The sequence below is a fragment of the Allosphingosinicella sp. genome (genome assembly GCF_059502505.1).
On the sequence record NZ_JCACEU010000016.1, the window covers coordinates 278,755 to 333,120 of the forward strand.

General features: G+C 66.4%; 61 protein-coding genes, 1 tRNA gene and 1 riboswitch (2 of these 63 cut by a window edge). Of the genes, 24 read left to right on the plus strand and 38 right to left on the minus strand.

What is annotated here, in order from left to right:
- Both AC5JBD_RS09600 and AC5JBD_RS09605 read right to left on the minus strand, forming a co-directional pair.
- Positions 1–416, minus strand: partial view of a hypothetical protein gene (locus AC5JBD_RS09600; RefSeq protein ID WP_495721573.1) — the 5' portion only. It extends 916 nt beyond the left edge of the window; the window shows 416 of its 1,332 coding nt (coding positions 1–416); the start codon lies at positions 414–416; its stop codon lies off the left edge, out of view.
- Positions 417–563: 147 nt separating this feature from the next.
- Entirely contained in the window at positions 564–1,010 is a 447-nt protein-coding gene (locus AC5JBD_RS09605) for a tRNA (cytidine(34)-2'-O)-methyltransferase (RefSeq protein WP_495721574.1), read from the minus strand.
- 187 nt (positions 1,011–1,197) lie between these two features.
- On the opposite strand from AC5JBD_RS09605, the gene petA reads away from it, so the two are divergent.
- The 4 genes from petA (at position 1,198) to AC5JBD_RS09625 (ending at position 4,924) form a co-directional block, all read left to right on the plus strand.
- Positions 1,198–1,773 (plus strand): ubiquinol-cytochrome c reductase iron-sulfur subunit, encoded by a 576-nt coding sequence (gene petA, locus AC5JBD_RS09610; protein ID WP_495721575.1) that lies wholly within the window; start codon positions 1,198–1,200, stop codon positions 1,771–1,773.
- 11 nt (positions 1,774–1,784) lie between these two features.
- Complete coding sequence (locus AC5JBD_RS09615) at positions 1,785–3,098, plus strand: cytochrome b (protein ID WP_495721576.1); 1,314 nt, start codon at positions 1,785–1,787, stop codon at positions 3,096–3,098.
- Between the two features lie 12 nt (positions 3,099–3,110).
- The gene (locus AC5JBD_RS09620) at positions 3,111–4,028 is read left to right on the plus strand and encodes a cytochrome c1 (protein ID WP_495721577.1); all 918 of its coding nucleotides are present in this window, start codon (positions 3,111–3,113) and stop codon (positions 4,026–4,028) included.
- Between the two features lie 203 nt (positions 4,029–4,231).
- Entirely contained in the window at positions 4,232–4,924 is a 693-nt protein-coding gene (locus tag AC5JBD_RS09625) for a peptidase (protein ID WP_495721578.1), read from the plus strand.
- Between the two features lie 47 nt (positions 4,925–4,971).
- Here the strand turns inward: AC5JBD_RS09625 and AC5JBD_RS09630 are convergent, their stop codons facing one another.
- Complete coding sequence (locus AC5JBD_RS09630; protein WP_495721579.1) at positions 4,972–5,418, minus strand: MaoC family dehydratase; 447 nt, start codon at positions 5,416–5,418, stop codon at positions 4,972–4,974.
- Positions 5,419–5,535: 117 nt separating this feature from the next.
- On the opposite strand from AC5JBD_RS09630, the gene AC5JBD_RS09635 reads away from it, so the two are divergent.
- The 3 genes from AC5JBD_RS09635 to AC5JBD_RS09645 all read left to right on the plus strand — a co-directional run bounded on the left by AC5JBD_RS09635 (position 5,536) and on the right by AC5JBD_RS09645 (position 8,612).
- A complete protein-coding gene (locus AC5JBD_RS09635; protein ID WP_495721580.1) occupies positions 5,536–6,720 on the plus strand; it encodes a hypothetical protein in 1,185 nt (394 codons plus the stop codon).
- 82 nt (positions 6,721–6,802) lie between these two features.
- On the plus strand, positions 6,803–6,943 hold the full coding sequence (locus AC5JBD_RS09640; protein ID WP_495721581.1) for a hypothetical protein: 141 nt from the start codon (positions 6,803–6,805) through the stop codon (positions 6,941–6,943).
- 82 nt (positions 6,944–7,025) lie between these two features.
- Positions 7,026–8,612 carry a serine hydrolase gene (locus AC5JBD_RS09645; RefSeq protein ID WP_495721582.1) on the plus strand — a complete coding sequence of 529 codons (1,587 nt, stop codon included), beginning with the start codon at positions 7,026–7,028 and terminating at the stop codon, positions 8,610–8,612.
- Positions 8,613–8,657: 45 nt separating this feature from the next.
- Here the strand turns inward: AC5JBD_RS09645 and ychF are convergent, their stop codons facing one another.
- Positions 8,658–9,758, minus strand: coding sequence for a redox-regulated ATPase YchF (gene ychF, locus AC5JBD_RS09650; RefSeq protein WP_495721583.1), 1,101 nt, complete (start codon positions 9,756–9,758; stop codon positions 8,658–8,660).
- Positions 9,759–9,980: 222 nt separating this feature from the next.
- On the opposite strand from ychF, the gene AC5JBD_RS09655 reads away from it, so the two are divergent.
- A complete protein-coding gene (locus AC5JBD_RS09655; RefSeq protein ID WP_495721584.1) occupies positions 9,981–10,568 on the plus strand; it encodes a PEPxxWA-CTERM sorting domain-containing protein in 588 nt (195 codons plus the stop codon).
- 3 nt (positions 10,569–10,571) lie between these two features.
- Here AC5JBD_RS09655 and AC5JBD_RS09660 read toward each other — a convergent pair whose 3' ends face one another.
- From AC5JBD_RS09660 to AC5JBD_RS09690, 7 genes are all read right to left on the minus strand, one after another.
- Entirely contained in the window at positions 10,572–11,177 is a 606-nt protein-coding gene (locus AC5JBD_RS09660) for a TIGR02466 family protein (RefSeq protein ID WP_495721585.1), read from the minus strand.
- The gene (locus tag AC5JBD_RS09665) at positions 11,174–11,605 is read right to left on the minus strand and encodes a GFA family protein (RefSeq protein ID WP_495721586.1); all 432 of its coding nucleotides are present in this window, start codon (positions 11,603–11,605) and stop codon (positions 11,174–11,176) included. The genes AC5JBD_RS09660 and AC5JBD_RS09665 overlap by 4 nt, the downstream gene beginning before the upstream one ends.
- A 312-nt stretch (positions 11,606–11,917) precedes the next feature.
- Complete coding sequence (gene pth / locus AC5JBD_RS09670; RefSeq protein WP_495721993.1) at positions 11,918–12,487, minus strand: aminoacyl-tRNA hydrolase; 570 nt, start codon at positions 12,485–12,487, stop codon at positions 11,918–11,920.
- Between the two features lie 104 nt (positions 12,488–12,591).
- The gene (locus tag AC5JBD_RS09675) at positions 12,592–13,254 is read right to left on the minus strand and encodes a 50S ribosomal protein L25/general stress protein Ctc (RefSeq protein ID WP_495721587.1); all 663 of its coding nucleotides are present in this window, start codon (positions 13,252–13,254) and stop codon (positions 12,592–12,594) included.
- 169 nt (positions 13,255–13,423) lie between these two features.
- Positions 13,424–14,317: a TraB/GumN family protein gene (locus AC5JBD_RS09680; protein ID WP_495721588.1), complete on the minus strand. Its 894-nt coding sequence runs from the start codon at positions 14,315–14,317 to the stop codon at positions 13,424–13,426.
- 65 nt (positions 14,318–14,382) lie between these two features.
- Complete coding sequence (locus tag AC5JBD_RS09685; RefSeq protein WP_495721589.1) at positions 14,383–15,027, minus strand: hypothetical protein; 645 nt, start codon at positions 15,025–15,027, stop codon at positions 14,383–14,385.
- Positions 15,011–15,223, minus strand: coding sequence for a helix-turn-helix transcriptional regulator (locus AC5JBD_RS09690; protein WP_495721994.1), 213 nt, complete (start codon positions 15,221–15,223; stop codon positions 15,011–15,013). Before AC5JBD_RS09690 ends, AC5JBD_RS09685 begins: the two co-directional genes overlap by 17 nt.
- A gap of 352 nt (positions 15,224–15,575) precedes the next feature.
- Here AC5JBD_RS09690 and AC5JBD_RS09695 point away from each other — a divergent pair, with 352 nt between their 5' ends.
- The 3 genes from AC5JBD_RS09695 (at position 15,576) to ppdK (ending at position 21,523) form a co-directional block, all read left to right on the plus strand.
- The gene (locus AC5JBD_RS09695; protein WP_495721590.1) at positions 15,576–16,445 is read left to right on the plus strand and encodes a glycine--tRNA ligase subunit alpha; all 870 of its coding nucleotides are present in this window, start codon (positions 15,576–15,578) and stop codon (positions 16,443–16,445) included.
- Entirely contained in the window at positions 16,445–18,778 is a 2,334-nt protein-coding gene (glyS, locus tag AC5JBD_RS09700; protein ID WP_495721591.1) for a glycine--tRNA ligase subunit beta, read from the plus strand. Before AC5JBD_RS09695 ends, glyS begins: the two co-directional genes overlap by 1 nt.
- 78 nt (positions 18,779–18,856) lie before the next feature.
- Complete coding sequence (gene ppdK, locus AC5JBD_RS09705; protein WP_495721995.1) at positions 18,857–21,523, plus strand: pyruvate, phosphate dikinase; 2,667 nt, start codon at positions 18,857–18,859, stop codon at positions 21,521–21,523.
- On the opposite strand, the gene AC5JBD_RS09710 is transcribed toward ppdK, so the two are convergent.
- The 8 genes from AC5JBD_RS09710 to AC5JBD_RS09745 form a co-directional block, all read right to left on the minus strand.
- A complete protein-coding gene (locus tag AC5JBD_RS09710) occupies positions 21,520–21,765 on the minus strand; it encodes a LapA family protein (RefSeq protein ID WP_495721592.1) in 246 nt (81 codons plus the stop codon). The genes ppdK and AC5JBD_RS09710 overlap by 4 nt on opposite strands.
- 65 nt (positions 21,766–21,830) lie before the next feature.
- Positions 21,831–22,829, minus strand: a complete 999-nt coding sequence (locus AC5JBD_RS09715) for a type II secretion system F family protein (protein WP_495721593.1) — start codon at positions 22,827–22,829, stop codon at positions 21,831–21,833.
- Between the two features lie 16 nt (positions 22,830–22,845).
- Positions 22,846–23,820, minus strand: a complete 975-nt coding sequence (locus tag AC5JBD_RS09720) for a type II secretion system F family protein (RefSeq protein ID WP_495721594.1) — start codon at positions 23,818–23,820, stop codon at positions 22,846–22,848.
- A 66-nt stretch (positions 23,821–23,886) separates the two neighbouring features.
- Positions 23,887–25,176, minus strand: a complete 1,290-nt coding sequence (locus tag AC5JBD_RS09725; protein ID WP_495721595.1) for a pilus assembly protein CpaE — start codon at positions 25,174–25,176, stop codon at positions 23,887–23,889.
- Between the two features lie 2 nt (positions 25,177–25,178).
- Positions 25,179–25,826: a CpaD family pilus assembly protein gene (locus tag AC5JBD_RS09730; protein WP_495721596.1), complete on the minus strand. Its 648-nt coding sequence runs from the start codon at positions 25,824–25,826 to the stop codon at positions 25,179–25,181.
- 26 nt (positions 25,827–25,852) lie between these two features.
- Complete coding sequence (locus AC5JBD_RS09735) at positions 25,853–27,493, minus strand: type II and III secretion system protein family protein (protein ID WP_495721597.1); 1,641 nt, start codon at positions 27,491–27,493, stop codon at positions 25,853–25,855.
- A gap of 1 nt (position 27,494) precedes the next feature.
- A complete protein-coding gene (gene cpaB, locus AC5JBD_RS09740; protein WP_495721598.1) occupies positions 27,495–28,571 on the minus strand; it encodes a Flp pilus assembly protein CpaB in 1,077 nt (358 codons plus the stop codon).
- A gap of 48 nt (positions 28,572–28,619) precedes the next feature.
- On the minus strand, positions 28,620–29,090 hold the full coding sequence (locus tag AC5JBD_RS09745; RefSeq protein ID WP_495721599.1) for an A24 family peptidase: 471 nt from the start codon (positions 29,088–29,090) through the stop codon (positions 28,620–28,622).
- A 48-nt stretch (positions 29,091–29,138) separates the two neighbouring features.
- On the opposite strand from AC5JBD_RS09745, the gene AC5JBD_RS09750 reads away from it, so the two are divergent.
- Together AC5JBD_RS09750 and AC5JBD_RS09755 are read left to right on the plus strand one after the other, a co-directional pair.
- Positions 29,139–30,074 carry an alpha/beta hydrolase gene (locus AC5JBD_RS09750; protein WP_495721600.1) on the plus strand — a complete coding sequence of 312 codons (936 nt, stop codon included), beginning with the start codon at positions 29,139–29,141 and terminating at the stop codon, positions 30,072–30,074.
- Entirely contained in the window at positions 30,071–31,183 is a 1,113-nt protein-coding gene (locus tag AC5JBD_RS09755) for an NAD(P)/FAD-dependent oxidoreductase (protein ID WP_495721601.1), read from the plus strand. The genes AC5JBD_RS09750 and AC5JBD_RS09755 overlap by 4 nt, the downstream gene beginning before the upstream one ends.
- On the opposite strand, the gene rnhA is transcribed toward AC5JBD_RS09755, so the two are convergent.
- Positions 31,156–31,605, minus strand: coding sequence for a ribonuclease HI (gene rnhA, locus AC5JBD_RS09760; RefSeq protein WP_495721602.1), 450 nt, complete (start codon positions 31,603–31,605; stop codon positions 31,156–31,158). The genes AC5JBD_RS09755 and rnhA overlap by 28 nt on opposite strands.
- A gap of 21 nt (positions 31,606–31,626) precedes the next feature.
- Complete coding sequence (gene ispH, locus AC5JBD_RS09765) at positions 31,627–32,574, minus strand: 4-hydroxy-3-methylbut-2-enyl diphosphate reductase (RefSeq protein WP_495721603.1); 948 nt, start codon at positions 32,572–32,574, stop codon at positions 31,627–31,629.
- A 149-nt stretch (positions 32,575–32,723) separates the two neighbouring features.
- Here ispH and AC5JBD_RS09770 point away from each other — a divergent pair, with 149 nt between their 5' ends.
- The 8 genes from AC5JBD_RS09770 (at position 32,724) to AC5JBD_RS09805 (ending at position 39,673) form a co-directional block, all read left to right on the plus strand.
- Entirely contained in the window at positions 32,724–33,362 is a 639-nt protein-coding gene (locus AC5JBD_RS09770; protein ID WP_495721604.1) for a hypothetical protein, read from the plus strand.
- 57 nt (positions 33,363–33,419) lie between these two features.
- A riboswitch (glycine riboswitch) is annotated at positions 33,420–33,515 on the plus strand.
- A 154-nt stretch (positions 33,516–33,669) separates the two neighbouring features.
- A complete protein-coding gene (gene gcvT, locus AC5JBD_RS09775; protein ID WP_495721605.1) occupies positions 33,670–34,779 on the plus strand; it encodes a glycine cleavage system aminomethyltransferase GcvT in 1,110 nt (369 codons plus the stop codon).
- Entirely contained in the window at positions 34,780–35,151 is a 372-nt protein-coding gene (gene gcvH, locus AC5JBD_RS09780) for a glycine cleavage system protein GcvH (RefSeq protein WP_495721606.1), read from the plus strand.
- Complete coding sequence (locus AC5JBD_RS09785) at positions 35,148–35,933, plus strand: class I SAM-dependent methyltransferase (RefSeq protein ID WP_495721607.1); 786 nt, start codon at positions 35,148–35,150, stop codon at positions 35,931–35,933. The genes gcvH and AC5JBD_RS09785 overlap by 4 nt, the downstream gene beginning before the upstream one ends.
- Positions 35,934–37,292 (plus strand): aminomethyl-transferring glycine dehydrogenase subunit GcvPA, encoded by a 1,359-nt coding sequence (gcvPA, locus tag AC5JBD_RS09790; RefSeq protein WP_495721608.1) that lies wholly within the window; start codon positions 35,934–35,936, stop codon positions 37,290–37,292. It abuts the gene before it with no gap.
- Positions 37,289–38,860, plus strand: coding sequence for an aminomethyl-transferring glycine dehydrogenase subunit GcvPB (gene gcvPB / locus AC5JBD_RS09795; protein WP_495721609.1), 1,572 nt, complete (start codon positions 37,289–37,291; stop codon positions 38,858–38,860). The genes gcvPA and gcvPB overlap by 4 nt, the downstream gene beginning before the upstream one ends.
- Before the next feature lie 41 nt (positions 38,861–38,901).
- Entirely contained in the window at positions 38,902–39,078 is a 177-nt protein-coding gene (locus AC5JBD_RS09800; RefSeq protein ID WP_495721610.1) for a hypothetical protein, read from the plus strand.
- Entirely contained in the window at positions 39,071–39,673 is a 603-nt protein-coding gene (locus tag AC5JBD_RS09805; protein WP_495721611.1) for a DUF938 domain-containing protein, read from the plus strand. Before AC5JBD_RS09800 ends, AC5JBD_RS09805 begins: the two co-directional genes overlap by 8 nt.
- Here the strand turns inward: AC5JBD_RS09805 and AC5JBD_RS09810 are convergent.
- From AC5JBD_RS09810 to folK, 4 genes are all read right to left on the minus strand, one after another.
- Positions 39,670–39,936, minus strand: coding sequence for a hypothetical protein (locus AC5JBD_RS09810; RefSeq protein ID WP_495721612.1), 267 nt, complete (start codon positions 39,934–39,936; stop codon positions 39,670–39,672). The two genes, AC5JBD_RS09805 and AC5JBD_RS09810, sit on opposite strands and share 4 nt — an antisense overlap.
- Positions 39,920–40,618 carry a phosphatase PAP2 family protein gene (locus AC5JBD_RS09815; protein ID WP_495721613.1) on the minus strand — a complete coding sequence of 233 codons (699 nt, stop codon included), beginning with the start codon at positions 40,616–40,618 and terminating at the stop codon, positions 39,920–39,922. The genes AC5JBD_RS09810 and AC5JBD_RS09815 overlap by 17 nt, the downstream gene beginning before the upstream one ends.
- A 24-nt stretch (positions 40,619–40,642) precedes the next feature.
- A tRNA-Lys gene (locus tag AC5JBD_RS09820) sits at positions 40,643–40,718 on the minus strand.
- 14 nt (positions 40,719–40,732) lie between these two features.
- Positions 40,733–41,224 carry a 2-amino-4-hydroxy-6-hydroxymethyldihydropteridine diphosphokinase gene (gene folK / locus AC5JBD_RS09825; RefSeq protein WP_495721614.1) on the minus strand — a complete coding sequence of 164 codons (492 nt, stop codon included), beginning with the start codon at positions 41,222–41,224 and terminating at the stop codon, positions 40,733–40,735.
- A 23-nt stretch (positions 41,225–41,247) separates the two neighbouring features.
- On the opposite strand from folK, the gene AC5JBD_RS09830 reads away from it, so the two are divergent.
- Positions 41,248–41,916, plus strand: coding sequence for a uracil-DNA glycosylase (locus AC5JBD_RS09830; protein ID WP_495721615.1), 669 nt, complete (start codon positions 41,248–41,250; stop codon positions 41,914–41,916).
- Here AC5JBD_RS09830 and aguB read toward each other — a convergent pair.
- Genes aguB through AC5JBD_RS09845 form a run of 3 tightly spaced genes read right to left on the minus strand, consistent with a single transcriptional unit; the run spans position 41,904 to position 45,396 of the window.
- Positions 41,904–42,752 (minus strand): N-carbamoylputrescine amidase, encoded by an 849-nt coding sequence (aguB, locus tag AC5JBD_RS09835; protein ID WP_495721616.1) that lies wholly within the window; start codon positions 42,750–42,752, stop codon positions 41,904–41,906. The two genes, AC5JBD_RS09830 and aguB, sit on opposite strands and share 13 nt — an antisense overlap.
- Positions 42,749–43,726, minus strand: coding sequence for an agmatine deiminase family protein (locus AC5JBD_RS09840; RefSeq protein ID WP_495721617.1), 978 nt, complete (start codon positions 43,724–43,726; stop codon positions 42,749–42,751). Before AC5JBD_RS09840 ends, aguB begins: the two co-directional genes overlap by 4 nt.
- A complete protein-coding gene (locus tag AC5JBD_RS09845) occupies positions 43,723–45,396 on the minus strand; it encodes a M28 family metallopeptidase (protein ID WP_495721618.1) in 1,674 nt (557 codons plus the stop codon). Before AC5JBD_RS09845 ends, AC5JBD_RS09840 begins: the two co-directional genes overlap by 4 nt.
- 133 nt (positions 45,397–45,529) lie before the next feature.
- Here AC5JBD_RS09845 and AC5JBD_RS09850 point away from each other — a divergent pair, with 133 nt between their 5' ends.
- A complete protein-coding gene (locus tag AC5JBD_RS09850; RefSeq protein WP_495721619.1) occupies positions 45,530–47,494 on the plus strand; it encodes an alpha/beta hydrolase family protein in 1,965 nt (654 codons plus the stop codon).
- Positions 47,495–47,548: 54 nt separating this feature from the next.
- Here AC5JBD_RS09850 and rpsD read toward each other — a convergent pair whose 3' ends face one another.
- The 10 genes from rpsD to murI all read right to left on the minus strand — a co-directional run bounded on the left by rpsD (position 47,549) and on the right by murI (position 54,218).
- On the minus strand, positions 47,549–48,163 hold the full coding sequence (gene rpsD / locus AC5JBD_RS09855; protein ID WP_495721620.1) for a 30S ribosomal protein S4: 615 nt from the start codon (positions 48,161–48,163) through the stop codon (positions 47,549–47,551).
- A gap of 180 nt (positions 48,164–48,343) precedes the next feature.
- The gene (locus tag AC5JBD_RS09860) at positions 48,344–48,574 is read right to left on the minus strand and encodes a hypothetical protein (protein WP_495721621.1); all 231 of its coding nucleotides are present in this window, start codon (positions 48,572–48,574) and stop codon (positions 48,344–48,346) included.
- Positions 48,575–48,640: 66 nt separating this feature from the next.
- A complete protein-coding gene (locus tag AC5JBD_RS09865) occupies positions 48,641–49,357 on the minus strand; it encodes an RNA methyltransferase (RefSeq protein WP_495721622.1) in 717 nt (238 codons plus the stop codon).
- Positions 49,354–49,815 carry a transcriptional regulator NrdR gene (nrdR, locus tag AC5JBD_RS09870; protein WP_495721623.1) on the minus strand — a complete coding sequence of 154 codons (462 nt, stop codon included), beginning with the start codon at positions 49,813–49,815 and terminating at the stop codon, positions 49,354–49,356. Before nrdR ends, AC5JBD_RS09865 begins: the two co-directional genes overlap by 4 nt.
- Complete coding sequence (locus AC5JBD_RS09875) at positions 49,816–49,962, minus strand: hypothetical protein (RefSeq protein ID WP_495721624.1); 147 nt, start codon at positions 49,960–49,962, stop codon at positions 49,816–49,818. It abuts the gene before it with no gap.
- A 10-nt stretch (positions 49,963–49,972) separates the two neighbouring features.
- Positions 49,973–51,280, minus strand: coding sequence for a serine hydroxymethyltransferase (glyA, locus tag AC5JBD_RS09880; RefSeq protein WP_495721625.1), 1,308 nt, complete (start codon positions 51,278–51,280; stop codon positions 49,973–49,975).
- Positions 51,277–51,729, minus strand: a complete 453-nt coding sequence (gene rpiB, locus AC5JBD_RS09885) for a ribose 5-phosphate isomerase B (RefSeq protein ID WP_495721626.1) — start codon at positions 51,727–51,729, stop codon at positions 51,277–51,279. Before rpiB ends, glyA begins: the two co-directional genes overlap by 4 nt.
- A gap of 101 nt (positions 51,730–51,830) precedes the next feature.
- Positions 51,831–52,109 carry a YdeI/OmpD-associated family protein gene (locus tag AC5JBD_RS09890; protein WP_495721627.1) on the minus strand — a complete coding sequence of 93 codons (279 nt, stop codon included), beginning with the start codon at positions 52,107–52,109 and terminating at the stop codon, positions 51,831–51,833.
- 11 nt (positions 52,110–52,120) lie between these two features.
- A complete protein-coding gene (hemA, locus tag AC5JBD_RS09895; protein WP_495721628.1) occupies positions 52,121–53,335 on the minus strand; it encodes a 5-aminolevulinate synthase in 1,215 nt (404 codons plus the stop codon).
- 79 nt (positions 53,336–53,414) lie between these two features.
- Positions 53,415–54,218 (minus strand): glutamate racemase, encoded by an 804-nt coding sequence (gene murI / locus AC5JBD_RS09900; protein WP_495721629.1) that lies wholly within the window; start codon positions 54,216–54,218, stop codon positions 53,415–53,417.
- Between the two features lie 96 nt (positions 54,219–54,314).
- On the opposite strand from murI, the gene plsY reads away from it, so the two are divergent.
- A protein-coding gene (gene plsY / locus AC5JBD_RS09905) for a glycerol-3-phosphate 1-O-acyltransferase PlsY (RefSeq protein WP_495721630.1) crosses the window boundary here: on the plus strand, positions 54,315–54,366 show its 5' end (the start). 557 nt of this gene lie beyond the right edge of the window; only the first 52 of its 609 coding nucleotides appear in the window; the start codon lies at positions 54,315–54,317; its stop codon lies off the right edge, out of view.

Below are 54,366 nucleotides of genomic sequence, written 5' to 3' on the forward strand. Positions count from 1 at the left end.
ACCGGCGTGGTGATGCCCTTCCAGAAATCGTCGGTCGCGTTGATGCCGATTTCGAAATCAGTGCCCGAGTTGATCCTTACGCCAAGCCTGGGCGTCCAGTTGGTGGCGCCGAGCGTGCGCTTGCTCGTGGCGAAGCCGCCACCTCCTGGCAGCTGTTCGCCGCCATTGCCGTTGGCGGCCAGATCGAGGCCGGCGGTGCCTTCGACCCGGGCTGTCCCCAGCACCTTGGAGAAGCTCGTGAAATGCAGCGGCTCGCGCGAGCGGGCGCGCAGGATGTTGATCACGGTCTGCCGGTTGGTCGCCTCCGCGACAAACTCATTATACTCGACGGCCATGCCGCTGACCTGCGGCCGGAAGGCGCAGCCCGCGGTCGCACACAGCAGCAAGGTCAGCGCGATCGAGCGGACGGCAGTCATGAGCGACCCCTACGAAATCCGGCCCCACCGCCGGCGCCGCGATGCCGAAGATTTGCTTGTGAGAACCAGATGCGCCTTGGGCTATGCTGGCACGCCCCGCGGCGGATGACCATAGGCCGGAAGTCACACGTTTGGCCTCGCCATTCCTTAGATCCACAGGCCCGTCTGCCGCAGCGCTTCCGCCGTTCCGATCCCCGCCGCAACGGCTAGGTTGAGCGATCGCGTTCCCGCGATTTGAGGAATGCGCACCGTGAGATCGGCGCGCACATGGATGTCGTCGGGTACGCCGCGGCTTTCGGAGCCGAAGAGGAGGGTGTCGCCCGGCTCGAAGCGGGTGTGCGGGAGTGGCGCCGCGCCGGCAGTGGTGAACAGCACCAGCCGTCCCGCTAGGCGCGTCTCGAACGCCGGCCAGCTCGCATGTCGGGTCACCGCCGCGATCTCGGTATAATCCATCCCGGCCCGCTTCAGCGCCCGGTCGCTCCAGGGAAAGCCGCACGGCTCGATCACGTCCACGGCTACACCGAGGCAGGCGGCGAGCCGCAGGATGGTCCCGACGTTCCCTGCCTGGTCCGGCTGATAGAGTGCAATGCGCATGCGCGCTTATCCTCCGCCCGTCACGCCGTCGTCAAAATCGGTGTTGGCAAAGCGGCTTTGGCGCGGCTATCAGGCTCGCCAAGCCGCGAAGGGGGCACCTCCAGCGGCGCGTGCTTGGCGTCGCTTCATCCTCTTCCCGGCGGGCGGCGCTTTTCCGCACATCCGGATACTCGCTCGAAGGCACAATATGGCGACGGTCGAACATAGCGACGGAACGGCCCACACGGCTGCGGCAGGCGAAGACGGCGTCCGCCGCCGCGACTTCATCAACATCGCTGCGGTGAGCTTCGCCGGCGTCGGCGGCGTCGCCGTCCTCTATCCGCTGATCAACCAGATGAACCCGTCCGCGGACGTGCTGGCGCTGGCGTCGATCGAAGTCGACGTCGCCCAGATCGAGCCGGGCCAGGCGATCAAGACCATCTTCCGCAAGCAGCCGCTGTTCATCCGCAACCTGACGCCGGCAGAGGTCAGCCAGGCCAATGCCGTCCCCGTCGGCGAGCTGCGCGACCCGCAGACGCTCGCCGAGCGGACCAAGGAAGGCAAGAACAACTGGCTGGTGACGATGGGCGTCTGCACCCATCTCGGCTGCGTTCCCCTCGGCGTTTCGGAGGGCGAGAATAAGGGCGAATATGGCGGCTATTTCTGCCCCTGCCACGGCTCGCACTACGACACCGCCGCCCGCATCCGCAAAGGCCCCGCGCCGAAGAACCTCGAAGTGCCGGAATACGAATTCCTGTCCGACACCGTTTTGAAGATCGGCTGAGGTAGACACCGATGAGCTTCCCCTGGGCCCAGCAATATGAACCCAAGCATCCGTTCATGCGGTGGATGGACGAGCGGCTGCCCTTGCCGCGACTCGTCTACAACAGCGTCGGCGGCGGCTATCCGGTGCCGCGAAACCTCAATCATTTCTGGAATTTCGGCGTCCTCGCCGGCCTCGCGCTGACCATTCAAATCGTCACCGGCATCATCCTGGCGATGCACTACGTTCCGTCGGGCGAGCAGGCCTTCCAGTCGGTCGAGCACATCATGCGCAACGTCAACCAGGGTTGGCTGCTGCGCTACGCCCATGCGAACGGCGCCAGCTTCTTCTTCATCGTCACCTACATCCACATCTTCCGCGGCCTCTATTACGGCTCCTACAAGGCGCCGCGCGAGCTGGTCTGGATGCTCGGCCTCGTCATCTTCTTGCTCATGATGGCGACCGCCTTCATGGGCTACGTCCTCCCCTGGGGACAGATGAGCTTCTGGGGCGCCAAGGTGATCACCGGCCTGTTCGGCGCCATCCCGCTGGTCGGCGAGCCGATCCAGACCTGGCTGCTGGGCGGCTTCGCGCCGGACCAGGCGGCGCTCAACCGCTTCTTCTCGCTTCACTATCTGCTGCCGTTCGTGATCGCCGCGGTGATCATCCTCCACATCTGGGCGCTGCACATCCCGGGCTCGGGCAATCCGACCGGGGTCGACGTCAAGACGGCGCAGGACACGATCCCCTTCCATCCCTATTACACGGCCAAGGACGGCTTCGGCGCGGGCATCTTCCTGATCGCCTTCAGCCTCGTCCTGTTCTTTGCGCCGAACTATCTCGGCCACGCCGACAATTACATTCCGGCCAATCCGCTCTCGACGCCGGCGCATATCGTGCCCGAATGGTATTTCTGGCCCTTCTACGCGATCCTGCGCGCCTTCACCGTCGATTTCATCCTGCCGGCCAAGCTTTGGGGCGTGCTGGCGATGTTCGCCGCGATCCTCTTGCTCTTCTTCCTGCCTTGGATCGACCGGTCGCCGGTCCGCTCGGGCAGCTACCGGCCGCGCTTCAAGCAGTTCTTCTGGATCCTCGTCATCGACGTGCTGATCCTCGGCTATGTCGGCGGCGCCCCGGCCGAAGAACCGTACGTGATGATCTCGCAGCTCGCGACCATCTACTATTTCGCGCACTTCCTCATCATCCTGCCGATCGTCTCGAAGTTCGAGAAGACGCTGCCGCTGCCGAATTCGATCTCGGAAAGCGTGCTGCACGGCGAGGCTGAGGAAGCTGCGCCCTATGGCGTTCCGGCGGGCGGCGGCTCGCGCGTGGCGCCGGCCGAATAAGGAAAGTCCGACATGGTTCGTCTCATTTCCATTCTCGTCGGATTGGGCTTTGTCGGCGTCGCCGCCTGGTCTTTGCTCTGGGGCGCGATCACCTATGTGTCGGAGCCGCACGAGGAGACGGTCGAGCACCGCTTCCATGAGCATCCGAAGGAGGCCTCCTTCTCCTTCAACGGGCCGTTCGGCAAATATGACCGGGCGCAGCTCCAGCGCGGCTTTCAGGTCTACAAGGAGGTCTGCGCGGCCTGCCACGGCCTGACCTACGTCTCCTTCCGCAACCTCGAGGAGCTCGGCTATTCCGAGGCCGAGGTGAAGGCGATCGCCGATCAGTGGCAGATCGAGGTTCCCTCGATCAATCCGGACACGGGCGAGGCCGCGACCCGCAAGGCGATCCCGGCCGACCGCTTCCCGAGCCCCTATGCCAACGAGGTCGCCGCCCGCGCCGCCAACAACAATGCGCTGCCGCCGGATCTCGCGCTCATCACCAAGGCGCGCCACGACGGCCCGGCCTATGTCTATTCGCTGCTGACCGGTTATCGTCAGCCGCCGGCAAACCTGCCTGCCGAGAGCCGGCCGGGGCAGGGGCTCTATTACAATCCCTACTTCCCGAACCTCAACCTCGCCATGCCGCCGCCCCTCACCGCGGACGGTCAGGTCACTTATGCCGACGGCACCAATCCGACGGTCGACCAGATGGCGAAGGACGTCTCCGCCTTCCTCGCCTGGACGGCCGAGCCGCGGCTAGAGAACCGTAACCGGACCGGTATCGCGGTGCTGATCTTCCTCACCATCGCGACGATCCTCGCTTACCTCGCTTACAAGAACATCTGGGGCTCGGTGAAGGAGCGCAAGGTGCGTATCGCGGGGCCGCTGGAGCCCGAGAACATCGCCAGGAGCGACGCCGCCAAGCGCGACGAGGGTATCGCGGGCTGATCTAGCCCGCCCATCTGGACCAAGGGGGCGCCGGGGCAAAGCCGCGGCGCCCTTTTCTTTGGCTGGCGCGCCGACCCCACGATCATTCCGCGTCAGGAACCTTCATTAACCTCGAATGTTTACAGCGTGTTAACGGTTCAGACGCCGTTCACGCCATTGGGCGGAGTCTCCTCCTATCACACTGGATTCTCGGGAGAGTCGCGATGTTTATGCCCCGTTTCCGTACCGCCGCCCTTGCCCTCGCCGCCGCCGTCGGCCTCAGCGCCTGCACCGGCTATGACGATGGCTACGGCTATGGCGGCCTTTCCGTCGGCTATGGCAGCCCCGGCTATTACGACCCCTATTATGACAGCTATTATGGCGGCTACGACCGTTATGCCTATCGCGGCTATGGCGGCTATGGCGGCTATGGCGGCTACGGGGGCTACGGCTACCGGCCTGGCTATTCCGGCCTTTGGTACAACAACTTCTATTATCCGGGCTACGGCATCTACGTCTTCGATCGGGGTGGCCGCCGCCATCGCTGGAACGACAATCAGCGGCGCTACTTCGAAGGCCGCAACTACCGCATCCGCGACCGCGAGGACGCGCGCGACTATCGCCGCTTCCAGCGCGAAGGCCGCCAGGACACCCGCGCCTACAATCGTGAGCAGCGCGAGAATCTCCAGCGCTTCCGCAGCGGCGAGCTGACCCGCGAGCAATATCGCGATGAGCGCCGCACCGACCGCCGCGAGTTCCGGCAGGACCGACGGCAGGATCGCCGCGAGTTCCGCCGCGACCTGCGCGATCGGCCGGGCACCGGCGTCGCCAATCCGCAGCGCCAGCAGATGCGGCTCGAACGGCGCCAGCAGCGTCAGGCGGTTCGCCAGGAGCGCCGCCGCGCCCGCAACGACTGATCCAAGCCTTGAAAGAAGGAGGCGCCCGCGGATGCGGGCGCGCTTTCTTATTGTGGCCGGCGCCGCATCAGCACGATCGAGGTGAAGCGCAGCACCGGCTCGTCACGCTGGTTATAGGTGGTCACATTCGAGCGGAAGGAGCCGATGTCCGGCTTGCTGCGCGAGGGCGTCACTTCCAATATCTCGGTCTCGCACCGCAACGTGTCGCCCGGAAAAACCGGCTTCAGCCACCGCAGTTCGTCGACGCCAGGCGATCCTAGCCCGGCTTGCGGTTCGTGCCCCATATTCTCGACGAGCATCGCCATCGTCATCGCGCAGGTGTGCCAGCCGCTCGCCGCCAGCCGTCCGAAATGGGTCTGCGCGGCCGCTTCATCGGACAAGTGGAAGGGCTGCGCGTCATATTTGCGCGCGAACTCCAGCACCTCCTCGCGCGTCACCTCATAGCGGCCGAAGCTGCTCCTGCCGCCCACAACCAGATCCTCGAGATAGATCATCGACACCTCACGCCCGTCAGTCTGCGCTGCGATGCGCGAAGTCGGGCGCGCGGACAAGCGCGTCTTGGCAGCCGGATCGAACGGGCATAGGCTGCTGGAAAACAGAGGGAAGAGACGATGAGCATCCTCTTGCTGACCGCCCTGATCGCCGCCGCGCCACCGCCTCAGGCGCCGCAATCGGCCGAGACGGGGGCGATCGTCGTCACCGGCCGGAGGCTCGCCGATACCGAAGCGGCCCTGAAGGCCTGTCTCGCACGAAAGTGCCCGGTCAACGAGGACATCGACGCGAGCATCGCCCATGCCGAGAACCAGATGATCGCCGGCGACTATGCCGCTGCGCGCACCACCCTCAAGCGCTCGCTCGGGCGCAATAGCGACGAGGCAAAGCGCTATCCGGAGCCGGTCTCCGACCTTTATCGCGCCAATGCGTTGCTCGCGAGCCACCTCGGCTTCGACCAGGATTACCGCATCTCGACGATCAATATCCTGCGTTCGCTGAAGGCAGGCCTGCCGCCCGCGGACGCCCGCCTGTTCGGCGCCCGGATGGAGATCGCATCGATGAAGGCGCGCCTCGACGGCTACGAGAGGGCGATACGCGAATATGACGAACTTGCCGAGGATGCGCGGCAGGCAGGGCGCCCGGATATCGCGGCGCTCGCCGAGGTACGGGCAATTCTGGCTGAGATGCGGGGCGGGGCGGCCAGGCAACTCCCGGTGAACAACGCGTCGGTGAAGGCGCGGCTCCAGCGCTTCGCTTCATCTCAAGTCCCGGAAGAGCGGATCGCTGCGGTCACCGCCAAGGCGATGCTGGCCCGGCTCGCGCTGCGTGAGGGCAACGAGGCCGAGGCCGCTGCACTGATGCGTGAGCTCTCCGGCGTCATGGGCAAGACGCCGTCGCTCCTCTATGCGCCACCCTATCAGCTGGCGCAGCAGGAGCTGCCGGGCCTGAACGACAATCAGGAAGTCGACGCGATGAGGGGCAACGTGCTCAAGCGCGCGTCCGGCAATTTCGAGGACAAGTGGATCGACGTCGGCTTCTGGGTGCAGGCGGACGGCCGCGTCACCGAGGTCGAGATCCTGCGCAAGGACGGCCCCACCGACTGGGCCACTCCCTTGCTCAAGTCGTTAGCGGGGCGCGTCTATTCCTCTCCTGCGGAAGGCACTCCGATCTACCGACTGGAGCGCTACACCTATACCGCGGGCTTCGAGACCCGGGCCGGCACTCGCATCGCCCAGCGCTCGCCCAGAGCGCGCGTCGAATATCTCGATCTGAGTACCTATCCGGACGCACGCCGCAATTAATCCTCGGCGCCGCAACGAGATAGATGCTTACGGCCCGTTAACTTCTGTCGGCTAGGACGGCCCGGCAAAAGGAGCCGGGATTATGACCAGCAAGCAGGGCCTGTTGTCGCGGCGAGTCGCCGCGGCCGCGCTTGCGGTGGCGCTCACGATCGGCGTGCATGGCGGGTGGCTTCGCGGCCTCGACCATGACGCCGTCGCCGTGATCGGTCACGCCGCCGCCTGACCTAAACTGAAGACGAACCAGGGCGCGCGGGCATTGTGCTCGCGCGCCTGTCGTTGCATCCTCGCCGAAACGGGGGGGTTGCATGACGGGACAAGTGACGATCAGCCGGCGCGGTGCGCTGGCTCTGGGCGTGAGCGGCGTTGCCGTCGCCGCCTTGCCCGCCTGGGCGCAGCCATCTGCCGATGCCGCGGTCGACGCCATCGTCGCCCGCTTCATGAGCACGTTCGAAATTCCAGGCATCGGCATCGCCATCGTGCGTCCGGACCAGCCCGCCTTCACTCGCGGCTACGGCGTGCGGACGCTCGGCCGGCCGGAGCGGGTCGACGAACACAGCCTGTTCGGCATCGCGTCGAACACTAAAGCCTTCACCGCGGCCGCGCTCGCGATGCTGGTGGAGGAGGGGAAGCTCGCCTGGGACGAGCCGGTGTTTCGCTACATGCCGGATTTCGCAATGTCCGATCCCGCCGTCAGCAAGATGATGACGGTGCGCGACCTGCTCGTCCATCGCAGCGGCCTAGCGCTCGGCGCCGGGGACCTCATGCAATTCCCGAAGAGCGACCGCACGCCCGAAGAGCTGCTCCGCGCCCTGCCGCACCTGAAGCTCGCCCGCGGTTTCCGCTCGGGCTACGCCTATGACAACATCCTCTACGTCGTCGCTGGTATCCTGGTCGAGCGCATGTCCGGCCTCGGCTGGGAGGAGTTCGTCACCCGCCGCATCTTCCGCCCCCTCGGCATGGCCGACGCCGTCGCCAATCTGCCGTTGGTGAAGACCCGTAACATCGTCGGCCGCCATGCTCGGCTCGGACCCCCACTGCGCGGTTTGGGACCCTTGGCCGTGGTCGAAGCCGACGAGTCGAGCGTGATCGGCGCCGCCGGAGCCATCCAGGCGAGCGTCACCGATGCCGTGCCGTGGCTGCGCACCCAGCTCGGCAAGGGCCAGGCGCCGGGCGGGCCGCGCCTCTGGAGCGAAGCGCAGTCGGGCGAGATGTGGACGCCGCAGGTGATCACCACCAGCACCACCGGCCCGACCGAGACCAATCCGGTTCGCCCTGTTCTCCAGGGCTATGCGCTCGGCTGGTTCGTCCAGGATTATCGCGGCCGCCGCCTCATCCATCATTCCGGCGGACTCAGCGGGCAGATCACCCAGACCGCCCTGTTGCCGGAGCAGGGCATCGGTCTCGCCGTGTGGTCGAACACCGAAGACGGCGTGCCGATCTCCTATCTCCGCTACGCCTTGCTGGACCATCTCGCCGGCGCGCCGCCGCTCGACTGGATTGCGATCACGCGCCGGGCGATCGATGCGCGCGAGGCCGAGGCGCGCGAGCTGGTCGCCTCAGGCGATGTGAAGGCGCCGCCCGGCGGACCGTCGCTGCCGCTTGCCCGTTATGCCGGCCGCTACCGCGACCCCTGGTATGGCGACGTCGTCGTCACCGAGCGCGGCGGCCGCCTCGCCATCGACTTCACTCGCACCCCGGTGTTCAGGGGCCCGCTCGAACCCTGGGGGCCCGACGCCTTCCGCACCCGCTGGAAGAAAGGCGCGGGGGAGGATGCGATCGTCACCTTCGTCGTCGATAACGGCGCCGTCACCGGCATCAGGATGAAGGCGCTCTCACCGCTCGCCGACTTCAGCTACGACTTCCACGACCTGGACTTGAAGCGGGTGCCGTAAGAGCAGCACATTCAATTCGCAGAGAAGCCGCCGCCGAGGCTCTTTTCAAACGTTGAAGCGGAACAGCATCACGTCGCCGTCCTTGGTGACATATTCCTTGCCTTCGGACCTGAGCTTGCCGGCGTCGCGCGCGCCGCTTTCGCCGCCGCACTGGACGAAGTCGTCGAAGGCGATCGTCTCGGCGCGGATGAAGCCGCGCTCGAAGTCCGAGTGGATCACGCCGGCGGCCTGAGGCGCCTTCGATCCTTTTTCGACCGTCCAGGCCCGCGCTTCCTTGGGGCCAGCGGTGAAGAAGGTGATGAGGTGCAGCAGATCGTAGCCGGCGCGGATGATGCGGCTGAGGCCGGTCTCCTCCAGCCCCAGATCCTTCAGGAAGTCGGCGCGATCCTCCGCCGGCATGGTCGCGATCTCGGCTTCGATCGCCGCGGAAATGATGACCGCCTTGGCGCCCTCCGCCGCGGCCTTCTCGAACACGCGCGCACTGTGAGCGTTGCCCGAAGCCGCGTCGCTCTCATCGACATTGCAGACATAGAGGACGGGCTTGGCGGTCAGCAATTGAGCGCGCTCCAGCGCAACCTTCTCCTCGGCGTCTTTCGGCTCAGTCAGCCGCGCCGGCTTCGAGGCGCGCAGCAGTTCCAGCGCCTGGCCGAGCACCGACGCTTGCACCTTCGCTTCCTTGTCGCCCTGCTGCGCCTTTTTGGACAGCGCCGGCACGCGCTTCTCGAGGCTGTCGAGGTCGGCCAGCATCAGCTCCGTCTCGACCGTCTCTGCATCGGCGATAGGGTCCACGCGCCCCTCAACGTGGGTCACGTCGCCTTCCTCGAAGCAGCGGAGCACATGGACGATCGCGTCCACTTCACGAATGTTGCCGAGGAACTGGTTGCCGAGCCCTTCGCCGGTTGAAGCGCCGCGCACCAGCCCGGCAATGTCGACGAATTCGAGCTGCGTCTCTATCACGTTCGCGCTCTTGGCGATGTCCGCGATCCGCTTCAGCCGCGGGTCCGGCACCGCGACGCGGCCCACGTTGGGCTCGATCGTGCAGAAGGGATAATTCGCCGCCTGCGCCGCCGCCGTCTCGGTCAGCGCATTGAACAGGGTCGACTTGCCTACGTTCGGCAGCCCCACGATCCCGCAACGAAAACCCATCTTGTCCTTACCTTGGCTGTGACGGCCGCTCCCCTAGCCAGTCGCAGCCGCGCGCGCCAGCAGGGAACCTGTCCCTAACGAGCCGTTGAGCCTGCGGCAGGCTCGTCGCGGGGAGCGACATCTTCGTCGTTTTCTCCACCCGTTTCTCCCCTGGTCTGCGCAGAGCGCCTCCCGTGCTCGCCCGGATCCCCGGTCGAGGCTTCCACATCATGGGGGGAATTGATGTTCGTGAAGAAACTGGCTTGCGTCGCGGCTGCGGCGCTGGCGACCGTCACCGCTGCGCCTGCGTCCGCGGCGACCTTTATCGGCGACAATGTCACCATCAAGCGCCTTCAGGGCGGTAATTCCGTCTTCAAGACCGTCACGACGACAGTCGGCGCCACACCGGAATATAGCGACAACTTCTTCAGCATCGACGTCACCGCCAACCAGGTGCTCTTCGACGTGGTCAGCGGCAACTTCTCGATCGGCGACATCGTCTACGAGATTTCCGGGCTGGATTTCGACGACAACCCCGCCACGGCCAACGTGATCGAAGACTTCAGCGCGACCCAGATCTTCGCGTCGCCGAACAAACTCATCGGCATGGATCGCGCCACGATTACGCCGACGGGCCTGTTCAGGTTCTCGCTCAAGCAGACGACCGGCGCCTCCAGCGGGTTCGCCACGGTCACGTTCGGCGCTGCGCCGATCCAGTCCGCCGTACCCGAGCCCGCCACCTGGGCGATGATGATCGGCGGCTTCGGCCTGGTCGGCGGCGCCATGCGCTCCGCCCGGCGCCGCAGGAGCGCCGGTCTCGCAGTCGCCTGATCCTTACAGCCGGTAGTTGAAGCTTACGCTGATCCGGTCACCCTTGCCGGTGCCGGGCACGACTTCGTGGCGGAGCCAGCTCTCCCACAGGAAGACCGTGCCCGGCGCCGGCTCGGCATAGACGAAAGTCTGGAGTTCCTCCGGCGCCTCCTTCAGACGGGGAGGGGCCGCCATCATCATCGGCAGGCGCGGATCCTCGAGCTTCAGCGCACCCGATCCCGGCGGCACCGCGACATAGACGGTGCCGGAGACGACGCTGTGCGGGTGGATATGCCCGCTATGCGCGCCGCCAAGCTTCAGGACGTTGACCCACAGGCTGTCCAGCTTCAGCCGCCGGCCGCCGAGATCCATCGCACAGTCTTTAGCGAACGCCGCGACATGACGGCCGAGCAGCCGTGCGAGGTCGGCGAAGCGGGGATCGCGGCTCGGCAGGTCGTTGAGCGACGCATAGGACGTAAAGCCGCGATAGCCGTGCGCCCGCGACCAGCGCCGCCCGGCCTCGTCCTCCTCCGCCAGGGCGAGGCACGCTTCCTCCAACTCCGCCAGCAGCGCAGGGTCACCCAGCTCTCCCTCGTAGAAAAGCGTCGTGAACAGCGATCGCGTGCTCACGCGGCAGGCGTCCGCTGGTAGCGCAGCACGCCTGCCACATGCGCGGTGCCGGTATCGGAAGGGTGCCGCTCCCCATCCATCACGACCACCTCCTCGAAGTCGAACGGGCTGACGCCCTCCAGACAGGCGACGTTAACCCCATATTGGTTTGGGTTCGATCGGCGCTGGTGGTGGGTGTAGATGCCGCAGGTGGAGCAGAAATAATGCTTCGCCGTGTCGGTGTTGAATTTGTAGACGTGCAGCGCCTCGTGTCCCGCGAGGATGTCGATGCCGCCGATATCGGCCGACACCGCGACCGCGCCCCGCATTCTGCAATAGGAGCAGGTGCAACGCCGGGCGGAGCGCAGGCCGTCCGTCAGCCGGACACGGAAGCGCACCGTCCCGCAATGGCAGGCGCCGTCGATTTCCTCGATGTCCGGGTCCACCATCGTCCGTCCTCCGGTTGCTGCGCCGCCGCCTAGCACAGGCAGGGACGAGCCGACAGCGGACGGGGATCAGCTTTCACGGGCGTGTGAGCGGAGAATTCGGAAGTCGACGCTTTCGACAAAACGCTTTGTCGACTGTTCAGGTCGATTTGCAGAACAGGGCGAGCCTGACCAGCGAAGTTCCGCGTATCTGTGAATGCGGCGCAGGGCCCAGGGTCGTCTTCATCCCTCGATCTGAAAGCCCTGCGTCGCACCCCTCCTTTCGAGGACGGTTCGCTTCAGGTCAACCGGCGAATGCGTCCGCGGGCTCCATCTTCAATCCTGCAGCCTCAACGCGACTTCGTTCATGAAGCGCGCGTCGTCGCCCTGCGCCAGCCAGCTTGCCTCCGCAGCGATGGCGCCCAGCATGCTGGCGACGTCGTCCGTCTCCGCCTTGGCGTAATTGCCGAGCACGTGGCCCGTCACCCGGTCCTTGTGGCCGGGATGGCCGATGCCGATGCGGACGCGGCGGAAGGCGTTGCCGATATGCGCTTCGGTGGAGCGCAGCCCGTTATGGCCGGCGGTGCCGCCACCCACCTTCACCTTCACCTTGAACGGGGCGAGGTCGAGCTCGTCGTGGAAGATCGTGACGTCGCCGACGTCCTTCTTGAAGAAGTCCATCGCCGCACGGACGGCGCGGCCGCTATCGTTCATGAAGGTGGCTGGCTTGAGCAGCAGGATGCGCGAGGAACCGATGCGGCCCTGCTGCGCCCAGCCGTGGAAGCTTTTCTTCGGCGGTTCGAACCGGTGTATCTCGGCGATGGCGTCCACGGCCATGAAGCCGACATTGTGCCGGTGCATCGCATATTGCGCGCCCGGATTGCCGAGGCCGACCCAGATCTGCACGAGTTCGAGATCCCAGTCCGACGCCTCGGGGGCGTCGAGGGGCTGGCCCGGCACCTCGACGGCCTTGGGGCCGAGGAAGGAACCGAGCCAGCGGAAGAAGGACATCAGCCTTCGGCGGCCTCGTCGCCTTCGCCTTCGCCGACGGTCGGGACGGCATCGGCCGGAGCCGACTGCTCGCCGCCTTCGGCGCTCGACGACATGCCCGACGGGGCGACGATGGTCGCGATCGTGAAGTCCCGGTCGGTGATCGCCGAGGCCGCGCCCTTGGGCAGGGTCACTGCCGAGATGTGCAGCGAATCGCCGATGTCGAGGCCGGCAAGGCTGATCTCGATGTCGTCGGGGATCTCGGCCGCATCGCAGACCAGCTCGAGCTCGTGGCGGACCGCGTTCAGCACGCCGCCGCGCTTGATGCCGCGCGACTCTTCCTCATCGACGAAGCGGATCGGCACGTTGACGTGCACCTGAGCATGCTCGGCGATGCGCAGGAAATCGACATGCAGCGGGCGATCGGTCACCGGGTGGAACTGCACGTCCTTGGGAAGCGTGCGGGTGGTCGATCCGTTGCAGTCGATCATCACCACCGAGTTCATGAAGTGGCCGGTGTGAAGCATCTTCATCAGGCCCTTCTCCTCGAGGTGGATGGCGAGGGGTTCCTGACGGTCGCCGTAAATGACGGCGGGGACGCGGCCTTCACGACGGATCGCACGGGAGGCTCCCTTGCCTGCCCGGTCGCGCGTCTCGGCCGACAGCGTAAGCTGTTCGCTCATGTGCATGTCTCCAGAATACGAGAGTTGAACATCCGCCGCGCACGCCTCCAGGGATGACCATGTGCGGGGAAGCGGCGCCTATAGGGGAGGGGTGGCCCGAAGGCAACGCAAAAGCCCCTCCCGGCGAGGGGAGGGGCTTCGATTGCTTCAGATGAGAGGGAAGGGCGGCTTAGCCCTTCACCTTCTCGGACTTGAGGCCCTTCTTCGCCAGCAGGTCCTGGACGCTGTCCTTGCCCGCGAGGTGGCCTGCGCCGACCGCCATGAAGACGGTGCCCGGCTGGTCCATGCGCTTGCCGATCCACTCCGCCCAGGTGGCGTTGCGGTCGGAGAAGATCATCTTGTAGAGCTCGGGCGTCTCGTCGACGCCGGTGTTCATCATCTTGGCGAGCGCGTCGACATTGCCGCTCGACCAATAGCCGAGCATCTCGGTGAGCTGCGGCCCCATCTTGTCGACCTGGTCGAGCGTCTGGTCCAATTGCACGATCTGCTTGTCCTCCGGCATCTTGTCGAACAGCGACAGCTGCCACTCGGCACCCTCGAGCTCATGCACCTTCTTGCCTGATGCCTTGGCGGCCTTGATGACGGTCATGTCGGCGCCGAATTCCGGCTTGAGGCCGAGCTTCTGCCCCGCCACCGCGGTGATTGCCATCGTCACGAACCAGGGCTCCAGCGGTTCGAACGCCTGAGCGGGGATGCCGATGGTGGTCATCGCCTTCTCATATTTGGTCTTGGTCGCGGCCGGCAGCTTGCTGGTCAGCGTCTTGCCCGAGGCGTCGACCGCATATTTGATGATCAGCGGCTGCATCGCCGCCTGGTCCTCCGGCAGGATCGCCTCGACCACCACTTCCTGGCTGGCGTCGAACGCGGTCTTGACCTCGTCGTTGAACCACTCGGTCTTGCCGTCCAGTCCGTGGAAGGTGCCGAACAGGTAGATGGTCGTGTCGGCGTCCTTCACAACCCACATCGCCGGATCGGCGTCGGGCTTCGGCGCGGCGGCCGGCGCCTGGGCGAAGGCGCCCGAGGCGGCGGTGGCGAGGGCGGCGGCAAGCAGGGCTTTCTTCATTTCAGTCTCCAATCCTTCAAAATGTTGATGTCGATCGTTTTCATGAGAGGCCGGCGGCATTTCGCTCAGCCATATTTCTTCCACATCCACACCACGCCGACCACGAGCAGGGTCGCGTAGTAGATGATGACGCCATCGGGCGGGGGCAGCAGTCCGCCGCGGGCGGCGAACCACCACAAAGGCGCGCCGATGCCGTAGACGTAGAAACCGTAGAGAGCGCCGGTCTTGTAGGCGTCGGCCTCCTGCTCATCGACGGTCTTGTGCCAGAAGTAGCCGATCACCGGCAGGGCGACGCCCAGGATGAGCACGATGGCGAGCGCCAACGCCGGGGGCAGGGGCGCGTTGCTGAGGATCGCGCCCGGATCCGTCTCCCGACTGGCGATCATCAGCACGGCACCGGTGACGCCGCCGAGCAGCCCGCTCGCGATAAGCAGATTGCGGTTCATCCGCTCCTGCCGCGTGAGCGGCTCCTCACCGGTCGGCGCACGCATATCGCGCAGCAGGAACCAGAGGCAGCCCGCCGCCATCGCCAGGAGCACGCCCACGATCGCGCCATGCCGCCCGGTTAGACCGTGGCCGTGGTCGATCGATGCGATCACCACGCCGACCGCAACCGCGGCGAAAAAGAGCGCTCCCGTGCCGAGGGCGGCGCGACGCAAGGCGCGCGAGGGGCGGGCGGCGATCGCCTCGGGCTCAGTCACGGCTTTCATCACCTTCACCATCATCGAAAATATCCTCTATTTTCAAGCTGAAAAGCCGGGCCAGCTTGAATGCGAGCGGGAGCGAGGGATCGTATTTTCCGGTTTCGATCGCGTTCACCGCCTGGCGCGACACGCCGAGCCTCTCGCCCAGCTGTGCCTGGCTCCAGTCGCGTTCGGCCCGCAGCACCTTCAGCCTGTTCCTCACGGCCAGCGCATCCATGTCGCCGCTCCTTTGCTCAGGGAGCGGTTCAGGCCAGCACCGACGTCTGGACGGCCGGCCCGACCGCGCTCGTCACCGAAAGGCTCGCCACCAAGACAGCCGCGACCAGTATGCCGATCCGGCTCAAGATCATGTTCATCGCTCATTCCTCCTTGTCATCAACACCTGACCTCATGTCAAGTAAGCTTTACATAGGCGATTCGGTGGACATGTCAAGCAAGCATGACATAGTGTCAGCGAAAGCTGATCAAGCGAAAGCGCCTGCCGCTTGCTTGACCGCCGCCGGACCCTGCGCCAAAGCGGCTTCTCTCCTGGTGCATGTGCGAAGGGCACGTTCTTGGCTTCCCAGCCGCTCAGCTTCCAACGGCTCATCCTGACGCTCCACGATTATTGGAGCGCGCAGGGCTGCGTGATCCTCCAGCCCTATGATCTCGAGATGGGCGCCGGCACCTTCCACCCGGCGACGACCCTGCGCGCGCTCGGCCCCAATCCGTGGAAAGCCGCCTATGTTCAGCCTTCGCGCCGCCCGACCGACGGCCGCTACGGCGAGAACCCCAACCGCCTCGGTCACTATTACCAATATCAGGTGATCCTGAAGCCGAGCCCGCCGGACCTCCAGGCGCTCTATCTCGGCAGCCTCGCCGCCATCGGCATCGACTTCACCAAGCATGACATCCGCTTCGTCGAGGACGATTGGGAAAGCCCGACGCTCGGCGCCTGGGGGCTTGGCTGGGAGGTCTGGTGCGACGGCATGGAGGTGACCCAGTTCACCTATTTCCAGCAGGTCGGCGGCTTCGACTGCAGGCCGGTCGCGGGCGAGCTCACCTACGGCCTCGAACGGCTCGCCATGTATATCCAGGGCGTCGACAGCGTCTACGATCTCGCCTTCAATGATGAGGGCGTCACCTATGGCGACGTCTTCCACGCCAACGAGGTCGAATTCAGCGCCTATAATTTCGAGGTCGCCGATACCGACAGCCTCTTCCGCCGCTTCAAGGACGCCGCCGAGGAAGCGAAGCGCTGCATCGACGCCGGCCTCCCGCTGCCGGCCTACGACCAGGCGATCAAGGCCAGCCACATCTTCAACACGCTCCAGGCCCGCGGCGTCATCTCCGTGGCCGAACGGCAGGCTTATATCGGCCGCGTCCGCGACCTTGCCAAAGGCGCCTGCGCCGCCTGGATGAGCAAGAACGGGTGGGCAGCCTGATGGCTGACTTCCTTCTTGAATTGCTCTCCGAGGAAATCCCCGCCCGAATGCAGGCGAAGGCGGAGGCCGATCTTGCCCGCCTGTTCGCTGAGCAGCTCGCGCAGGCGGGCCTCTCCAGCCAGGGCGTCGAAACCTACGCCACCCCCCGCCGCCTCATCCTCATCGCCCGCGGCCTTCCGGAGCAGACCGACCCCGTCCGTGAGGAGCTGAAGGGCCCCCGCACCAGCGCGCCGCCCCAGGCGCTCGAAGGATTCCTGCGCAAGACCGGCCTCACGCGCGATCAGCTCGAGGAACGCGACGGCGTCTTCTTTGCCACATCGGAAAAGCCCGGCCGCACCACTGCCTCCGTGCTCGCCGAGGCGATCCCCGCCATCGTCCGCGCCTTCCCCTGGCCCAAGTCGATGCGCTGGGGCGCCGCCTCGTTCGCCTCCGAGTCCCTGCGCTGGGTCCGCCCCCTGCAAGGCATTGTCGCCTTGCTGGGCGAGGAGATCGTCGACTTTGAGATCGGCGACGTCCGTTCGGGCGCCGCTACGGTCGGCCACCGCTTCCACCATCCCGGCATCATAACCATCGGCAGCGCCAACGACTATGTCGAAAAGCTCCGCGCCTGCCACGTCATCGTCGACGCAAAGGAACGCGCCCGCATCATCCGCAATCGCGCCGAGGCCCTGGCAGCCGAGGCCGGCCTTCGCCTCGTTCTCGACGAAGGCCTGGTGACGGAAAATGCCGGCCTCACCGAATGGCCGGTGCCGCTGCTCGGCAGCTTCGATCCAAGCTTCCTCGATGTCCCGCGCGAGGTGATCCAGCTCACCATGCGCACCAACCAGAAATATTTCGCCTGCACAGACGCGGCGGGCAATCTGGCCCCCAACTTCATCTGCACCGCCAACATCGAAGCCGCCGACGGCGGCGAAGCGATCGTCGCCGGCAACCGCAAGGTCCTCGCCGCCCGCCTCGCCGACGCCAAATTCTTCTGGGAGCAGGACCTCAAGATCCCGCTCGAGGAGCAGGCCAAGAAGCTCGGCCAAATCGTCTTCCACGAAAAGCTTGGCACCGTCGCCGACAAGGTGGAGCGGGTCGCCAAACTGGCGCGGTGGCTGGTCAAAGAAGGCATCGTAAAACCTCCCCTCCCGCTCGCGGGTGGGGATCAGAGGGGAGGGCCTGTCGAGGCCGGGCATGGCGCCAACAATCCCTCCCCCAACCCCTCCCGCGAGCGGGAGGGGAGCGATCTCGCCACCCTCGCCGAAACCGCCGCCCGCCTCTGCAAGGCGGACCTCGTCACTGGCATGGTCGGCGAGTTCCCCGAGCTCCAGGGCATCATCGGCGGCTACCTCGCCCGCGCCCAAGGCCACCCGCAAGAAGTCGCCGACGCCATCCGCGATCACTACAAGCCGGTCGGCCAGGGTGACGAGGTGCCGACCACACCGGTGACGGTGGCGGTGAGTTTGGCGGACAAGCTGGATACCCTAGCTGCCTTCTTCGTGATCAACGAGCTTCCGACCGGCTCAAAAGATCCTTTCGCACTGCGACGGGCGATGCTCGCTCTTATCTCTTTGGTCATCAAGAACGAGCTTCGCCTGAGCTGGATTGGCATATTTCGGGAAGCGGCGTCGGGAACCTATCAATCTGTTGTCCGTGCGATGCTCGTCCCGAGTCTCGGGTTCGAAGTCGCAGACGCGTGTAGCCTGTATCGATATCCTGATCGTCCCGATCAGGACGATTACGGCATCACAAACGATGTAATCAGTTCGTTCCTACACATGAGCGCTGCCGTTCAGGTGGGGATCGACGAGGCGCCAAATACACTGAATTCCTTCGTGATAGACCGCCTTAAAGTCCAGCAGCGCGAAGCCGGCGTCCGCCACGACCTGATCGACGCGGTGTTCGCGCTCGGAGGCGAGGACGATCTCGTCCGCCTGCTCGCCCGCGTGAAGGCGCTGCAATCCTTTGTCGAGACGCCGGAGGGCGCCGATCTCCTCGCCGGCTACAAGCGCGCCGCCAACATCCTCAAGAAGGAGGGGTGGCAATCTGCCCCTCCGCAGCAGGCGGAGAGCCCGAAGAAATCGCTTTCCTACACGCCGCTTCCCGAGGAAGCTGCCCTGATCGCCGCCCTCGACGCTGCCGAGCCGCGCGCCCGTGCCGCGATCGAGGCGGAGGATTTCCAGGGCGCGATGGCTGCGCTCGCATCCCTGCGGGCGCCGGTCGATGCGTTCTTCGAGAAGGTGACGGTCAATGACCCGGAAGCGGACAAGCGCGAAGCCCGGCTGGACCTCCTCGCACGTATGCGCGATGCCGTTCATCAGGTCGCGGATTTCTCGCGGATCGAGGGCTGATGGGGCGAAGCCGACAACACAGATGGCACGTGTCAGCTTTGTAAGCTTTAGGGCCGGGAACAGGGGCGAATGCTGACGATGACTCAATACGTCTACCGCTTCGGAGGAGGCGTTTCCGACGGCGGTCAGGGTGACAAGACCCTGCTCGGCGGCAAGGGCGCGAATCTTGCCGAAATGGCCTCGATCGGCCTGCCGGTCCCGCCGGGCTTCACTATCTCCACCGAGATGTGCACGCGCTATTATGAGGAAGGCGAGAGCTTCCCCGACAGCCTGCGCGCAGAGGTCAGCGAAGGCATCGCCCATATTGAGGGCATCACCGGCAAGAGCTTCGGCAACGCTGCCGATCCGCTTCTCGTCTCGGTCCGCTCAGGCGCCCGCGTCTCCATGCCCGGCATGATGGACACGGTGCTCAACCTCGGTCTCAACGACGAGACCGTCGCCGGCCTCGTCGCCACCTCCGGCGATCCGCGCTTCGCCTGGGACAGCTATCGCCGCTTCATCCAGATGTATTCGGACGTCGTCCTCGGCCTCGACCACGGCGCCTTCGAGGATGCGCTGGAGATCGCCAAGGAGGACAAGGGCGTCCACCTCGACACCGATTTGGAAGCCGCCGACTGGGAAACCCTTGTCCGCCGCTACAAGGAGCTGGTCGAGGAGCTCTGGGGCCGGCCTTTCCCGCAGGACGTGCACGAGCAGCTCTGGGGCGCGATCGGCGCCGTCTTCGGCTCCTGGCAGTCGGAGCGCGCCAAGGTCTACCGCCGCCTCAACAATATCCCGGCCGACTGGGGCACTGCCGTCAACGTCCAGGCGATGGTGTTCGGCAATATGGGAGACACGTCCGCGACCGGCGTCGCCTTCACCCGCGATCCCTCGACCGGCGAGCATGCTTATTATGGCGAGTATCTGATCAACGCCCAGGGCGAGGACGTCGTCGCCGGCATCCGCACCCCGCAATATCTGACGCGCGCCGCCCGCGAACGCGCAGGGGCGAAGGCCGCCTCGATGGAGGAGTCGCTCCCCGACGTTTATGCCGAGCTCGCCCGCGTCTTCGACCTGCTCGAGCGCCACTATCGCGACATGCAGGACATCGAGTTTACCGTCGAGCGCGGTACACTCTGGATGCTGCAGACCCGCAGCGGCAAGCGCACCGCCAAGGCGGCGCTCAAGATCGCGGTCGACATGGCCGAGGAAGGCCTCATCACACAGGAAGAGGCGGTGCTGCGCGTCGATCCGTCTGCGCTCGACCAGCTCCTCCACCCGACCCTCGATCCCAAGGCGCCGCGCCGGGTGATCGCCAAGGGCCTGCCCGCCTCGCCCGGCGCGGCCTGCGGCGTCGCCGTCTTCGATGCCGACACGGCCGAGCGCTACGCCGCTTTGGGCGAGAAGGTGATCCTGGTCCGCATCGAGACCAGTCCCGAGGACATTCACGGCATGCACGCCGCCCGCGGCATCCTCACCGCCCGCGGCGGCATGACCAGCCACGCCGCGGTCGTCGCGCGTGGCATGGGCCGCCCCTGCGTCAGCGGCGCCGGCGGCATCTCGATCGACTACAAGGCGCGGTCGATGCGCGTCGGCGACATCGTCGTGCGTGAAGACGAGACCATCACCATCGACGGCTCGACCGGCGAGGTGATGCTTGGCGTTGTCCCCACCATTCAGCCGGAGCTGGTCGGTGATTTCGGCACGCTCATGCAATGGGCCGACAAGGTCCGCCGCCTCAAGGTCCGCACCAATGCCGAGACCCCCAACGACTGCCGCACGGCGCGCGAGTTCGGCGCCGAGGGCATCGGCCTGTGCCGCACCGAACATATGTTCTTCGACGCCGAGCGCATCGCCAACGTCCGCCAGATGATCCTCGCCGAGGACGAGAAGGGCCGCCGCGCCGCGCTCGCCAAATTGCTCCCGGCCCAGCGCAGCGACTTCGAGGAGATCTTCCGCATCATGGCGGGCCTCCCCGTCACCATCCGCCTGCTCGACCCGCCGCTCCACGAATTCCTGCCGCACAGCGAGGAGGAGTTCGCCTCGGTCGCGGAGGCCGCCGGCTCCACGGTGGACAAGGTCAAGAGCCGTGTCTCCGACCTCCATGAGCTCAACCCGATGCTCGGCCACCGCGGCTGCCGGCTCGGTATCACCTATCCCGAAATCTACGAGGTCCAGGCGCGCGCCATCTTCGAGGCGGCGATTTCCGTCGAAGCCGAAGGATTGGCGCCTAAAGCCGAGATCATGGTGCCTCTGGTCGGTACTCGCAAGGAACTTGCGCTAATCCGTGAATTGATCGTTGAGACATACAGCGCTGTCATCAAAGAGCATGAGTATCGGTATCAGCCCGACTACTCAGTGGGCACAATGATTGAACTCCCTCGCGCAGCCTTGATGGCTGGGAGCATTGCTGAAGAAGCTGACTTCTTCAGCTTCGGCACCAATGACCTCACCCAGACCACGCTGGGCGTCAGTCGCGACGATGCCGGCCGCTTCCTCACCTTCTATGTCGAAAAGGGCATTTACGAGCGCGACCCGTTCGTCAGCCTCGACATCGAGGGCGTCGGCGAGCTGATCCGGTTGGCGAAGGAGCGCGGACGGGCGACGAAGCCCGGCCTCAAGCTCGGCATCTGCGGCGAGCATGGCGGCGACCCCGCGTCGATCGCCTTCTGCGAAGCCGCCGGCCTCGATTATGTCAGCGCGTCACCTTACCGGGTGCCGATCGCGAGGCTGGCGGCGGCGCAGGCGGCGCTGAGGGCGCGCTAGAGAGGATTGCGATGTGCGGGATCTCTCACGGGATTCCGGATCGCCGCCCGGTGCAGGGAGTCCGCCTCGGCATGGTCCTTCCGCAGCCGCGCATTCTCGGCCTCGAGGTCGGCGCGGAGCCGCGCCTCCTCCTTGTAGCGGCGCTTCCACTTGCCGCCCGAGAACAGGAACATGCCGAGCACCAGGCCCAGCACGAAGATCAGCGCCAGGATGATGTATTGCTCAGGAAGGAAAGGGGCCACCGGGCGCACTCCTCACAGAAGACGTTTCGCCTCCTGAATGAACGAGCGGCCCGGCCGGTTCCCCGTTAGCTCTTCATCAGCGTGTCGGAGATGTCGCAGGCCGCAGGACCGAGGATCACCACGAACAGCACCGGAAGGATGAACAGGATCAGCGGCACCGTCATGATCGCCGGCAGCCGCGCCGCCTTCTCCTCGGCGCGCATCATGCGCTCGTTGCGGAACTCGGCCGAAAGCACGCGCAGCGCGCTGGCCAGCGGGGTGCCGTATTTCTCGGTCTGGATCATCGTCGTCACGACGCCGCGGATCGAGTCGAGGTCGATGCGGGTGGCAAGGTTCTCGAACGCGCTGCGACGGTCAGTGAGGAAGCCCAGCTCGATCGAGGTCAAGGCGAACTCGTCCCCGAGCTCCGGATAGGCCTTGCCGAGTTCCTTGGCGACGCGGCTGAAGGCGGCGTCGACGGTGAGGCCGGCCTCGGCGCAGATGACCAGCAGGTCGAGCGCGTCGGGGAGGCCCTTGCGGATCGCGTGGGTGCGCTTCTGGATCTTGTTCTTCAGCCAGATGTCGGGCGCCTTGTAGGACAGAACCAAGGTGCCGGCGACCAGCATGTAGCGCTTGAACGCTGTCCATTCCGGAAACCAGTCGAGCAGGTAGACGCCGACGATCATCACGCTGCCGAACACCAGCGGCAGCACGAAGCGGGCGAAGATGACGACGAAGGCGAGGTCCTTGGAGCGGATGCCGGCCTGGAGCAGCTTGATCTGCGCCTTCTCGACCTGCTCGTCCTGGAGCATCTTGAACGAGCTCAGCAGGCTCCGGACCTTGTCGGCGGCCTCGTTCTTGTTGCTGATCTTCCTGCGGCGCTTCGAGGTCGAGGCAACGATGCCGGCCTTGAGCTGCTCGCGCCGTTCGTTCAGCGCCTTGACGCGTTTCGCCATCGGGTCGCGCACTGTGGTCGCCGCATAGATGGCGACGAGCACGGCCATGGTCGCGACGGCCGAGAGGACGGTCGCCACCATGACGACGTCGATGCCGAGGATGGTCGGGCCGGAAGCGGGGGGTGTCATGATCGATGCTCTCCGCTCAGATCTCGAAATTGATCATCTTGGCCATGATCCCGGCCCCGATCGCCATCCAGAACATGCCGCCGAGGCCGGCGATGATCAGCCGCTGATCGACGAAGAAGTCGCCCATATATTCCGGATTGATCGAGTAGATGAGGCCGAACACGATGAAGGGCAGGGCGCCGATGATATAGGCGGACGCCTTCGATTCCGACGACATCGCCTTGATCTTCAGCTTCATCTGCGCGCGCTTCCTCAGCACGTCGGCGAGATTGGAGAGCGTCTCGGCAAGGTTGCCGCCGGTCTCCCGCTGGATCGCGAGCGTGATCACGAAGAACTGGAATTCTGGTGTCCCGAGCCTGTCGGCCGTCTCCTGGAGCGCGGCTTCCATGGTGCGGCCGATCTTCATCTTGTCCGACACCGTCTGGAACTCAACCTGGATGGGGCCCGGTATCTCGCTCGCCACGATGCCGATCGTCTCCGAAATAGGCAGGCCCGAACGCAGGCCGCGGACCATCAGCTCGATGGCGTCGGGAAAGCGCGCGGTAAACTTGGTGATGCGGCGCTTGATGAGGATGCCGAGCGTGAAGTGCGGAAGCGCTGCGCCGAGGAACAGGCCGAGGAAGGCGGCCAGCAGGAAGGGCAGGCCGTTGGCCAGCAGCAGACCCGCGGCTACCACCGCCAGCGTCACCGAGACCATCAGATATTGAGCGAGGCTCCAGCTCCGCCCGGTGCGCTCGATGCGGCTGCGCAGCAAGGCGGGATTGGGAATGAAGCGCTGGGCGAAGCCGTCCATCCTGGTGCCGCGATTGGCCAGAATACGTTTCATCTGCGCCTGCGTCGCGACCTCGCTGGACTTGCTGTGGCGCTCGCGCAGGGACTCGATGCGGCGGCTCCGCGCCTTTGCGGGCGAGGGGCCGATCATGGCGGCATAGAGCACGACCAGGACGCCGAGCACTCCCGCAGCGATGATCAATATCGGCAATGTCGGCATTTGATCCTAACCCTCACCACGTCTTCGCTGCCGCGCCGGCGGCCGAGCTTCGCCTTTCGGCGAGGCTCAGGCGTCCGCCGACTTCGGCTTCTTGGCCAACAGCGACTTCAGATTGCCGAACTTGCCGAGCAGCGACGTGTCGGCCCCGGCGACGTCGCCGCCCTCGGTCGAACCGTCGACCGCGGAGACGGTCATCGTCACGAGCTGGCCCATCGGCTGACCGACCTTGGCGCCGGCCGCCGTCTTGGCGAGCGGCTGGCCGAGCTTGGCCGACTGTGCCGCCGACTTGAGGTCGAGCGGGATGATCACGTCGATCTTGCGCTCTATAGACTTCTCGAACTCGGCGCGGCTGATCTCCTGCTGCGCAGCCGGCGCGACCTTGTTGGCGACGACGATCACGCGCGACTGCGGCGCGTTGGCCTTGAGCCAGCTTAGGATGCGGATCGCATCGCGGGTGGCGGCGAGGGTGAGCTCCACGACCACGATCGCGACATGCGCATCGTGCACCAGGTGCGGGTGCTGGACCAGCATCGGCCGCGGCAGGTCGATGATGGTCGTCTCGAACGCGCCCCGCATCTCCTCCTGGAGCTGGAAGTAGGCTGAGCCGTCGGTCAGCAGCGGCTGGTTGATCGGCGCTTCGGCCGACAGCACGCAGAGCTTGTCGTTGGCCCGGACCATGGCGCGTTCGATGAACAGACCGTCGATGCGGCTCGGATTCTCGATCGCGTCGGTGAGGCCGCGGCCGGGCTCGAGATCGAGCGACAGCGCGCCGGTGCCGAAATGGACGTCGAGGTCGAGCAGGGCCGTGGAGCGGCCCGCCTTGTCGCCCATCATCCAGGCGAGCGAGGTTGCGACGGTCGAGGCGCCGACGCCGCCGCGGACGCCGATCACGGCGGCCATGACGTGCGGACGCTCGATCGACGGCTCATTCACGCGCGGACCAGAGATCGTCATCTGCGCCTGGACGAACGCGTCGCGGACCTGGTCGGCCGTGAACGGCTTCAGCAGATAGTCCTGGATACCGGAGGCGACGAGATCGCGGTAGAGGCGGACGTCGTTCACCTGGCCTGCGGCGATCACCACCGTGCCGGGCTCGCAAACCTCGGCGAGCGCGTTGATGTCGTTCAGCGGATCGCCCGACTCAGACAGGTCGACGAACAGGATGTTCGGACTGGCCGAGACCGATAGCGACTGGACCGCGTTGCGCAGCCCGCCCTTGTTGACCTTCTCGGGCGCCCAGCCATGCTCGACCGCGATCGGACGGAGGATCTCCGCCGTGGCGTCGTCGCACACATAGGCGCTGAAGGGGTCACGAAGCGAAGCGGAGCCCCGCATGGCATGAAACGGCGCGTTCATTATCAGCCACCTGTCTTTTCAGCTTTGAGGGGAGCAGCGCCCGTCGGCGCGCGGTCGCGATAGAGCCTTATCGCTTTCGAGCCCTGGACATTCTCTCGCGGACTCGTCCCGGACTGGCCGAGCACCAGATCGTTCGGATCGGCGATCATCGCGGCCAGATTCGAGTTCGTCGCGCAGCCATAGTTGCTGCTGGTGCCCTCGGGGGCGCCGACCATCTCGTCCTCCCAGATGGGACAGCCCGGAACCGTAGCAATCGTACGGCTGACGATCACCCGCACCATTCCAGGCGCCGCAGAACCTGCCGATAGAGGCGCGCCCTCGTTCAGCAGCAGACCGTAATCTCCTGCCACCTCGGCGATGTCGGCGCGGCTCTGCGCGTCGTCATATCCGGCGGTCTCCACATAGACGCGGTCGCCGTAGCTGACCCGGAGGCTGTCGAACCAATCGGCAAGCCGGGCCTTTTCGGAAGCCGGAACGCCGCTGCCCGAGCCGGCGAGGTCGAGCACGAAGTCGGTCCGTTGCACGACCGGCTGGCTGACCGAGGTTAGCGACGGATTGCTGACCGGCGTCAGGCGGTTGGTCTCGGGCCCGCAGGCGCTGAGCCCGAGGGTGATCGCAACCAGCGCGGCCGAGGATGTGAAGCGTGTCATGGTCATGCTTTCCTTTCGTGCGCGCATCAGAAGCTGAAGCCGGGCTGGGCAGAGGGTTTGGCGGCCGCGGCAGCACGGGCGGGCAGCGCCGCCTGCTTGACCGGCGCCGGCGCAGCCGGCTGCGGGAGTTCGGCACTGCCGATCGAGCCCATGCCGGGGTTCACCGCGTGCGGCGGCGCCACGGTCGGTCCCGGGCGACGCTCGCCGGTTCGGCCGTCCTCCCGCTGATCGAGGAACAGCGACTGGGAGTCGTTGGACTGCCGGAAGCCGTCGGTCGGAAGCGAAATCTTATCCGCGCTCACCGGCTTCACCAGATACGGCGTCACGACGATCACCAGCTCGGATTCGTCCTTTCGGAACGCCTTGGAGCGGAACAACGTGCCGAGGATCGGAAGATCGCCCAGGAAGGGAGCCTTCTCGACGCCGTTGGCGGAGTTGTTGCGCATGAGGCCGCCGATCATAAAGCTCTGACCAGAACCGAGCTCGACCGTGGTCTCCGTTCGACGGGTCGAGAGGCCGGGTATGTTGAAGCCGTTTAGCGTGATGCCATTGGCAGCCGACAGTTCGGACACTTCCGGCCGAACCCTCATCGAGATGCGGCCGCCTTCCAGCACGACCGGCGTGAACGCCAGGCTGACACCGAACTGCTTATACTCGATGGCAAGGCCGTTGATTCCGTTGGAAATCGGGATCGGGAATTCACCGCCCGCGAGGAAGCTGGCGGTTTCCCCCGACAATGCCGTCAGCGTTGGTTCCGCAAGCGTGGTCGCGAGATTGCCATTCTCCGCCAGGTCGATGGCCGCAAGGATATCGAGGCCCAGCAGCCGGCCGGCAAGGCCCAGGGTAGTGCCGGGGCCCTTTTGAATCTCAGCCACGGACGTGCCGCGCGGGTTCACAAACGTCCCGGTCGAAGGGTCGTAGGGACCTTCAATATAGCCGCCGCCGGGCAGTGGGATCAGGGCATTCGGAAAGCCCGCCAGGTCTTCCGCGCTGAGCTTGCCCGGATTGCGTCCCGATCCGATGCCAAAGGTGAAGCCTCCCGTGGTATCCTTGGTCAGCAGGTTGACACCGATATTGCGGATCAGGCTGCGGCTGACCTCCGCGATCTTGACCTTGAGCATCACCTGCAGCGGAGTCGCCGTCTTGAGGCGGCTGACCACCTGGGTGCCGGTGCCGACGAAGGCCTGAACGAGGCGATTGGCTTCCTCGACGTCCTGCGGCGCGGCGACGGTGCCGGTAAGCAGTACTATGCCGTTCATCGGCGTCGCCTGGATGCGGGCATCCGGCATCGCCAGGCTCAGCATCTCGTCGATCGAGCCGATGTTGGTCCCGACCCGTACGTTGGCGGAATAGAGCACCCGGCCGGCCTTGTTGGTGGCGTAGATGGTGGTCTCGCCCGGCGCCTTGCCGAAGATGTAGATCTGGTTGCTCGATCGCACCTGGACGTCGGCGATGCCGTCATTGGCGACGAACAGGTCGCTCATCGCGCCGTCGAGCTGGATCAGGCGCCCGGTGCCGGCCGAAAGCGCGACATCGTTGGTCGGCTTCGAGGCACCGGCCGGCTGGGCCAGGGCGGGCGCGGGAGCCGCGGCGCCGAGGCTGGCAGCGATCAGCGCGGCCATTGCCGTGCCGAGCGTCATGCGCGTGGTGAACTTGGTCTTGCTCATCTTACTTGGCTCCCACCGGAACGACGGTGACATTGTTGCCGCGGGCGACCCGAACCACCGGACCCGTCGGGCGTGATTCGGCCTTGGCGGCATTCGGATCGCGGCCGGCAAGCGCAGCCAGCATCGCAGCGGCGCTCAGCGGATCGCCGGCATTCTGCTGCGGCTTGGCGGCACGGGGGACGCTGGCCCGCTGGAAGCGCGAGACGTCGGCGCCGACCGTGTAGGTCGTGTTGGAGTCGACCGGCTTGGCGGCGACTGCCAGCATCATGCGGCGCTCGGCGGCGGGATCGTCGCCTTCCGGAACGTCGACCTCACCGGACGCGATCGCCCGCTCGAGCTCGGCCGTATTGTCGGCGATCGAGCGCAGCGACAGCGACAGCGCGCCGATCGTCTGGGCAACCTGGATCTTCTCGGCGATCTTGGGGGTCGCCTCGAAGGTCACGGTCTTGGACTTGCCGAATTGCGGCTTGCCGTCGGGGCCCATCGCATAGGTGCGCTGGTCGACCGCAAGCACGCGGACATTGCGCAGGATCGTCTCGGTGACCTTCAGCGGCGTGCCTTCGCCCGCTACCTCCTGGGTCAGCATGACGTCGACCCGGTCGCCCGGGAAGATGAAGCCGGCGACACCGCTGGTGGCGGAGACCGCGACCGTCACGGCGCGCATGCCCGGGCCAAGCGCCGCCGCAAGGAAGCCACGCTCACCCGGCTTGATCAGCGAGCCCTGGGTGAGCGGCTGGCCGGCGGTGACCTCGTTGCGGACGACCGCGCCGAGCAACTCGGTGGGATCGACCGGCTTCGCTTCGGGCTCGCCTTCGGCTGCCGGCGCGCCGCCCTTCAGGAAGTAGGCCTGCTGGACGAGCTCCTTCGGCCAGGGCTGGTAGCGCAGCGCCTCGGCATCGATGATGGTGCCGACGGGGAGGCTGCGGGTCGCGACGAGCACTTCGGGGCCCATTTCCACGACCGGAGTCGCCGCAGCCTGCGGTGCGCTCGATCCCGAGAACATGTTCTTCGCCATCACGGCGGTGATCACCGCAATGACGAGCGCGCCGATCAACAGCATGAGCTTTCTAACATCCATGACGCGTGTCGCCTCCCGTCGGGCTCAGATCGAAACCCGGCCTAGTCATCATCCAAATTGGTAAAGATATCGTTCGCCAATCAGCCACAGTCCGGCGAAGGCGATTGCCACGCCGTACGGAACTTCCGTTTTTTCCTCGCTGCTGGCACGCCGCCGGCGGACCAGCATGACCAAGGTCAGCACGCCGCCCGCGAGGCTCATGATCACCAGCAGCTTCACCAGCGCGCCAAGCGGCAGCCAGAGCGCAAGCGCGGTAAGCAGCTTGACGTCGCCGCCGCCCATCATTCCAAGGTGGAAGAGGATGGCGAAGACGACGAACACGCCGGCAGCGATCGCGACTTGGGTCGCGACGTCAGGCCACAGCGAGAGCCCCGACATCCACCAGAAGGGGATGGCGGTGAGCGCGATGGCAAGGTTCAGCCAGTTGGGGATCCGGCGGGAACGCACGTCGCCCGTCGCCGCGACGATCAGCATCGCGGCCAGCACGGCGACGAAAAGATTGGCGAGAACCCCCTGCATGGGAAGTGCTACTAGACTTGGTTACTTGCCAAACCGTAACCGGCTCAGATGCAAGTGATTAACCACGACCGACGGGCACATCCGGCGGGAGCGGCCTTCTCGAGCTGGACGGCATCCGACGGCTGGAGCCTCCGCCGCATGGACTGGCCGCAGCCTGCGGACGGGGAGGCGCGGGGCAATCTGATCTTCGCCGGCGGACGCGCCGACTTCATCGAGAAATACTTGGAGCCGCTCGGCCACTGGCACGCACAGGGCTGGAACGTCACCTCCTTCGACTGGCGCGGGCAGGGCCATTCGCGGGGCACCATCGTCGGCGGCAATTTCAGGGATTTCGACCCGCTGGTGAGGGATGGCGGGGAGCTGATCGAGAGCGTGATCGCCAGCACGCCCGGGCCGCATGTCGCGATCGGGCACTCGATGGGCGGGCACCTCCTGCTGCGCATCTTGGCTGAGCGGAGGCCGGCGCTCGCGGCTGCGGTGCTGGTCGCACCGATGCTGGCGGTCAACAGCTCCCCCCTGCCGCACCCGCTGGGAAAACTGGTGGCCCGCTGCGCCGCCGCGGCGGGACCCGATCTGCGGGTCTGGGGCGAGCGCGGCGCGCTGGCGGAGAAGGGCCGGATCCGTCAGGCGAACCTCACCCATTGCGATCAGCGCTTTGCAGACGAGACCTGGTGGAAGGAGCGGGAGCCGGGCTTCCACCTCGGCCCGCCAAGCTGGGGCTGGCTGGACGCCGCCTTCCGCTCCACGGCCCGCCACGACGGAGCCACGCTGAAGCAGGTCGACATTCCGCTGCTGCTGCTCGGCACCGATCGCGACCGGCTGGTCGATCCGCGTGCAATCCGCCGCGCCGCAGCGCTGCTGCCGAAGGCAGAGCTGCTGATGTTCAAGGATGCCGCGCACGAACTGCTGCGCGAAAGCGACGCCGTCCGGCTCGAGGCGCTCGGCCGGATCGACGCTTTCCTCGACGCGCACGCGCCTGCATGAAGGCCGATGTCGCGATCGTCGGCGCCGGCATGGCCGGAGCGAGCCTCGCCGCCGAGCTGGCGCCGCATCTGTCGGTGATCATGATCGAGGCGGAGAGCCATGCCGGTTATCATGCGACCGGCCGGTCGGCCGCCTTCTGGTCCGAAACCTATGGCGGGCCGCTGATCCAGCCGCTCACGAGCGCGTCTGAGGGTTTCCTCAAGGCTCCCTCGGTAAGCTTCTCCGACCGAGCCTTCCTGCAGCCGCGAGGGGCGATCCTCGTGGCCGAGGATGAAGGGAAGGCGGTGCTTGATGCGATGCTCCGGGAGTTCGAGGGATCGGTAGAGCTGCGGCGCTTCGGCAGGCCGGAGCTGGAGCGGCGCATCCCTGGCATCAGGCCGGGCTGGTCTCACTGCGTGTACGAGGCGAGCTGCGCGGATATCGACGTCGCCGCCCTGCACCAGGCTTACCTGAAGGCAGCGCGCGGGTCAGGGGCGCAACTCCTGCTCGACACACGGCTAGAAGGTGCGCGGCGAACAGCCGGCGGTTGGGCGCTAGCAACCACGCAGGGCGACGTGCAGGCCGCGATCCTCGTCAATGCCGCGGGGGCTTGGGCGGACGGTGTCGCCATGCTGGCCGGTGAGGCTCCGGTGGGCGTGCGTCCCTATCGGCGCACGATCGCGCAGCTCAGGGTCGATCCTCCGGCACCGGCGGATCTGCCTTTAGTGATCGACGCGCTCGGTCGCTTTTATTTCAAACCGGAAGCGGGGGGTCGCCTCTGGCTCAGTCCGCACGACGAGACGCCCTGCGAACCGTGCGATTCGGCTGCGGAGGAATATGACGTGGCGCTGGCGATCGACCGGCTCTCGATGATCGTCGACTGGCGCGTCGAGCGCGTCGAACATAGCTGGGCCGGCTTGCGCAGCTTCGCGCCGGACCGGCTGCCGGTCTACGGTTTTGCCGACGAACGGCGCGACTTCTTCTGGTGCGCGGGGCAGGGCGGCTTCGGCATCCAGACCGCTCCGGCGGCGGCCAAGCTCGCGGCGGCCTTGTTGCGCGATACGGAACCCGATCCGATGATCGCCGGGATCAGCCCCTCGCCTTACCTTGTAACCCGCTTTACGAACTGAGCCGCAGCCGAGCAGGCGAGCTGGTCCGCGCGTTCATTTTCCGCATGTCCGGCATGGCCCTTCACCCAGCGCCACTCAATCCGGTGGGGGCGGGCCGCCTCGAGCAGTTCCTGCCACAGCTCCGCATTCTTGACCGGCTTCCTGTCGGCGGTCTTCCAGCCATTCTTCTGCCAGCCGAAGATCCACTTTGTGATGCCGTCCTTTACATAATTGCTGTCGGTGGTGAGCGTGACGGCGCAGGGCCGCTTCAGCGCCTCCAGCGCCCGGATCGCCGCGAGCAGCTCCATGCGGTTGTTAGTGGTGAGCGCCTCGCCGCCGGACAGCTCCTTTTCATGCGCGCCGGAGCGCACCACAGCGCCCCAGCCGCCGGGCCCGGGATTGCCCTTGCAGGCGCCGTCGGTGAAGATCTCGACGCGCGTCAAATCGGGAGACGTGGACAGGGGTCAGGCCGCTTCGAGGCCGCGCGGCAGCTTGAAGACCATCCGTTCCTCGACGCCTTCGACGGGCACCTCGGTCACGTCGTAATGGGCCCGGAGCAGATCGACGACCTCGCGCACGAGCACCTCCGGCGCGGAGGCGCCGGCGGTCAGGCCGAGGGTTTCGACGCCTTCGAGCCAGTCAAGGTCGATGTCGGTAGCGCGGCCGACCAGCCGGGCGCGCACGCCCTCGCGCTCAGCCACCTCGACCAGGCGGACAGAATTGGAGCTGTTCGGCGCCCCGATTACGAGTATCGCGTCGCAGCGACTGGCGATGTCCTTGACCGCGGCTTGGCGATTGGACGTGGCGTAGCAGATGTCCTCGCCGCGCGGCCCTTTGATGGTCGGAAATCGGCGCTGGAGGATGGATATGATCTCGATCGTGTCGTCGACCGAGAGTGTGGTTTGGGTCAGGAACGCCAGATTTTCCGCGTCGGCTGGTTGAATGGTCTCGGCGTCTTCGGCCGTCTCGATCAATGTCATCTGCCCGTTCGGAACCTGACCGAACGTGCCGATCACTTCCGGATGGCCGGCATGACCGATGAAGAGGATGTGCCGCCCGCCCTCGACAAGCCGTTCCGCCTGGCGGTGGACCTTCGAGACCAGCGGGCAGGTGGCGTCGAGATAGGAGAGGCCCCGCGCCTCGGCGCTCGCCGGCACGGACTTCGGCACACCATGGGCGGAGAAGACGACGGGCACGCCGTCCGGCACCTCGTCCAGCTCCGACACGAACACCGCGCCCTTGGCCTTCAGATTGTCGACGACGAACTTGTTGTGGACGATCTCGTGGCGGACATAGACGGGCGCGCCGTAGCGCTGCAGCGCCAGCTCGACGATATGGATTGCCCGATCGACGCCTGCGCAGAAGCCGCGCGGCGCCGCGATCAGCAGGTTCAATGGTGGCTTGAAGCTCATAAGTCCCAGTATCTTGCCGCGCCGAAAAGCGCCTGTGCCGCCCGGCCGCGGCCTTACCGGATTGCTTGCCCGGGTGAAAGGCGCTTCCTATGATCCCGCCCGTCGGCTAGGCCGGCGAACGTCTTCTGCAAGATCGGGGATCCGTGCCTGTGTTCAAGTCCAAAGCGGCCGTCGCCGCGCTTCTTCCGTTGGTTCTCCTGGGCTGCAGCCGCCAAGGCGAGATCACCGGTCTCGGCATCATCACGACCCGCACGGCTTGTCCCTCCGTCGCCATTCCCGCGGCCACTGGCGACATCACCCTGTTCAATCCGGCGGACAGCCGCGACGCCAATGCGATCGACGTCGTCGCCAACATCACGAATATCCGCTCCACCTGCGACGACAGCGGCGAATATGTGATCACCAGCGTGAGCTTCGACGTTCACGGGCAGCGCCGCGATCCCCGCGGCGACCGGGAAGTGGTGCTCGAATATTTCGCGAGCGTAGTGCAGGGCGGCAGCAACGTCGTCGCCAAACGCCTGGGGCGCGTCGGCCTCCGCTTTGCCGACGGCCAGATCCGTGCGAGCACGTCCGGCGCGACGAGCACGCAGGTGCTTCGCTCCGCAGCGACCCTGCCGGAAGACGTCCGCCGCCGCGTCACTCGCGACCGCAAGCCCGGCGATGCCGACGCGGCGATCGATCCGCTCTCCGATCCCACCGTGCGCGCCGCCGTCCAGCGTGCCACCTTCGAGGTGCTGGTCGGCTTCCAGCTGACGCCGGAGCAGCTCGCCTACAACGCGACGCGTTAAGCGCGTTGACTTGGCCGGCCGCTCGGCTCAGAGCGGCCGCGTCGCCGGCGCGAGCCGGGTGATCGCGCGGGAGAGTTTGGCGGGTTCAAAGCCGCCGGCGCCGAAGGAGCAACCGCCCCGGAATCTCTCAGGCAAAAGGACCGCGCGGGCGCCAAGACACTCTGGAAAGCGGGTGCCTCAGCGCATCCCACCGAAGGGGTAAGCCCGCCGGTCGCACGGCGCGCGAAAGCTCTCAGGTCCAGTGACAGAGGGGGTTCCGGAACTTGCAGGCCGTGAGGCCTGGCCGGGGCGCCTTGTGGAGACTGGAATGAGCGACGCCGAGAAGACACTTCCCCTCGACCAGTGGCATCGCGCGAAGGGTGCCCGCATGGTGCCGTTCGCCGGCTATCAGATGCCGATCCAATATGAGGGGATCATCGCCGAGCATCGCTGGACGCGCGAGTCGGCCGGCCTGTTCGACGTCAGCCATATGGGCCAGCTTACGATCAGCGGCAGCAACCTCGATGCCGCGCTGGAGAGCCTGCTGCCCGCCGACCTGTCGCTGCTGAAGGACGGGCGGCTGCGCTATTCGCTGCTGCTCAACGACCATGGCGGCATTATCGACGACCTGATGGCAACCCGCCGCGGCGACAGCTTCTACCTTGTGGTGAACGGCGCCACCAAGGAAGGTGACATCGCCCACCTGCAGCAGCGCCTGCCGGCTGGCGTGACGCTGACGCACATGACCGAACAGGCGCTCCTGGCACTGCAGGGGCCGAAGGCCGTGGAGGCGTTGAGCCGCCTTTCGCCGGGGGTGCAGGAGTTAGGCTTCATGACCGGCGGCCGCTTCTCGATCGGTGGCATCGATGCGTGGATCAGCCGCTCGGGCTATACCGGCGAGGACGGGTTCGAGATCTCCGTTGCGGCGACGGACGTGACCCAGGTCGCCGACCTGCTCACCGAGCAGCCGGAGGTGAAGCCGATCGGTCTCGGCGCCCGCGATTCGCTGCGGCTCGAGGCGGGCCTGCCGCTCTACGGCCATGACCTCGACGAGCAGACGACGCCGGTCGAGGCGGACCTCGCTTTCGCCATCTCCAAGCGCCGGCGCGCCGAGGGCGGCTTCCCGGGCGCGCCGCGTATCCAGCTCGAGCTCGAACAGGGAACGATCGCCCGCCGCGTCGGTCTGGCAGTTGAGGGCCGGCAGCCGGTCCGCGAGGGCGCGATGGTGGTGGACGGCGAAGGCAATGAGATCGGCCGCGTCACCAGCGGCGGCTTCTCGCCGATGCTGGAGGCACCCATCGCCATGGCCTATGTGCCTGCCGCCATGACGCCGCCGGGGACCCAGGTCACGCTCGCGCAGCGTGGCAAGCTTTTCCAGGCGCGGGTCGTGCCGTCGCCGTTCGTCCCTCACCGCTATCACCGCAAGGGAGCCGCTTGAATGAGCACCTATTTCACCAAGGAACATGAATGGATCCGCGTCGAGGGCGACACCGCGACCGTCGGCATCACCGACTTCGCGCAGGCGCAGCTCGGCGACGTCGTGTTCGTCGAAGTGCCGTCGGAAGGCACCCGTCTCCAGAAGGGCAAGGAAGCGGCGGTGGTCGAGTCCGTGAAGGCGGCATCCGACGTCTACGCGCCGGTCAGCGGCGAGGTCACCGAAGGCAATCAGGCGCTGGTCGACGATCCGGCGCTGGTCAACAGCGCCGCCGAGGGTGAGGGCTGGTTCTTCAAGCTCCGTCTGTCGGACAATAGCGAGCTGAACGGGATGATGGGCGCCGACGAATACAAGGCCTTCTGCGACAGCCAGTGACGCTCAACCCGACCTCCCGCTGGTGTCCGGCCGACTACGCCCGGAACGCCGCCTTCGTGCCGGCGCTGGGTGCGGCGGCGCTCGGCCTGCTGGCGCCGCAGCCCGGCGAGATCATCCTCGATCTCGGCTGCGGTGACGGCGCGCTGACGGTGCTCATCGAGCAGGCGGGCGCGAAGGTGATCGGCCTCGACGCCTCGCCCGAGATGGTCGAGGCTGCGCGGGCGCGGGGTATCGATGCGTTCGTGGCGGACGCGCAGGCGCTTGACCTTGCCGAAGCCTCGCAGCGTTTCGGCGAGTTCGACGCCGCCTTCTCCAATGCGGCCCTCCACTGGATGCTCGATCCGATTGCGGTCGCGACCGGGGTGTTCGGGATGCTCAAGGCGGGCGGCCGCTTCGTCGGCGAGATGGGCGGGGAGGGCAATCTCCTCACCCTCCGCACTGCGCTCCGCGACGAGCTCGCATCCCGTGGCTACGCCGTGCCCGCCGACGACCCCCAATGGTATGCCGGTGTCGACGAATTCACCCGCGTCTATCGCGATGCCGGCTTCGAAGAGGCCGAGGCGCGGCTGATCCCGCGCGAGACCGATCTCCCCGCCGGCATAGTTCCGTGGGTCATGACCTTCCGCTCCGGCTTCATGGACGTGGCCGGAGTACCGGAGAGCGAGCGTGCCGCCATCGCCGAGGGCGTCCAGCACCGCGTCGCTCCCACCCTCCGGCGCCCGGACGGCAGCTGGTTCGCCGATTACGTCCGCCTCCGCTTCACGATGAGAAAGCCCCACTAGATGCGTTATCTTCCCCTCGCCGAGGCCGATCGCCGCGAGATGCTGCGTGCCGTCGGCGCCAGGTCGATCGATGATCTGTTCGTGGACGTGCCCGAGGCGGCGCGGCTCAGCGGCACGATCGAAGGCCTGGCCGATCATGCCAGCGAACTGTCCGTCGAGCGGCAGCTCGGCAGCCTCGCCCGCAAAAATCTGGTGGCGGGGGAAGTGCCTTTCTTCCTCGGCTGCGGCGCCTATCGGCACCACATTCCCGCCAGCGTCGATCATCTGATCCAGCGTGGCGAGTTCCTGACCAGCTACACGCCGTATCAGCCCGAGATCGCGCAAGGCACGCTGCAGGCTTTGTTCGAATTCCAGACTCAGGTGGCGCGGCTCTACGGCTGCGACGTCGCTAACGCGTCCATGTACGACGGCTCGACCGCCTGCTGGGAGGCGATCAGCATGGCGCGCCGCGTGACGCGGCGGGGCAAGGCCTTGCTCTCGTCGGGGCTGCATCCGCATTACGTTTCGGTCGCCAAGACCATGGCGAGGTTCACCGGCGACGAGCTCGACGTGACTCTCCCGGAGCTCACCGGCGAGACCGACGCGGAGCGCTTGCTGTCCGCGATCGATGGGGAGACGAGCTGCGTCGTCGTCCAATATCCCGACATCCTCGGCCGGATCGTCGACCTCGGCCCGATCGCCGAGCGCGCCCATGCCAATGGCGCCTTGCTGATTGCGGTGGTGACGGAGCCGGTCGCGCTCGGCCTCATCCGTTCGCCCGGCGAGATGGGCGCGGATATCGTCGTCGGCGAGGGCCAGTCGATCGGTGTCGGCCTCAATTTCGGTGGTCCCTATGTCGGCCTGTTCGCCTGCAAGGAGAAGTTCGTCCGCCAGATGCCGGGGCGCCTCTGCGGCGAAACGGTCGACGCGGAGGGCAAGCGCGGCTTCGTGCTGACGCTTTCGACGCGCGAGCAGCATATCCGCCGTGAGAAGGCGACCTCGAACATCTGCACCAACAGCGGCCTCTGCGCGCTCGCCTTCTCCGTCCACATGACGTTGCTGGGCGAGAAGGGCCTGAGGCAACTTGCCGAGCTGAACCACGCCAAGGCCGTCGCCGCGGCGGAGCGGCTGGCGCAGGTGCCCGGTGTGGAGCTGGTCAGCGATACCTTCTTTAACGAGTTCACCCTGCGCCTGTCGAAGGAAGCACGGCCCGTCATCCGCGCCATGGCTGAGCGCGGCGTGCTCGGCGGGGTGTCGCTCGGCCGGCTTTATCCGGGCGCTGAAGCCCTTCAGAACGGCCTCGTCGTCGCCGTCACCGAAACCGTCACCGAACAGGATGTCGAGGCGCTGGCGAGCGCGCTCGAGGAGAATTTGGCATGAGCGTCAATCCAAGTGGCTGGAGGCCCGATCTGGGCGCGGGCGGCAGCGACGGCGCGGAGCCGGCGACCTTCACCGGCAACCGCGCCCTGATGCTGGAGGAGCCGCTTATCTTCGAGCTTGGCGACACCAGCACGACCGGCATCGACCTGGAAGAGAAGCCCTCCGCCGCAACCCGCCTCGGCGGCCTCGAGCGCAACCGGCCGATCGGCCTCGCCGGCCTCACCGAGCCGCAGACGGTGCGTCATTATACCCGCCTCAGCCGTCAGAATTATGCAATCGACCTTGGGCTGTTTCCCTTGGGATCATGCACGATGAAGCATAATCCGCGCCTCAACGAGAAGGTGGCGCGGATGCCCGGCTTCGCCGACATCCACCCGCTCCAGCCGGTCGACACGGTCCAGGGCGCGCTGGCGCTGATCGAGATGCTGGGCGAGTGGCTGATCAAGCTCACCGGCATGCACTCCGTCGCGATGAGCCCCAAGGCAGGTGCACATGGCGAGCTGTGCGGCCTGCTCGCAATCCGGTCCGCGCTGGAAGCGCGCGGCGATGCGCGTGAGGTCATCCTCGTCCCCGAAAGCGCGCACGGCACCAACCCCGCCACTGCGGCCTTCGTCGGCTACCGTGTCGAGAACATCCCTGCCAATGAACGCGGCCGCGTCGACCTTGAGGCGCTGAAGAATCGTCTCGGCCCCGACGTCGCGGCGGTGATGATCACCAACCCGAATACCTGCGGCCTGTTCGAGCCGGACATGATCGCGATTTCCGAGGCGGTCCATGCGGCGGGCGGCCTGGTCTATTGCGACGGTGCCAATTTCAACGCGATCGTCGGCCGCGTGCGCCCCGGCGACCTCGGCATCGACGCGATGCACATCAACCTCCACAAGACCTTCTCGACGCCGCATGGTGGCGGCGGTCCGGGCTCCGGTCCGGTTGTCTTCTCCGAGGCGCTGACGCCGTTCGCACCGCTTCCGTTCGTCGAGAAGCAGGGCGATCACTTCGCTCTCGTCGAGGAGGAGACGGCGGGCGAGCATCATGGCTCGAGCTTCGGCCGCATGACCGCCTTCCACGGCCAGATGGGCATGTTCACCCGCGCCATGTCCTACATCCTCAGTCACGGTGTCGACGGGCTCAGGCAGGTGTCGGAGGACGCCGTTCTCAACGCCAACTACATCCTGCGCAGCCTCGAGGACGTGCTCGACGCCCCGTTCGGCGCCAGCGGCCCCTGCATGCACGAGGCACTGTTCAGCGACAAAGGCTTCGAGGGCGGCCTCTCCACGCTCGATCTCGCCAAGGGCCTGATCGACGAAGGCTTCCACCCGATGACCATGTATTTCCCGCTGGTCGTTCACGGCGCGATGCTGGTCGAGCCGACCGAGACGGAGAGCAAGGCGGCGCTCGACCAGTTCATCGGCGCGCTCCGCTCGGTGGCGGAGCGAGCGAAGGCGGGCGATCAGAGCCTCAAGGCGGCACCCGTCCACGCGCCGCGCCGCCGCCTCGACGAGACGCTGGCGGCGAGGAAGCCGGTGCTGGTCTACAAGGAGCCCGAGCAGGCGCAGGCGGCGGAGTGAATCGCGGCTGCCTTGGCGTCCTTGGCTTCCTCGGGGGAGCCGTGGCCGGCTGGGTCGTATGCATCCTCCTCTACATCGCCGCCACCAACGTCTTCGGCTATCACGATTTCGAAGGCGCGGCGGCGATGGGGACCGCCTTCACGATCGGTCCCGCCATTGGAGTCCTGACTGGCATCCTCGGCGCGCTCTGGCTCAGCCGGAGGCGCGGCGGTGGCTGACGAGCGCCGCATCGCACCGCCCGTCGCGCGCAATGCCGCGCCGATCGTCGAGGTGCTGCGGGACGTGCTTCCGGCCGAGGGGCTGGTGGTCGAAGTCGCCAGCGGCAGCGGCGAGCATGCGCTCCATTTCGCCCGCGCCTTTCCCCATCTGCTCTGGCAGCCGACCGATGCGGACCTGGTGGCGCTGCGGTCGGTCGAGGCGTGGCGCGGCGCGGAGAGCCTGCCCAACCTGCTGGCGCCGGTGCCGCTCGACGCCGCCTCCGCTGACTGGCCACTGGAGCGCGCCGACGCGGTCCTCTGCATCAACATGGTCCATATCAGCCCGTGGGCGGCGACATTGGGGCTGCTCGACGGTGCGGCGCGGCTGCTCGCGCCCGGCGCTCCACTCTATCTTTACGGCGCCTATCGTCGCGACGGCGTGCCGACCGCTGAGAGCAACGAGGCGTTCGACCGCTCGCTGAAGGGACGCAATCCCGAATGGGGCCTGCGCGACCTGGAGGATGTCGCGGCCGAGGCAGAGCGGCGCTCGCTTCGGCTCGACCGCGTGGTTGAGATGCCGGCCAACAATCTGTCGGTCGTGTTCCGCCGCGTCTAGCTGGACGAATTCAGCTTCGAACTACCCTGGTTGAAGCGCGGCAGGTTCGCCTGCTCGGGCTTATCGCTGTCGCGGACGCGCGTGACGCTGCCTTCGCCGACTTCCTGCTTCAGTTCGTCGCGCGTACCGATGTCGCGGCTGATATTGTGGCCGCTTGAGCCGCTCTGGCTGGGGGCGCCCTCGGCCCTGTCGATGATGTCGCTGTCGTCGTGTCGGCGGGCCGTGTCGGCGCGTTCCTGGCCGCGGTCATTCTGGTCGGTCATCTTGCCGTCTCCTTCGCCATGGAAAATGACGCAAGGGTGGCAAGCGTTCCGCCGAATTGCTCGCTTCGCCCGCTTCGGCTTCCGGCCGGGCGCTGGCGAGGCGCATGAAGATCACCACCAGCAGCAGCCCGAACGCCCAGCCGCCGAGCACGTCGCTCGGCCAGTGGACGCCGATCACGACCCGGCTGAGCCCGATCACGATGGAGAGGCTGACGGCGAGTACGACGGCGATGGCGCGGTTGCGCTGCGCGACCGGCACCAGCAGCGCGATCGCCAGATAGGTGATCATCGAATTGGCGGCATGGCCGCTGGGGAATGAGAGCGAAGCCTCGTTCATCACCTCATCGGCGATCGGCGGGCGCGGCGTCCCTGCCAAAAGCTTGTGGAGCTCGACCGCCATCCGGCCGACGAACAGCATCACCAGCAGCAAGGCGGCGCGGCGCCGACGCTTGAAGGCGAGCACAACCACCGCGGCCAGGCCGACCGCGCTGAGCACGATCCAGCCGCCAAGCTGGGTCGCGATCCGCGCCCATTCCACTGCAGTCTGGCTCGCGCCGCCATGGATGCCGGCGAAGACCTGCCGGTCCCAGGCTTCGTCAGGGCCGCCCCATAGCATCATCGCCAGCCAGATCGCGGCGAGGGCGACGAGAGCGGTCAGGAAGCGAGTGCGGGCAAATCTCATGGGAGGCTGCGTTTCCGGACCTGATGGTGAGCCCTGCTGGATTCGAACCAGCGACCTACTGATTAAAAGTCAGTTGCTCTACCGACTGAGCTAAGGGCCCGACCAAGGCGAGCCCTATGTCCGGGCGCTGCCCCGGTCAACCGGCGAGGCGGCGCGGGCGCGGGCGAGGAGATGGCGGACGGCGAGGCCGCTCACCGGATCGCGCCAGTCGGGCACCAGTTCCGCCAGCGGCTCCAGCACGAACCGCCGCATCCGGAAGGCAGGGTGAGGGACGATTGTGCCCGACCCGGCCCACGCGCCCTCCGACCAGAGGATGATGTCGAGATCGAGCACGCGCGGACCCCAGCGGCGGCCCGGTCGGCGACCGAATTCCTTCTCCAGAATCTTGAGGCGGGCGAGCAGGTCCGGCGGTTCGTGGTCGCTGTCGAGGATCAGGACGGCATTGGCGAAGCTTCGCCCTGCCGGACCGAGCGCTGGCGTGACGCGAATGTCGGAAGCGGCGCTGGGTCGGAGTGCGTCGATCGCCGCGCGCAACGTCGCGGCGGGGGAGCCGTGGCGGCTCCTCCGGTTGGAGCCGAGCGCGATCGCATAGCTTGTCTTGCCCATTGGCCGCGCCTTAGACGAGGCCGATGTTCCCCGCCATCTCCCCCGTCCCGCACGTCGAGCCGCCACGCGACTGCCCGCTCTGCCCGCGTCTGGTCGCCTTTCGCGAGGAGCTTCGCGCGGAATATCCGGATTGGTGGAACGCGCCGGTGCCCAATTTCGGCGATTCCGATGCATGGCTCACCATCGTCGGCCTCGCGCCCGGCAAGCACGGCGCCAACCGTACGGGGCGGCCGTTCACCGGTGATTATGCCGGCGTTCTGCTCTACGAGACTCTGCTGAAGTTCGGTCTCGCCGAGGGGATGTACGAGGAGCGGCCCGACGACAGCCTGCGGCTGAGGGGCGTCGCCATCGTCAATTCGGTCAAATGCCTGCCGCCGCAGAACAAGCCGACGCCGCAGGAGATCGCGACCTGCACCGGCACCTACCTGGACCGCGCGCTCAGTGCCCTGCCGAACGTTCGCATCCTCGTGGCGCTGGGGCAGATCGGCCACGGCGCGGTGGTACGCAATGCCGGCGGCCGGCTCTCCGCCTACCGCTTCGGCCATCTGGCGGAACACCGCCTGCCCGACGGCCGGCTCCTGATCGATAGCTATCACTGCTCCCGCTACAACCAGAACACCAACCGCCTCACGGCCGCGATGTTCGAGCAGGTCTTCGCGCGGGCGCTGGAGCTCCGCGCTCAGATGTCCTGAGTGATGCGGCCGTAGAGCTCGGGCCGACGGTCGCGGAAGAAGCCGAAGGCGGCGCGGTGGGCGCGGGCCTGCTTCAGGTCGAGCGTGGCGGTGAGGACGCCGGTCTCGGTGGCGCCGAATTCGGCAAGCATGTCGCCGCGCTGGTCGCAGATGAAGCTGTGGCCGTAGAAGCGCTGGCCATGCTCGGTGCCGATGCGGTTGGCGGCGACCACCGGCACGACGTTCGACACTGCATGGCCGATCATCGCGCGGCGCCACAGGCGGCTGGTGTCGAGGTCGGGATCGTGCGGCTCGGTGCCGATCGCGGTCGGAAAGAGCAGGATCTCGGCGCCTTCGAGCATCAGGCTGCGCGCGGTCTCCGGATACCATTGGTCCCAGCAGACGGCGGGCCCGACTGTTGCGAACGGCGTCTTGAAGGTCTTGAAGCCGGTATTGCCGGGGCGGAAGTAGAACTTCTCCGAATAGCCGGGGCCGTCGGGGATATGGCTCTTGCGGTAGACGCCCATGACCGAGCCTTTGTCGTCGATCATGGCGAGGCTGTTGTAGTGATGATGCCCGTCCGCCTCGAAGAAGCTGGTCGGGATATAGACCCCTAGCTCCGCAGCGAGCTTCTGCATCGCCTGCACGACCGGATGCTCGCCGGCGGGGAGGGCGCGGGTGAAATGCCCCTCATCCTGGGTGCGGCAGAAATAATGTCCCTCGAACAATTCGGGCGGCAGGATCAGCTTCGCGCCCTTGCCCGCGGCCTCGCGTACCAGCTCGGTGACCGCAGCGATATTCTCCTCGACCACGTCCGAGAAAGCGAGCTGGAGGGCGGCGACGGTGACTTCACTCACTTGGGGACCTGCTGGCTGATGCAATGGAAGCTGCCGCCGCCGGTCAGGACATGGTCGGCGCGCAGCCCCACAGCCTCGCGACCCGGGAAGAGCTTGCCGAGCGCCTTGACGGCGGCGTCATCGTTCGGCGCGCCGTAGAGGGGGACCACGACCGCCGCATTGCCGATGTAGAAGTTCATATAGGAAGCGGGGATGATCTCGCCATCCCGCTCGACCCGGCCGGGCGAGGGGAGGGGAACGACCTCCAGCCCGAAGGCTTCGGCGCGGCGGCGGGCGTCCTCGTAGACGTGGGCATTCGGATCGTCTTCGCCCGCAGCGACGGGGAGAGCGAGCCGGCCTTCACCGATGAAGCGGGCGAGATTGTCGACGTGACCGTCAGTATGGTCGTTGAGGAGACCCTCGCCAAGCCAGAGGATGCGCTCGATGCCGAGGCCCTGCTTGAGGCGCGCCTCCACGTCCTGACGATCGAGGTCCGGGTTCCGATTTGGATTGAGCAGGCACTGCTCGGTCGTCACGAGCAGTCCGGTTCCGTCGACGTCGATGGCGCCGCCTTCCAGGATCCAGTCGTGCCGCGCCGCCTCCAGATCGGCGGTCTCGGCGAGCCGAAGCCCGATCGTATCGTCTCCCTCAAGATCGTATTTCCCGCCCCAGCCATTGAAGCGGAAGCTGGCCGCCTGAGGCAGTCCCCGGTCCTTGAGGATGATCGGTCCCGTGTCACGGAGCCAGATGTCGCCGAACGGCTCCTGCACGATCGTCGCGAACGGCGCCATTTCCCTGGCAACGCGCGCGGAGGCGGGATCGGCGACGACCAGCCGCACTTCCTCGCCCGCGCCATCGGCATGAACCGCACGCGCGAATGCCGCCACTTCCTCCCGCGCCGCTTCGACATCGTCCTCCCACAGATCGGCGTGGCTGGGGAAGCCGATCCACACCCAGCGATGCTCCGCCCATTCCGGCGGCTGGCGTGCGCTCATCGTGCCGCCGTGACGCTTGCGCGCGAGCGGTCGCGGATGCCGCGGAATTCGTCGCCTTCGCGCCAGTTGGGCCAGGCGTCGCTCTCGGCCAGTTCCCGGCCGATGCGGTAGTAGATCTGGAGGTCGCGGATCGCGCCCGACCAGTCCCAGTCGGGTTCATATTCGTCGCTGGGCTGATGGTAGCGGTTGGCGCGGTAATCCTCCGCGGCGGCACGGCCGGCCGCGACGCCGCCCTCGACCAGATCCTCGCCGCCCTCGGCGTAGAGCATCGGCACGCCGAACTTGGCGAGGCTGAAATGGTCGGAGCGGTAATAATAGCCGGCCTCGGGTGTCGGCTCGTTCTTGACCGTCAGGTTCATGTCGCGCGCGGCCCTTTCGAAATAATCCTCGAGGCCCGACTTGCCGCGGCCGATCACGATCAGATCGCGCGTGTTCCCGGCGACATTGAGCCCGTCCATGTTGATGCCGCCGACCGTCCGGGCGTGCGGGTAGATCGGGTTCTCGCCATAGTAACGGGAGCCGAGCAGGCCCGATTCCTCGGCGGTGACGGCGAGGAAAATGATCGAGCGGTCCGGCGCGCCAGCCTTGGCATGGGCTTCGGCCAGCGCGATGAGCCCGGCCGTGCCGGTCGCATTGTCGAGGGCGCCGTTGCAAATGTCGTCGCCGCTCTTGTCAGCGTCGCAGCGGCCGAGATGGTCCCAGTGCGCGGTGTAGATCACATATTCGTTGGGGCGGGTGCTGCCGGGCAGCAGGCCGACGACGTTACGCGACTTCTGCCGCTTGATCGCCTGGGTGAGGGACACCGAAGCCTTGCTCCTGAGCGGGACTGCGCGAAAACCCTTCTGCTTCGCCGCTTCCTTGAGCTGCGCGTAGTCGAGCCCTGAATTCGCGAACAGCTTCGCCGCGGCGTCGCGAGTAAGCCAGCCGATCACCTTCGACTGGTCCATATGATTGTTGGGGTCGTCCATATTGTACTGGGGGCCCGTCCAGGAGGACTGGACGACGTTCCAGCCATAGGCCGCCGGCGCGGTTTCGTGGACGATGATCGCCGCGGCCGCGCCCTGCCGCGCCGCTTCCTCATATTTGTAGGTCCAGCGGCCATAATAGGTCATCGCGCGGCCGTTGAAGGGACCCTTCAGCTCCTGCGTCTGCCAGTCCGGATCGTTGACCAGGATGACCACGGTTTTCCCGCGGACGTCGAGGCCTGCATAGTCGTTCCAGCCGCGCTCGGGCGCGTTGATGCCGTAGCCGACGAAGACGATGTCGCTATTCTCCAGCCTGATCCGCGGCTGCACCTGATAGGAATTGGCGACCATGTCGGTTCGATACTGGAAGGTGAGGGGGCCGCTGCCGCCGGTGATGCGCAGCGCCGTCGGCGTGGCGGTGGTCTCGACCAGCGGCACCTCCTGATACCAGCTGCCGTTATTGCCCGGCCGCAGCCCCGCCTGCTGGAACCGCTCGGATATGTAGCGGACGGTCTTCTCCTCGCCGGGCGTGGTCGGCGCGCGGCCTTCATATTCGTCAGACGACAGGATCTGCGTCGCAGTGGCGAGCGTGGCTTCCGAGATCTCCGCTGGTGCGGCCATGTTCGTGCCGCCCTGCTCGCCCGGCGTTGTCGCGCATGCCGTAGCGAACAGCATCGGCATCGCCGCCACCAACCTGAATTTCATCCTGTCCTCCGAGGGCTTTGCTGCGCGTGCGCTCATGACAGGCCGACAACGCCTGCGCAACGATTGCGGCTCCCACCACCTTGCGTCGCCCGAAAAGCTTCCTCTAGACCCTGCGCATCAAGGGGGGATGAAGATGACCAAGTCATTCAAGTATATAGGTGGAATGTCGCTGCTCGCGCTGGCGGCCCCGGCGGCGGCAACGAACCCGGCCGCGGCCATGTTCGGAGCGCGCGAGAGCATCGAGAATATCGATCTGTCTCCGGACGGCAGCATGATCGCCTATGTCTCGCCGGGACCGGGAGCCGTGTCCGTGCTCAACGTCGCCAAGGTCGACGGGGGCACCGAGCAGGCGATCACGCGCTCCGCGGGCAAGCCTGACCGGCTGAGCTGGTGTAACTTTGTCAGCAACGACCGGCTGGTCTGCCGCATGCGCAGCGTCGTCGAGCATGAAGGAATGAGGCTCGGCATGTCGCGGCTGCTGTCGCTCAACGCCGATGGCAGCGACGCCAAGCAGCTCGGCCAGCGCAGTTCCTTTTACGACACGCGGCTGCGGCAGTTCGACGGCGACGTCCTCGACTGGCTCCCCGGCGACGGCAATGGGGTGCTGATGGCGCGGCAATATGTGCCGGAATCGCGGACCTCCACCCGCATGGTGCGGCGGACCGACGGCCTCGGCATCGACCGCGTCGACGTCAGGACTCTCAAGACGTCCGTGGTGGAGGTCGCCGACAGGGATGCCGCTCATTTCATCAGCGACGGCCGCGGCAATGTCCGCATCCGCTCGACCCGGTCCACCCACTCCGGGGGCGAGCAGATGGGCTCGCGCACGGACTACCAGTATCGCCGCAAGGGCTCGTCTGACTGGAACAATCTGGGCAGCTACGATTCCACCACGCGCGAGGGCCTGATCCCGCTCGCGATCGATGCGGATATCGATTCCGCTTACGTCCTGAAGAAGCTGAACGGCCGCTTCGCGCTGTATCGCGTCAAGCTCGACGGCTCACTTGCGACCGAGCTCGCTTATGCGAACGACCGCGTCGATATCGACAATGTGGTGCGGATCGGCGACGGCCAGAAGGTGATCGGCGTCACCTTCGCCGAAGAGAAGCGGCGGGTCGTCTATTTCGACGAGGAGTTTAAGAAGCTCGCCGCCTCGCTCTCCAAGGCGATCCCGAACCTTCCCCTGATCCAGTTCAGCTCCGCCAGTGCCGACGGCGACAAGCTGCTGGTCTTCGCCGGCAGCGATTCAGATCCGGGCCGCTATTATGTCTACAGCAAGCGGGACAGCAATCTGGCGGAGATCATGCTGGTGCGGCCGCAGCTAGAGGGCGTCAAGCTGGCGACGGTGAAGGCGGTCAGCTATCCCGCCGCCGACGGCGTCCAAATTCCGGCCTATCTGACGCTGCCGCCCGGCAAGCAGGCGAAGGGACTGCCGGCGATCGTGCTCCCGCACGGCGGCCCCAGCGCCCGCGACGAATGGGGTTTCGACTGGCTTGCTCAGTTCCTCGCCAATCAGGGCTATGCTGTGCTGCAGCCCAATTATCGCGGCTCGGACGGCTATGGCGACGAGTGGCTGAAGCAGAATGGCTTCCGCAGCTGGCAGACCTCGATTGGCGACATCACCTCCGGCGCCAGGTGGCTGGTCGGCCAGGGTGTCGACCCGGCGAAGCTGGCGATCCTGGGCTGGTCCTATGGCGGCTATGCGGCGCTCCAGTCGGCGGTGGTGGAACCCGACCTCTATAAGGCGGTCGTGGCGATTGCGCCGGTGACGGACCTCAACATGGTCAAGGAAGAGGCGAGGTGGTTCAACAACGCCAGCCTCGTCGCCGAGTTCGTCGGCGCCGGGCCGCACGTCGCGCAGGGATCGCCGCTTCAGAATGTGGAGCGCATCCAGGCGCCCGTGCTGATGTTCCACGGTGACATGGACATCAACGTCGGCGTCGCCCAGTCCCGCGCGATGGACGAGAAGCTGAAGGCCGCCGGTAGGAAGAGCGAGCTGGTGCTGTTCCAGGGCCTGGACCACAGCCTCAACGATTCAGCCGCACGCACCCAGATGCTCGACAGGATCGGCACGTTCCTCGCGGCCGGGCTGAAATAGGCCCGCGGGAGGAGCAGAAAAGAAAAGGGCGGCTCGGAGCCGCCCTTTTTTCGTTTAGCGCGAGTAGAACTCGACGACCAGGTTCGGCTCCATCTTCACCGGATAGGGCACCTCGTCCAGCGTCGGCACCCGGGTGTAGGTGACCTTAGAGGCGCCGTCCGGAACGACATAGTCGGGGATGTCGCGCTCGGCGAGGCTCTGCGCCTCCATCACCAGCGCCATTTCCTGCGCCTTGGAGCCCAGCTCGATCACGTCGCCGACGTTCACGCGACGGGAGGCGATGTTGCACTTCACGCCGTTGACGCGGATGTGGCCGTGGCTGACCATCTGGCGGGCCGACCAGATGGTCGGTGCGAACTTGGCGCGGTAGACGACCATGTCGAGACGGCGCTCGAGCAGGCCGATCAGGTTCTGCGAGGCGTCGCCCTTCATGCGGCTGGCCTGCTGGAAGGTCTGCTTGAACTGCTTCTCGGTGACGTCGCCGTAATAGCCCTTCAGCTTCTGCTTCGCGCGCAGCTGGATGCCGAAGTCCGACATCTTGCCCTTGCGGCGCTGGCCGTGCTGCCCGGGGCCATATTCGCGCTTGTTGACCGGGCTCTTGGGACGTCCGAAGACATTCTCGCCCATGCGGCGGTCGAGCTTATACTTGGCGCTGGTGCGCTTCGACATGTGTCACCTCAATTTGCTGTTGCCCGAAATCGGGCGGAAATCCCCGGAACCGCACCACCCGACCGATCGCCGGGTGCGGCTGCCGCTTCACCAGGGGTGCGGAGCCAATTGCGAGCGCGCCATGTGGCGGCTCGAGTGCTGGAAGTCAACCGCAGCCGGGTCAAGGGCGCGCGGCAGGCGTCAGTCGCGCTTCACGTCATCACCCGAGGTCCCGCGCTTGTTGCCCTCCCACTGCTGGGCGGTGCGGCAGACGCGCTTCGGCAGGCGCGACGTGCTGTCGTCGAGCGCGCGGCAGATCTTCTTTTCCTTGGCCGGCTTAGTGGCCGTCGGGGCCGGAGCGGAGTCGGTGGGCTGCGCAACCGCGACGGCGGCAGACGTCAAAAGGCCAGAGAAGACGAACGAACGGATCATGTGCACCACCCCGGCGAACAAAGGAACGCGCCCGATACTAGATTTCTTTGTGAAAGCAAGTGCTTGTCAGCGCTTCCGAGGATTGCACAATGCCCGGATCATGCCGCGCAGCGCCTGGACTTCGCGGTTCGACCAGCCCGCCTTGCTCAGGATCGTCCTCAGCGTCTTGCGCGTCGCCGGCGTGCGGTCCGGCGGGAAGTAATAGCCGGCCTGCTCGAGCGACTGGTCGAACTGCCCGATGAGCCCCTCCAGCTGTTCCTGCGTCGCCCGCAGCTCGGCAGGCTCCCCCTCCGTCGGCATGGCGAGCGCCTCGTGCTTCGACCATTCGTAGGCGATCAGAATCACCGCCTGGGCAAGATTCAGCGACCCGAACTCAGGGTTGATCGGCACGGTGACGATCTTCTGCGCGATTGCGACATCTTCGGTCTCGAGACCCGAGCGCTCCGCCCCGAACAGGATGGCTGAGGCGCCGGCCTGAGTGCGAACCTCCCGCGCCGCCTGCTCGGGCGTTACGACGGGCAAAACGAGGCCGCGCTTGCGGACGGTGGTCGCATAAACAAACGGGCGGTCGGCCACAGCTTCGGCGACGCTGTCGAAGACGCGGGCGCGTTCGAGCACGACGTCCGCGCCGGATGCGGCAGGCCCCGCGGACGGGTTGGGCCAGCCGTCGCGCGGACTGACCAGCCTGAGGTCCGTCAGCCCGAAATTCAGCATCGCCCGCGCCGCTTTGCCGATATTCTCGCCAAGCTGCGGTCGGACCAGCACAATGGCAGGCGGCGTCACTCTTCCGCGGCCTCGGCGACCGTTACGGCGAACTCCTCGAAGTCCCGGGCTTCGCGGAAGTCCTTGTACACCGAGGCGAAGCGGATGTAGGCGACGGTGTCGAGCGCCTTGAGGCCGTCCATCACCATCGCGCCGATCGCGCTCGACGGCACCTCACTCTCGCCGCTCGTCTCGAGCTGGCGCTGGATCGAGGAAAGCAACTTGTCGATCCGCTCCGGCGGGACCGGCCGCTTGCGCAGCGCCGTAGACAGCGAGCGCTCAAGCTTGGCCCGGTCGAACGGCTCCCGGCGGTTGCCCGATTTTACAACCGTAAGCTCGCGCAGCTGGATGCGTTCAAAGGTGGTGAAGCGCGCCCCGCAATCCTCGCACTGGCGGCGACGCCGGATCGCCGAGCCGTCCTCGGTCGGCCGGCTGTCCTTCACCTGGCTGGCGTCATGCGAGCAGAAGGGGCAGCGCATTCAGGCCTTTTTCTTCGCCTTGACGTAAGCATAGCCGGCGCCTGCGGCGGCACCGAGGATCGGCCCCACGAACGGCACCGGGATCGCCACCACGGCACCCAAGGCCGCCCATTTGGCCATGCTCTTGCCGAGTTCCTTGTCCTGCATCCGAACGCTCCTAGCCCTGATAGATGGGGAAGCGCGCGCAAAGGTCGCGCACCCGGGCCTTAACGGATGCCTCGACTTCGCCGTTCCCGTCATGACTGTTGGTGCGCAGGCCTTCGAGCACGTCGGCGATCATGTCGGCAATGTCGCGGAACTCCTGGACGCCGAAGCCGCGCGTCGTGCCAGCGGGCGAGCCGACGCGGATGCCGCTGGTCTTGACCGGGGGCAGCGGATCGAACGGGATGCCGTTCTTGTTGCAGGTGATCGCGGCGCGCTCCAGCGCCTCGTCGGCATCCTTGCCGGTGATTCCCAAAGGGGTGAGATCGATCAGGGCAAGGTGCGTGTCGGTGCCGCCGGAGACGAGATTGGCGCCGCGTTCGCTGAGGCGGCCGGCGAGCGCCTTGGCATTGGCGATGACGGCCCGCGCGTAGCTCTTGAACTCCGGCTGCAGCGCCTCGCCGAACGCCACCGCCTTGGCTGCGATGACGTGCATCAGCGGTCCGCCCTGGAGGCCGGGGAAGACGGCCGAATTCATCTTCTTGGCTATGCCCTCCTCATCGGTCAGCACCATGCCGCCGCGCGGGCCGCGCAGGGTCTTGTGGGTGGTGGTGGTGACGACATGGGCGTGGCCGAAGGGGGACGGGTGCTCGCCCGCCGCGACCAGGCCGGCGAAATGGGCCATATCCACCATGAAGGTCGCGCCGACCTCGTCCGCGATGGCGCGGAAGCGGGCGAAGTCGATGTGGCGCGGATAGGCCGAGCCGCCGGCGATGATGAGCGTCGGCTTGTGCTCGCGGGCGAGCGCCTCGACCTGATCGAAGTCGACGAGATGGTCGTCCCTGCGAACACCGTATTGGATCGCATTGAACCATTTGCCGCTCAGCGCCGGCTTGGCGCCGTGGGTGAGGTGGCCGCCTGCATCGAGGCTCATGCCGAGGATCGTGTCGCCCGGCTTGGTCAGCGCCAGCATCACCGCACCGTTGGCCTGAGCGCCCGAATGCGGCTGGACGTTGGCGAAGCCGCAGCCGAACAATTGCTTGGCCCGCTCGATCGCCAGCGTCTCGACCGCGTCCGAGGGCGCGCAGCCCTGGTAATAGCGGCGGCCCGGATAGCCCTCCGCATATTTATTGGTGAGAACCGACCCCTGCGCCTCCAGAACCGCCTTCGAAACAATGTTCTCGGACGCGATCAGCTCGATCTGGTTCTGCTGCCGGTCGAGCTCCGCCGCGACCCCATCGGCGACCGCATCGTCGCGCTGCCGTAGCGCGTCGCTGAAGAAGCCCTCATGCTGGAATCCATGGCCGATCGGCTGCGTGCTCATGCGGGTTCCTTCGCGAAGCTGGGATTGGAGAGTTGGTCGACGCGCCGCTGGTGGCGGTCGCCGAGAAAGCCGGTGCCGAGAAAGGCGTCGACGCAGGCTTTCGCCATTTCCGGCCCGACGAGCCGAGCGCCCATGGCGATGATGTTGGCATCATTGTGCTGACGCGCCAGCGCAGCCGACAGCGGCTCCGACACAAGCGCGCAGCGGCAGGCGGAGTTGCGGTTGATCGCGATCGAGATGCCGATGCCCGAGCCGCACAGGGCCACGCCCTTGTCCGCCGCACCGGACGCAATCGCCTCGGCCAGCTTGTAGCCATAGAGGGGATAGTCGACGGAGTCGGTAGTCGCGGGACCCAGATCGGTCACTTGGTGCCCTGCACCGCGAAGATGCTCGGCCAAGGCCGCCTTCAATTCCACGGCGGCATGATCGGAAGCGATGACGATGCGCATGGCGCATCCCTAGTTAAGACCGGCTGGATTCGCCACCTGATACTGCGACGTGTTGCCGCCGCCGGCCGCCGCTGGACGTTTCGCGGAGGCGGGCGAGCGGCCTAAGCGTCAACCCACTTTCGGGCGGCCTCGCTGCGATGTGGGCAGCCGGGCCAGCAGCACGGCCGACGCTTGCCTGCCAACAGATCCTCCTGCAGGCGCCCAAGGCGCTTGGCCCGCGTCGCGGCCTGTTTGGCGGACGTCATCCAGCATATCCACTCGTTGCGGGCCAACGGCGTCAGGTCGTCCCACCTTTCCCGGAGTGGGCTGTCTCCCTGCAGCGCCGCCTGGAGATCGGGAGGGGTCGAGTGCCGGAAATCCCTGTTTGCTGGCTCGGCCATGACGAAAGTAGCTAGGCGGCCAGCCGCATCTCCAGCCGGTCCCAGATCTCGACCAAGGCGGTGGCGAGCTCGTGCATCATCTCTTCGGTATGCGCCGGGCCGGGCGTGAAGCGCAGGCGCTCGGTGCCGCGGGGGACGGTCGGATAATTTATCGGCTGCACGTAGACGCCATATTCGGCGAGCAGGATATCGCTGATCCTTTTGGCCTTGACTGGATCGCCGACCATCAGCGGCACGATGTGCGTCGTCGACGGCATCACCGGCAGGTTCGCCTCGGTGAAGATCGCCTTCAGGCGCGCCGCATGGGCCTGCTGGGCCTCGCGCTCGACCGACGAGCTCTTGAGGTGGCGGACGCTGGCAAGCACGCCGGCGACCAGCACCGGCGAGAGCGAGGTCGTGAAGATGAAGCCGGGCGCGTAGCTGCGCACCACGTCGACGATGTTGCGGTCGGCGGCGATATAGCCGCCCATCACGCCGAACGCCTTGCCGAGCGTGCCCTCGATGATGGTGAGGCGATGGGCGACGTCGTCCCGCTCCGAGATGCCGCCGCCGCGCGCGCCGTACATGCCGACCGCGTGGACCTCGTCGAGATAGGTGAGCGCGTTATACTTGTCGGCGAGGTCGCAGATTGCGGCGATCGGCGCGACGTCGCCGTCCATCGAATAGACGCTCTCGAAGGCGATCAGCTTGGGCGCCTCCGGATCGGCGGCGGCGAGCAGCTCCTCGAGATGGGCGATGTCGTTGTGACGGAAGACCTTCTTCTCGCAGCCGCTGTTGCGGATGCCGGCGATCATCGAGGCGTGATTGAGTTCGTCCGAGAAGATCACGCAGCCGGGCAGCAGCTTGGCGACCGTGGAGAGCGTCGCCTCGTTGGAGATGTAGCCGGAGGTGAAGAGCAGGGCCGATTCCTTGCCGTGGAGGTCGGCCAGCTCGGCCTCCAGCTCGACATGGTAATGGGTGTTGCCGCCGATATTGCGGGTGCCGCCGGAGCCCGCGCCGACATCGTGCAGCGCCTCCTCCATCGCTTCGACGACCTTCGGGTGCTGGCCCATCGCGAGATAGTCGTTGGAGCACCAGACGGTGATCGGCTTCGGCCCGTTATGGCCAGCGAAGCAGCGGGCGTTGGGGAAGCTCCCCTTGTTGCGCAGGATATCGATGAACACGCGATAGCGGCCTTCGGCGTGCAGCCGGTCGATCGCCTGCGCGAAAATCGCCTGATAGTCCAAGGTCCCGCTCCCCGTAGCTTTACCGCACATACCGCCGATCGGCTGCTCAAGGCCAGTGATAACGGTTCGCAACAAGGGCCTAGCGCCCGGAGCCGGTTATAAGTTCGAGTCCGTAATCCGCCAACCCCGTCCGGTAGCGCTCCAGCTCGGGCAACCAGCGCGTGAAGAGGGCGCGGCCGGCGCCCGGCTCGTCCGGCCATTCCTTGTCGCGCAGCAGCCAGGCGGTGCGGCGGGCGATCCCCTCCTTGCCGTCGACAAAGGCGAGCGGGCGCGGCGCGGCCTCGGCGATTTCCTGCTCGACCAGGGGAAAGTGCGTGCAGGCGAGCACGACAGTGTCGATCTGCTCGCCGTCGCGCTGGTCGAGGAGCCCGGCCATGACGCCGGCATAAGCGGCTTGATCGGCAGGCTCGCCGCGCAGCTTCGCCTCGGCCAGCTCGACGAGTTCGCCCGATCCGTGGCGGATGACGATGCAGTCGGCCGCGAACTCGCTCGCCAGCCGATCGACATAGGGCTGCCGCACCGTCGCCTGGGTGCCGAGCACGCCGATGACGCGGCTCTTCGACCGTTCGGCGGCGGGTTTGATCGCCGGCACTGTGCCGACGATCGGCACGTCGAGCGCCGCGCGCACCCCGTCCAGTGCGATGGTCGAGGCGGTGTTGCAGGCGATGACGATCAGCTCCGGATCAAAGCGTTCGGAAAGCCGCCCCAGCAAAGCCGGTATTCGCGCCTCGATGTCGCCCGCCCGTTTGGTGCCATAGGGGAAGCCGGCGCTGTCGGCGACATAGACGATCGGCGCATTCGGCAGCAAAGCGCGGATCGGCCGCAGCACCGACAGCCCTCCGATTCCGGAGTCGAACACGAGCAGGGGACGCGTTCTTGCCATCGGCGGCGCTTTAGCGGGGCGGCGGAGCGCCGCAAGTTGCTGAGGATATAGGCAGAGCGGGGCTTTGCTGATAATTCTCCCGGGCGTGGGGCAAAGATGCTGACAACCGAGATCATGGCTCCTCCCTTGCTCTCGCTGCTGCTCGGCT

What these genes read in the sequence shown, in the direction of transcription:
- AC5JBD_RS09680 (WP_495721588.1), bottom strand. Translation starts at nt 14,317, where the DNA reads ATGAAGAAAGCCCTGCTTGCCGCCGCCCTCGCCACCGCCGCCTCGGGC.
- petA (WP_495721575.1), top strand. Translation starts at nt 1,198, where the DNA reads ATGGCGACGGTCGAACATAGCGACGGAACGGCCCACACGGCTGCGGCA.
- AC5JBD_RS09645 (WP_495721582.1), top strand. Translation starts at nt 7,026, where the DNA reads ATGACGGGACAAGTGACGATCAGCCGGCGCGGTGCGCTGGCTCTGGGC.
- AC5JBD_RS09735 (WP_495721597.1), bottom strand. Translation starts at nt 27,493, where the DNA reads ATGAGCAAGACCAAGTTCACCACGCGCATGACGCTCGGCACGGCAATG.
- glyS (WP_495721591.1), top strand. Translation starts at nt 16,445, where the DNA reads ATGGCTGACTTCCTTCTTGAATTGCTCTCCGAGGAAATCCCCGCCCGA.
- gcvH (WP_495721606.1), top strand. Translation starts at nt 34,780, where the DNA reads ATGAGCACCTATTTCACCAAGGAACATGAATGGATCCGCGTCGAGGGC.
- nrdR (WP_495721623.1), bottom strand. Translation starts at nt 49,815, where the DNA reads ATGCGCTGCCCCTTCTGCTCGCATGACGCCAGCCAGGTGAAGGACAGC.
- AC5JBD_RS09750 (WP_495721600.1), top strand. Translation starts at nt 29,139, where the DNA reads ATGCAAGTGATTAACCACGACCGACGGGCACATCCGGCGGGAGCGGCC.
- AC5JBD_RS09890 (WP_495721627.1), bottom strand. Translation starts at nt 52,109, where the DNA reads ATGGCCGAGCCAGCAAACAGGGATTTCCGGCACTCGACCCCTCCCGAT.
- AC5JBD_RS09845 (WP_495721618.1), bottom strand. Translation starts at nt 45,396, where the DNA reads ATGAAATTCAGGTTGGTGGCGGCGATGCCGATGCTGTTCGCTACGGCA.
- gcvPA (WP_495721608.1), top strand. Translation starts at nt 35,934, where the DNA reads ATGCGTTATCTTCCCCTCGCCGAGGCCGATCGCCGCGAGATGCTGCGT.
- gcvPB (WP_495721609.1), top strand. Translation starts at nt 37,289, where the DNA reads ATGAGCGTCAATCCAAGTGGCTGGAGGCCCGATCTGGGCGCGGGCGGC.
- folK (WP_495721614.1), bottom strand. Translation starts at nt 41,224, where the DNA reads ATGGGCAAGACAAGCTATGCGATCGCGCTCGGCTCCAACCGGAGGAGC.
- AC5JBD_RS09725 (WP_495721595.1), bottom strand. Translation starts at nt 25,176, where the DNA reads ATGAACGCGCCGTTTCATGCCATGCGGGGCTCCGCTTCGCTTCGTGAC.
- AC5JBD_RS09755 (WP_495721601.1), top strand. Translation starts at nt 30,071, where the DNA reads ATGAAGGCCGATGTCGCGATCGTCGGCGCCGGCATGGCCGGAGCGAGC.
- cpaB (WP_495721598.1), bottom strand. Translation starts at nt 28,571, where the DNA reads ATGGATGTTAGAAAGCTCATGCTGTTGATCGGCGCGCTCGTCATTGCG.
- glyA (WP_495721625.1), bottom strand. Translation starts at nt 51,280, where the DNA reads ATGAGCACGCAGCCGATCGGCCATGGATTCCAGCATGAGGGCTTCTTC.
- AC5JBD_RS09675 (WP_495721587.1), bottom strand. Translation starts at nt 13,254, where the DNA reads ATGAGCGAACAGCTTACGCTGTCGGCCGAGACGCGCGACCGGGCAGGC.
- AC5JBD_RS09840 (WP_495721617.1), bottom strand. Translation starts at nt 43,726, where the DNA reads ATGAGCGCACGCCAGCCGCCGGAATGGGCGGAGCATCGCTGGGTGTGG.
- ychF (WP_495721583.1), bottom strand. Translation starts at nt 9,758, where the DNA reads ATGGGTTTTCGTTGCGGGATCGTGGGGCTGCCGAACGTAGGCAAGTCG.
- AC5JBD_RS09815 (WP_495721613.1), bottom strand. Translation starts at nt 40,618, where the DNA reads ATGAGATTTGCCCGCACTCGCTTCCTGACCGCTCTCGTCGCCCTCGCC.
- AC5JBD_RS09665 (WP_495721586.1), bottom strand. Translation starts at nt 11,605, where the DNA reads ATGGTGGACCCGGACATCGAGGAAATCGACGGCGCCTGCCATTGCGGG.
- AC5JBD_RS09720 (WP_495721594.1), bottom strand. Translation starts at nt 23,820, where the DNA reads ATGCCGACATTGCCGATATTGATCATCGCTGCGGGAGTGCTCGGCGTC.
- gcvT (WP_495721605.1), top strand. Translation starts at nt 33,670, where the DNA reads ATGAGCGACGCCGAGAAGACACTTCCCCTCGACCAGTGGCATCGCGCG.
- AC5JBD_RS09875 (WP_495721624.1), bottom strand. Translation starts at nt 49,962, where the DNA reads ATGCAGGACAAGGAACTCGGCAAGAGCATGGCCAAATGGGCGGCCTTG.
- rpiB (WP_495721626.1), bottom strand. Translation starts at nt 51,729, where the DNA reads ATGCGCATCGTCATCGCTTCCGATCATGCCGCCGTGGAATTGAAGGCG.
- AC5JBD_RS09605 (WP_495721574.1), bottom strand. Translation starts at nt 1,010, where the DNA reads ATGCGCATTGCACTCTATCAGCCGGACCAGGCAGGGAACGTCGGGACC.
- AC5JBD_RS09620 (WP_495721577.1), top strand. Translation starts at nt 3,111, where the DNA reads ATGGTTCGTCTCATTTCCATTCTCGTCGGATTGGGCTTTGTCGGCGTC.
- AC5JBD_RS09625 (WP_495721578.1), top strand. Translation starts at nt 4,232, where the DNA reads ATGTTTATGCCCCGTTTCCGTACCGCCGCCCTTGCCCTCGCCGCCGCC.
- AC5JBD_RS09810 (WP_495721612.1), bottom strand. Translation starts at nt 39,936, where the DNA reads ATGACCGACCAGAATGACCGCGGCCAGGAACGCGCCGACACGGCCCGC.
- AC5JBD_RS09655 (WP_495721584.1), top strand. Translation starts at nt 9,981, where the DNA reads ATGTTCGTGAAGAAACTGGCTTGCGTCGCGGCTGCGGCGCTGGCGACC.
- rpsD (WP_495721620.1), bottom strand. Translation starts at nt 48,163, where the DNA reads ATGTCGAAGCGCACCAGCGCCAAGTATAAGCTCGACCGCCGCATGGGC.
- AC5JBD_RS09850 (WP_495721619.1), top strand. Translation starts at nt 45,530, where the DNA reads ATGACCAAGTCATTCAAGTATATAGGTGGAATGTCGCTGCTCGCGCTG.
- AC5JBD_RS09715 (WP_495721593.1), bottom strand. Translation starts at nt 22,829, where the DNA reads ATGACACCCCCCGCTTCCGGCCCGACCATCCTCGGCATCGACGTCGTC.
- ispH (WP_495721603.1), bottom strand. Translation starts at nt 32,574, where the DNA reads ATGAGCTTCAAGCCACCATTGAACCTGCTGATCGCGGCGCCGCGCGGC.
- AC5JBD_RS09635 (WP_495721580.1), top strand. Translation starts at nt 5,536, where the DNA reads ATGAGCATCCTCTTGCTGACCGCCCTGATCGCCGCCGCGCCACCGCCT.
- AC5JBD_RS09630 (WP_495721579.1), bottom strand. Translation starts at nt 5,418, where the DNA reads ATGATCTATCTCGAGGATCTGGTTGTGGGCGGCAGGAGCAGCTTCGGC.
- AC5JBD_RS09830 (WP_495721615.1), top strand. Translation starts at nt 41,248, where the DNA reads ATGTTCCCCGCCATCTCCCCCGTCCCGCACGTCGAGCCGCCACGCGAC.
- AC5JBD_RS09730 (WP_495721596.1), bottom strand. Translation starts at nt 25,826, where the DNA reads ATGACACGCTTCACATCCTCGGCCGCGCTGGTTGCGATCACCCTCGGG.
- AC5JBD_RS09745 (WP_495721599.1), bottom strand. Translation starts at nt 29,090, where the DNA reads ATGCAGGGGGTTCTCGCCAATCTTTTCGTCGCCGTGCTGGCCGCGATG.
- AC5JBD_RS09860 (WP_495721621.1), bottom strand. Translation starts at nt 48,574, where the DNA reads ATGATCCGTTCGTTCGTCTTCTCTGGCCTTTTGACGTCTGCCGCCGTC.
- AC5JBD_RS09685 (WP_495721589.1), bottom strand. Translation starts at nt 15,027, where the DNA reads ATGAAAGCCGTGACTGAGCCCGAGGCGATCGCCGCCCGCCCCTCGCGC.
- murI (WP_495721629.1), bottom strand. Translation starts at nt 54,218, where the DNA reads ATGGCAAGAACGCGTCCCCTGCTCGTGTTCGACTCCGGAATCGGAGGG.
- AC5JBD_RS09615 (WP_495721576.1), top strand. Translation starts at nt 1,785, where the DNA reads ATGAGCTTCCCCTGGGCCCAGCAATATGAACCCAAGCATCCGTTCATG.
- ppdK (WP_495721995.1), top strand. Translation starts at nt 18,857, where the DNA reads ATGACTCAATACGTCTACCGCTTCGGAGGAGGCGTTTCCGACGGCGGT.
- AC5JBD_RS09640 (WP_495721581.1), top strand. Translation starts at nt 6,803, where the DNA reads ATGACCAGCAAGCAGGGCCTGTTGTCGCGGCGAGTCGCCGCGGCCGCG.